Annotated in this window: 48 protein-coding genes (2 of these 48 cut by a window edge); 25 read left to right on the forward strand and 23 right to left on the reverse strand. The window is 60.8% G+C overall.

All coding sequences use genetic code 11. The features are described 5' to 3' along the window. Both HU806_RS08380 and HU806_RS08385 read right to left on the reverse strand, forming a co-directional pair. Positions 1 to 1,319 carry the 5' portion of a CynX/NimT family MFS transporter gene (locus HU806_RS08380; protein WP_186610948.1) on the reverse strand. 10 nt of this gene lie to the left of the window's left edge, so the window shows 1,319 of its 1,329 coding nt (coding positions 1-1,319); it begins with the start codon at positions 1,317 to 1,319; the stop codon falls past the left edge of the window. Next, a complete protein-coding gene (locus HU806_RS08385; RefSeq protein ID WP_186610949.1) occupies positions 1,309 to 1,968 on the reverse strand; it encodes a FadR/GntR family transcriptional regulator in 660 nt (219 codons plus the stop codon). Before HU806_RS08385 ends, HU806_RS08380 begins: the two co-directional genes overlap by 11 nt. A gap of 156 nt (positions 1,969 to 2,124) precedes the next feature. Here HU806_RS08385 and HU806_RS08390 point away from each other — a divergent pair, with 156 nt between their 5' ends. Both HU806_RS08390 and HU806_RS08395 read left to right on the forward strand, forming a co-directional pair. Beyond that, positions 2,125 to 2,436 carry a type II toxin-antitoxin system MqsR family toxin gene (locus HU806_RS08390; RefSeq protein WP_186610950.1) on the forward strand — a complete coding sequence of 104 codons (312 nt, stop codon included), beginning with the start codon at positions 2,125 to 2,127 and terminating at the stop codon, positions 2,434 to 2,436. Further along, on the forward strand, positions 2,433 to 2,915 hold the full coding sequence (locus HU806_RS08395; protein WP_186610951.1) for a type II toxin-antitoxin system MqsA family antitoxin: 483 nt from the start codon (positions 2,433 to 2,435) through the stop codon (positions 2,913 to 2,915). Before HU806_RS08390 ends, HU806_RS08395 begins: the two co-directional genes overlap by 4 nt. Positions 2,916 to 2,975: 60 nt before the next feature. Here HU806_RS08395 and HU806_RS08400 read toward each other — a convergent pair whose 3' ends face one another. From HU806_RS08400 to HU806_RS08415, 4 genes are all read right to left on the reverse strand, one after another. Further along, positions 2,976 to 3,740, reverse strand: coding sequence for an amino acid ABC transporter ATP-binding protein (locus tag HU806_RS08400; RefSeq protein ID WP_003178331.1), 765 nt, complete (start codon positions 3,738 to 3,740; stop codon positions 2,976 to 2,978). Positions 3,741 to 3,750: 10 nt separating this feature from the next. After that, positions 3,751 to 4,848 (reverse strand): amino acid ABC transporter permease, encoded by a 1,098-nt coding sequence (locus HU806_RS08405; protein WP_186610952.1) that lies wholly within the window; start codon positions 4,846 to 4,848, stop codon positions 3,751 to 3,753. Positions 4,849 to 4,858: 10 nt separating this feature from the next. Continuing rightward, positions 4,859 to 6,040 (reverse strand): amino acid ABC transporter permease, encoded by a 1,182-nt coding sequence (locus HU806_RS08410; protein ID WP_186610953.1) that lies wholly within the window; start codon positions 6,038 to 6,040, stop codon positions 4,859 to 4,861. A 65-nt stretch (positions 6,041 to 6,105) separates the two neighbouring features. Further along, on the reverse strand, positions 6,106 to 7,137 hold the full coding sequence (locus tag HU806_RS08415; RefSeq protein ID WP_186610954.1) for an amino acid ABC transporter substrate-binding protein: 1,032 nt from the start codon (positions 7,135 to 7,137) through the stop codon (positions 6,106 to 6,108). 470 nt (positions 7,138 to 7,607) lie between these two features. On the opposite strand from HU806_RS08415, the gene HU806_RS08420 reads away from it, so the two are divergent. Both HU806_RS08420 and rhlB read left to right on the forward strand, forming a co-directional pair. After that, on the forward strand, positions 7,608 to 8,264 hold the full coding sequence (locus tag HU806_RS08420; protein ID WP_186610955.1) for an alpha/beta hydrolase: 657 nt from the start codon (positions 7,608 to 7,610) through the stop codon (positions 8,262 to 8,264). Between the two features lie 98 nt (positions 8,265 to 8,362). Continuing rightward, positions 8,363 to 9,838 carry an ATP-dependent RNA helicase RhlB gene (rhlB, locus tag HU806_RS08425; protein ID WP_186610956.1) on the forward strand — a complete coding sequence of 492 codons (1,476 nt, stop codon included), beginning with the start codon at positions 8,363 to 8,365 and terminating at the stop codon, positions 9,836 to 9,838. 61 nt (positions 9,839 to 9,899) lie between these two features. Here the strand turns inward: rhlB and moaE are convergent, their stop codons facing one another. From moaE to HU806_RS08450, 5 genes are all read right to left on the reverse strand, one after another. Then, positions 9,900 to 10,352 carry a molybdopterin synthase catalytic subunit MoaE gene (moaE, locus tag HU806_RS08430; protein WP_186610957.1) on the reverse strand — a complete coding sequence of 151 codons (453 nt, stop codon included), beginning with the start codon at positions 10,350 to 10,352 and terminating at the stop codon, positions 9,900 to 9,902. A gap of 3 nt (positions 10,353 to 10,355) precedes the next feature. Next, positions 10,356 to 10,598 carry a MoaD/ThiS family protein gene (locus HU806_RS08435; protein ID WP_186610958.1) on the reverse strand — a complete coding sequence of 81 codons (243 nt, stop codon included), beginning with the start codon at positions 10,596 to 10,598 and terminating at the stop codon, positions 10,356 to 10,358. Next, positions 10,595 to 11,068 carry a cyclic pyranopterin monophosphate synthase MoaC gene (gene moaC / locus HU806_RS08440; protein ID WP_186610959.1) on the reverse strand — a complete coding sequence of 158 codons (474 nt, stop codon included), beginning with the start codon at positions 11,066 to 11,068 and terminating at the stop codon, positions 10,595 to 10,597. The genes HU806_RS08435 and moaC overlap by 4 nt, the downstream gene beginning before the upstream one ends. Before the next feature lie 171 nt (positions 11,069 to 11,239). Then, complete coding sequence (locus HU806_RS08445; protein WP_186610960.1) at positions 11,240 to 12,634, reverse strand: PhoH family protein; 1,395 nt, start codon at positions 12,632 to 12,634, stop codon at positions 11,240 to 11,242. A gap of 334 nt (positions 12,635 to 12,968) precedes the next feature. Continuing rightward, on the reverse strand, positions 12,969 to 14,093 hold the full coding sequence (locus HU806_RS08450) for a polysaccharide deacetylase family protein (protein WP_186611068.1): 1,125 nt from the start codon (positions 14,091 to 14,093) through the stop codon (positions 12,969 to 12,971). A 232-nt stretch (positions 14,094 to 14,325) separates the two neighbouring features. Here HU806_RS08450 and yaaA point away from each other — a divergent pair, with 232 nt between their 5' ends. From yaaA to HU806_RS08515, 13 genes are all read left to right on the forward strand, one after another. After that, positions 14,326 to 15,105: a peroxide stress protein YaaA gene (yaaA, locus tag HU806_RS08455; RefSeq protein WP_186610961.1), complete on the forward strand. Its 780-nt coding sequence runs from the start codon at positions 14,326 to 14,328 to the stop codon at positions 15,103 to 15,105. An 808-nt stretch (positions 15,106 to 15,913) separates the two neighbouring features. Beyond that, entirely contained in the window at positions 15,914 to 17,230 is a 1,317-nt protein-coding gene (locus HU806_RS08460; protein WP_186610962.1) for a nucleotide sugar dehydrogenase, read from the forward strand. Between the two features lie 109 nt (positions 17,231 to 17,339). Continuing rightward, the gene (gene alg8, locus HU806_RS08465; RefSeq protein ID WP_189672404.1) at positions 17,340 to 18,821 is read left to right on the forward strand and encodes a mannuronan synthase; all 1,482 of its coding nucleotides are present in this window, start codon (positions 17,340 to 17,342) and stop codon (positions 18,819 to 18,821) included. Between the two features lie 35 nt (positions 18,822 to 18,856). Continuing rightward, positions 18,857 to 20,026 (forward strand): alginate biosynthesis protein Alg44, encoded by a 1,170-nt coding sequence (locus tag HU806_RS08470; RefSeq protein ID WP_186610963.1) that lies wholly within the window; start codon positions 18,857 to 18,859, stop codon positions 20,024 to 20,026. 15 nt (positions 20,027 to 20,041) lie between these two features. Next, positions 20,042 to 21,526 (forward strand): alginate biosynthesis TPR repeat lipoprotein AlgK, encoded by a 1,485-nt coding sequence (gene algK / locus HU806_RS08475; RefSeq protein WP_186610964.1) that lies wholly within the window; start codon positions 20,042 to 20,044, stop codon positions 21,524 to 21,526. Positions 21,527 to 21,531: 5 nt separating this feature from the next. Further along, positions 21,532 to 23,016, forward strand: coding sequence for an alginate export family protein (locus tag HU806_RS08480; RefSeq protein WP_186611070.1), 1,485 nt, complete (start codon positions 21,532 to 21,534; stop codon positions 23,014 to 23,016). Between the two features lie 26 nt (positions 23,017 to 23,042). Continuing rightward, a complete protein-coding gene (gene algG / locus HU806_RS08485) occupies positions 23,043 to 24,635 on the forward strand; it encodes a mannuronan 5-epimerase AlgG (protein WP_186610965.1) in 1,593 nt (530 codons plus the stop codon). Positions 24,636 to 24,647: 12 nt separating this feature from the next. Beyond that, a complete protein-coding gene (locus HU806_RS08490) occupies positions 24,648 to 26,099 on the forward strand; it encodes an alginate O-acetyltransferase (RefSeq protein ID WP_186611071.1) in 1,452 nt (483 codons plus the stop codon). An 11-nt stretch (positions 26,100 to 26,110) separates the two neighbouring features. Further along, positions 26,111 to 27,247: a mannuronate-specific alginate lyase gene (locus HU806_RS08495; protein ID WP_186610966.1), complete on the forward strand. Its 1,137-nt coding sequence runs from the start codon at positions 26,111 to 26,113 to the stop codon at positions 27,245 to 27,247. Between the two features lie 120 nt (positions 27,248 to 27,367). Then, positions 27,368 to 28,933, forward strand: a complete 1,566-nt coding sequence (locus HU806_RS08500; RefSeq protein WP_186610967.1) for an MBOAT family O-acyltransferase — start codon at positions 27,368 to 27,370, stop codon at positions 28,931 to 28,933. A gap of 11 nt (positions 28,934 to 28,944) precedes the next feature. Beyond that, positions 28,945 to 30,120, forward strand: a complete 1,176-nt coding sequence (locus HU806_RS08505; protein ID WP_186610968.1) for an alginate O-acetyltransferase — start codon at positions 28,945 to 28,947, stop codon at positions 30,118 to 30,120. Between the two features lie 14 nt (positions 30,121 to 30,134). Beyond that, the gene (locus tag HU806_RS08510) at positions 30,135 to 30,800 is read left to right on the forward strand and encodes an alginate O-acetyltransferase AlgF (protein ID WP_186610969.1); all 666 of its coding nucleotides are present in this window, start codon (positions 30,135 to 30,137) and stop codon (positions 30,798 to 30,800) included. Between the two features lie 153 nt (positions 30,801 to 30,953). After that, complete coding sequence (locus HU806_RS08515; protein ID WP_186610970.1) at positions 30,954 to 32,405, forward strand: mannose-1-phosphate guanylyltransferase/mannose-6-phosphate isomerase; 1,452 nt, start codon at positions 30,954 to 30,956, stop codon at positions 32,403 to 32,405. Positions 32,406 to 32,485: 80 nt separating this feature from the next. On the opposite strand, the gene HU806_RS08520 is transcribed toward HU806_RS08515, so the two are convergent. Then, positions 32,486 to 35,290, reverse strand: coding sequence for an RHS repeat domain-containing protein (locus tag HU806_RS08520; RefSeq protein WP_186611072.1), 2,805 nt, complete (start codon positions 35,288 to 35,290; stop codon positions 32,486 to 32,488). 169 nt (positions 35,291 to 35,459) lie between these two features. On the opposite strand from HU806_RS08520, the gene HU806_RS08525 reads away from it, so the two are divergent. Next, the gene (locus HU806_RS08525; protein WP_186610971.1) at positions 35,460 to 35,924 is read left to right on the forward strand and encodes a multidrug transporter; all 465 of its coding nucleotides are present in this window, start codon (positions 35,460 to 35,462) and stop codon (positions 35,922 to 35,924) included. Between the two features lie 32 nt (positions 35,925 to 35,956). Next, positions 35,957 to 36,781: an SDR family oxidoreductase gene (locus HU806_RS08530; protein WP_186610972.1), complete on the forward strand. Its 825-nt coding sequence runs from the start codon at positions 35,957 to 35,959 to the stop codon at positions 36,779 to 36,781. A 192-nt stretch (positions 36,782 to 36,973) separates the two neighbouring features. Here HU806_RS08530 and HU806_RS08535 read toward each other — a convergent pair whose 3' ends face one another. From HU806_RS08535 to HU806_RS08550, 4 genes are read right to left on the reverse strand one after another with little or no spacing between them, the layout of a single operon-like run. Beyond that, entirely contained in the window at positions 36,974 to 37,852 is an 879-nt protein-coding gene (locus tag HU806_RS08535; RefSeq protein WP_186610973.1) for an efflux RND transporter periplasmic adaptor subunit, read from the reverse strand. 10 nt (positions 37,853 to 37,862) lie between these two features. Further along, positions 37,863 to 38,063: a DUF1656 domain-containing protein gene (locus HU806_RS08540; protein WP_186610974.1), complete on the reverse strand. Its 201-nt coding sequence runs from the start codon at positions 38,061 to 38,063 to the stop codon at positions 37,863 to 37,865. Continuing rightward, positions 38,053 to 40,245, reverse strand: a complete 2,193-nt coding sequence (locus HU806_RS08545; protein ID WP_186610975.1) for an FUSC family protein — start codon at positions 40,243 to 40,245, stop codon at positions 38,053 to 38,055. Before HU806_RS08545 ends, HU806_RS08540 begins: the two co-directional genes overlap by 11 nt. Before the next feature lie 7 nt (positions 40,246 to 40,252). Next, positions 40,253 to 41,728 (reverse strand): efflux transporter outer membrane subunit, encoded by a 1,476-nt coding sequence (locus HU806_RS08550; protein WP_186611073.1) that lies wholly within the window; start codon positions 41,726 to 41,728, stop codon positions 40,253 to 40,255. A gap of 209 nt (positions 41,729 to 41,937) precedes the next feature. On the opposite strand from HU806_RS08550, the gene HU806_RS08555 reads away from it, so the two are divergent. Beyond that, on the forward strand, positions 41,938 to 42,906 hold the full coding sequence (locus tag HU806_RS08555; RefSeq protein ID WP_186610976.1) for a LysR family transcriptional regulator: 969 nt from the start codon (positions 41,938 to 41,940) through the stop codon (positions 42,904 to 42,906). A gap of 24 nt (positions 42,907 to 42,930) precedes the next feature. Here the strand turns inward: HU806_RS08555 and HU806_RS08560 are convergent, their stop codons facing one another. Next, positions 42,931 to 43,188, reverse strand: a complete 258-nt coding sequence (locus tag HU806_RS08560; RefSeq protein WP_186610977.1) for a hypothetical protein — start codon at positions 43,186 to 43,188, stop codon at positions 42,931 to 42,933. Between the two features lie 233 nt (positions 43,189 to 43,421). Between HU806_RS08560 and HU806_RS08565 the strand changes: the two genes are divergently transcribed. The 5 genes from HU806_RS08565 to HU806_RS08585 all read left to right on the forward strand — a co-directional run bounded on the left by HU806_RS08565 (position 43,422) and on the right by HU806_RS08585 (position 51,361). Continuing rightward, the gene (locus tag HU806_RS08565) at positions 43,422 to 44,579 is read left to right on the forward strand and encodes an efflux RND transporter periplasmic adaptor subunit (protein ID WP_186610978.1); all 1,158 of its coding nucleotides are present in this window, start codon (positions 43,422 to 43,424) and stop codon (positions 44,577 to 44,579) included. Beyond that, positions 44,576 to 47,692: a multidrug efflux RND transporter permease subunit gene (locus tag HU806_RS08570; RefSeq protein WP_186610979.1), complete on the forward strand. Its 3,117-nt coding sequence runs from the start codon at positions 44,576 to 44,578 to the stop codon at positions 47,690 to 47,692. Before HU806_RS08565 ends, HU806_RS08570 begins: the two co-directional genes overlap by 4 nt. 9 nt (positions 47,693 to 47,701) lie before the next feature. Then, positions 47,702 to 48,376, forward strand: a complete 675-nt coding sequence (locus HU806_RS08575) for a heavy metal response regulator transcription factor (protein ID WP_186610980.1) — start codon at positions 47,702 to 47,704, stop codon at positions 48,374 to 48,376. Next, positions 48,366 to 49,730 carry a heavy metal sensor histidine kinase gene (locus HU806_RS08580; protein WP_186610981.1) on the forward strand — a complete coding sequence of 455 codons (1,365 nt, stop codon included), beginning with the start codon at positions 48,366 to 48,368 and terminating at the stop codon, positions 49,728 to 49,730. The genes HU806_RS08575 and HU806_RS08580 overlap by 11 nt, the downstream gene beginning before the upstream one ends. Positions 49,731 to 49,876: 146 nt before the next feature. Beyond that, positions 49,877 to 51,361: a GGDEF domain-containing protein gene (locus tag HU806_RS08585; RefSeq protein WP_186611074.1), complete on the forward strand. Its 1,485-nt coding sequence runs from the start codon at positions 49,877 to 49,879 to the stop codon at positions 51,359 to 51,361. Between the two features lie 228 nt (positions 51,362 to 51,589). On the opposite strand, the gene lpxC is transcribed toward HU806_RS08585, so the two are convergent. From lpxC to murC, 6 genes are all read right to left on the reverse strand, one after another. After that, positions 51,590 to 52,501 carry a UDP-3-O-acyl-N-acetylglucosamine deacetylase gene (gene lpxC, locus HU806_RS08590; protein ID WP_095106092.1) on the reverse strand — a complete coding sequence of 304 codons (912 nt, stop codon included), beginning with the start codon at positions 52,499 to 52,501 and terminating at the stop codon, positions 51,590 to 51,592. 112 nt (positions 52,502 to 52,613) lie between these two features. Then, positions 52,614 to 53,807: a cell division protein FtsZ gene (gene ftsZ, locus HU806_RS08595; protein ID WP_186610982.1), complete on the reverse strand. Its 1,194-nt coding sequence runs from the start codon at positions 53,805 to 53,807 to the stop codon at positions 52,614 to 52,616. A gap of 99 nt (positions 53,808 to 53,906) precedes the next feature. Continuing rightward, entirely contained in the window at positions 53,907 to 55,166 is a 1,260-nt protein-coding gene (gene ftsA, locus HU806_RS08600; protein WP_003205342.1) for a cell division protein FtsA, read from the reverse strand. Between the two features lie 15 nt (positions 55,167 to 55,181). Further along, positions 55,182 to 56,048, reverse strand: a complete 867-nt coding sequence (locus HU806_RS08605; RefSeq protein WP_018606096.1) for a cell division protein FtsQ/DivIB — start codon at positions 56,046 to 56,048, stop codon at positions 55,182 to 55,184. A gap of 3 nt (positions 56,049 to 56,051) precedes the next feature. Continuing rightward, positions 56,052 to 57,017, reverse strand: a complete 966-nt coding sequence (locus tag HU806_RS08610) for a D-alanine--D-alanine ligase (RefSeq protein ID WP_186610983.1) — start codon at positions 57,015 to 57,017, stop codon at positions 56,052 to 56,054. After that, positions 57,014 to 57,671: the end of a UDP-N-acetylmuramate--L-alanine ligase gene (gene murC, locus HU806_RS08615; RefSeq protein WP_186610984.1), read on the reverse strand. 803 nt of this gene lie beyond the right edge of the window; only the last 658 of its 1,461 coding nucleotides appear in the window; its start codon lies off the right edge, out of view; the stop codon is at positions 57,014 to 57,016. The genes HU806_RS08610 and murC overlap by 4 nt, the downstream gene beginning before the upstream one ends.

Raw genomic sequence — 57,671 nt, forward strand, 5'->3', positions numbered from 1 at the left:
TCGTCGACCCTTTCGCTGGCGACACCCACGTACAATGCCCGTCCGGCACCGACGCCGGCAACGATCGCCCCCAGGCCAATCAGGCCGAAGATCCAACCCAGGGCATTCCAGCCACCGGTCCAGTCGTGGACCACGCCCACCGCGAACGGCCCCAGTGACGCCAGCGTGTAGCCGAAGCCCTGGGCCATGCTGGAAAGGTTCGCCGCCACATGGGCATCGCGTGATCGCAAGACGATCAACGTCAGCGCCAGGCTGAACGTCGCGCCCTGCCCCAAGCCCAGCAGGATCGCCCAGCCCCACAAGCCGTCGATGGGCGCATAGAGACATCCGAACAGACCGCCCAAGGTCATGACCATGACAATCACGATGGCCAGTCGCTGGTCCTTGCCGCGCGTTGCCAGCCAGGGCGCCGCCAGCGAGCTGATCAACTGCACGAGCACCGAACCGGACAGTACCAGACCGGCCTGGGTCGGCGTCAGTCCACGGCCAATGAGAATCGAGGGCAACCAGCCAAATACGATGTAGGCCAGGGACGACTGCAGCCCCATATACAGCGTTACCTGCCAGGCCAGTGGATCACGCAGCAAACCGCGAACCCGATAAGCCGCCTGGTGCGCGCCGTGCTTCTGGCCCACTTGTGGCAGCCAGAACACCGCCGCCACCAGCGCCGGAATCATCCAGAAACCCAGGCCCAGCGACCAGCTGTCACCCAAGCGATCGCTCAAAGGCACCGTCGAACCGGCCGCCATCGCGGCGCCCAGGCACAGCGCCATAGTGTAGACACCGGTCATGGCGCCGGCTTGCTTGGCGAAGTCGCGCTTGACGATGCCCGGCAACAGCACTCCGATCACGCCGATGCTCGCACCGGCCAAGACGCTGCCGGCGAACAGCCCGAACTGGCCGAATGAACTGCGCAACACGATCCCCCCGGCCAACGTCAGCAAGATCCCCAGCACCACGCGCTCGGCACCGAAGCGCCGAGCCAGCACCGGCGCCAACGGCGCGAACAGCCCCAGGCAAAGCACCGGCAGCGTCGTCAGCAGACCGGCCTGGGCCGCCGACAGACCGAGGCTTTTTGAAACCTCGCTGAGCAATGGCGCCATGCTCGACAGCGCCGGACGCAGGTTCAGCGCCACCAGGATCAACCCAAGCAACAGCAGCCAGGGCCGGCGCACCAACGGATGGCGTTGCTGGGTTTGCTCATCGTCGGCTTCGGCGTCGATCAACAATTCTTCGAGTTCGGCGGCGCGCTTGTTCGGCGTCGCAGGGGTGAGGTCAAGCGGATCGCGGGACATGGAAAGCTCTGGTTCAGGGTTCATTGATCAACTGTCGACAGAGCGCCTTGGCCCGCTCCGTATCCTGTTGCTCGACGGCTTCGAGGATTTCGACGTGCAGGTCGAACACATGCTGATGACGAGGAATGATGTTGAGGCTCTGGCGCAACTGCACGCCGATCACGCTGGAAAAGTAACGATAGAGTTCACTCAGCGCGGGGTTGTGCGCGGCGTCCACCAGTAGGCGGTGAAACACCAGGTCGCAAGCGATGTAGTGCTCCAGGTCGCCGTGATAATGCTCGGCGCTGGCGTGCAGCGCCTGGCGCAAGGCCAACACATCTTCCTCGGTACGCCGCAGCGCAGCCAGGCCAATGGCTTCGACTTCCAGGATGTGCCGGGTTTCCCGGGCCTGTTCCAGCGAACAGCGCGACAGCACCTTGAGGGTATCCAGCGGATCGACCACCGCACGCACGTAGCTGCCGTCGCCCTGACGGATCTCTATCAACCCGGAAAATGCCAGTACGCGCATGGCTTCGCGCACGGTGTTGCGGCTGATGCCCAGCTCGGCCACCAGTTCCGGCTCGGTGGGCAGGCGCTGGCCTACGGGCCAGACGCCGTCGCTGATGCGGCGGCGCAATTGCTCCAGGGCCTGATCGACCAAGGAGCGCTTTATTAATGGGGAAATAGCTGACATAGGATGCGCCTTTTCATCCAATCATAGGATGAATTTTCTGACATGTTAGTCAGCTTCGCGTAGGACGGCAACCGCCTAGGGTCAATGGAGGGAAAAGAAACTAAATTTTTGATTAGTAAAAACTACCCTATAAGGGTAGTTTTGGAACAAGACCTCATGGAAAAGAGCACACCCCATTACGACCTAGGCGTGATCAAGGCGGATATCAAGCGGCTTGGAAGAAAGGCGTTCACCATCACCGCGACAAAAACCGCCGGGACGCTGGGTTTGTCAGTTTCGGACATGTTGGAGATCGCTTGTGGGCTTCGGCGCCAGCAGTTCTACAAGTCCGTAACGACCCACGATGACCATCGGGTCTGGCACGACGTTTATCACACCGACTCCCAGGGTCTGGAAATTTACATCAAGGTGACCTACCGCCCAAGCGGCGGCCCACCGGTGATTTCATTCAAGGAGAAAACCCCATGAAAGCTCAGCAGTGTTTCAGCTGCGGCGCACCGCAGGGCATGTTGCATTTCGAGGGGCGCGCAGAGACCCTGTGCGTCAAGGGACTGGAACGCCGGATCGATGATTTGTCTGGCTGGGAATGCCAGATGTGTGGCGAGGTCGAACTCGACCCCGGTTGCTCGGATCGTTACACCGATGCGGGGGATGAACTGGTCATCGCCGCCAGGAAGATGATTGGCGAAGAAATGAAACGCATCCGTCGCAAACTGCATCTGTCGCAAAAAGAAGCGGTGTCGTTTTTGTCAGGTGGCGGGCACAACGCGTTTTCCCGCTACGAGCGCGGTGAGGTGTTGCCGCCAAAAGCGTTGATGCTGCTGATGCGCCTGCTTGATCGCTATCCGCATTTGCTCGCCGATGCACGAGCCCTGGCTGAAGGTGCGGACTTGAGAGGATTCAAGGCTACGGTGCACAAAGAGCGCGAAACCCTCACGACTTACTGAGGCTGCTGCAAAAAAACAAACCCGGACAAGTCCGGGCTTATTTCATTGCCTAAGACTGGATCAATGCAGGATCTGGCTCAGGAACAGCTTGGTGCGGTCGTTCTGCGGGTTGTCGAAGAAGTCGTTTGGCGCGGCCTGTTCGACGATTTCGCCCTTGTCCATGAAAATCACGCGGTTGGCCACGGTGCGAGCGAAGCCCATCTCGTGGGTCACGCAGAGCATGGTCATGCCGTCTTCGGCCAGGCCGATCATGGTGTCCAGAACCTCTTTCACCATCTCGGGGTCGAGCGCCGAGGTCGGTTCGTCGAACAGCATGATTTTCGGCTTCATGCACAAGGCACGGGCAATCGCCACGCGCTGTTGCTGGCCGCCGGAGAGCTGACCCGGGTATTTGTGCGCCTGCTCTGGAATGCGTACGCGTTCCAGATAGTGCATGGCGATTTCCTCGGCCTTGCGCTTGGGCATCTTGCGTACCCACATCGGCGCCAGGGTGCAGTTCTGCAGGATGGTCAGGTGCGGGAACAGGTTGAAATGCTGGAACACCATGCCGACTTCACGGCGGATCGCTTCGATCTGCTTGAGGTCGTTGGTCAGTTCCACGCCGTCGACCACGATGCGACCCTGCTGGTGTTCTTCCAGACGGTTGAGGCAACGGATGGTCGTGGACTTGCCGGAACCCGAAGGGCCGCACAGCACGATACGCTCGCCCTGCTTGACGTTCAGGTTGATGTCTTTCAACACGTGGAACTGGCCGTACCACTTGTTCACGCCCTGCATCTGAATAATGCCTTCAGGGCTCACAGGCTGTTTGATCGCTTCACTCATGAGTCAACTCCTAACGCTTGTGGCCAGTGTCCAGCTTGCGTTCCAAATGCATGGAATAGCGGGACATACCAAAACAGAAAATCCAGAACACCAGGGCGGCAAACACATAGCCTTCGGTGGCCATGCCCAGCCATTTCGGGTCGGCGGCAGCTTGTTTCACGCTGTTGAGCAAGTCGAACAGGCCGATGATGATCACCAGGCTGGTGTCCTTGAACAACGCAATGAAGGTGTTGACGATCCCCGGGATCACCATCTTCAGTGCCTGCGGAAGGATAACCAGGCCCATGCTGCGCCAGTAGCCCAGGCCCATCGCCGCGGCCGCTTCGTATTGCCCCTTCGGAATCGCTTGCAGACCGCCACGCACCACTTCGGCCACGTAGGCCGACTGGAACAGGATCACGCCGATCAGTGCCCGCAGCAGCTTGTCGAAGTTCATGCCTTCAGGCAGGAACAACGGCAGCATCACCGACGACATGAACAGCACCGTGATCAACGGCACGCCGCGCCAGAACTCGATGAAGGTCACGCAGACCACGCGAATCGCCGGCATGTTCGAACGACGCCCCAGCGCCAGGACGATACCCAGCGGCAAGGCGCCGGCGATACCAACGGTGGCAATCACCAGGGTCAGCATCAGGCCGCCCCATTGGCTGGTCGCCACGGTCGCCAGGCCGAACACGCCGCCGTGCAGCAGGCACCAGGCGATGATCGGATACAACACCAGGAAACTCAGGCCGTAGATCGCCTTGCGCGGGAAGCGCGAGATGAACAGCGGCGCCACGCCGATCACGGCCAGCCACACGGTCAGGTCCACGCGCCAGCGCAGGTCCGCTGGGTAATAGCCGTACATGAACTGGCCAAAACGCTGCTGGATGAACACCCAGCAGGCGCCCTCCTTGGTGCAGTCGGCTTGAGTGGTGCCGACCCAGTTGGCATCGAGAATCGCCCAGCTGAGAATCGGTGGGACCACCAGGTAGATCAGGTAGAACGCAAACAGGGTCAGCAGCGTATTGAGCCAGCTGGAGAACATGTTCGCGCGCATCCATGCCATCGGCCCGAACACTTTGCTCGGTGGTGGCATATCAGGTTTGAAAGTATGGGATGTCATGCGCGTTTCCTCACCGCTCGATCAGCGCAATGCGCTTGTTGTACCAGTTCATCAGCAAGGAAATGCTGATACTGATCGCCAGGTACACACTCATGGTGATCGCGATCACCTCGATGGCCTGGCCGGTCTGGTTCAACACCGTGCCGGCAAACAACGAAACCATTTCCGGGTAACCGATACCGGCCGCCAGGGAAGAGTTCTTCGCCAGGTTCAGGTACTGGCTGGTCAACGGCGGAATGATCACGCGCAGGGCTTGCGGGATGATCACCTTGCGCAGGGTCGGACCGTTGCGCAGGCCCAGCGAGTGAGCCGCCTCGGTCTGGCCATGGCTGACCGACTTGATCCCAGAACGGACGATTTCGGCGATGAACGCCGCGGTGTATACCGTCAAGGCGAGGGTCAAAGCCAGCAGCTCAGGAATCAGTACCCAGCCACCCACGAAGTTGAAGCCCTTGAGTTCCGGCATTTCCCAATGCACAGGAGCACCGAAGATCGCGGCGCAGAGTGCCGGGATCACCAGGAACAGCGCCAGGCCGACCCAGAACTTATGGAACGGTTCACCGGTCGCCTCGAAACGCTTGTTGGCCCAGCGGGTCATCAGCACGATGGCGACAATCGCCAGCACCACGCTGACCGCGAACGGCCAGAACCCTTCGGCCATCAACGCCGCGGGCATGTTCAGGCCCCGGCTGCTGACAAAGAAGGTATCAGCGAAACTGTGGGCGGCGCGCGGCCCTGGCATGGTCAGGAATACCGCGAAGTACCAGAACAGGATCTGCAGCAGTGGTGGGATGTTGCGGAAGACTTCCACGTACACCGTCGCCACTTTGGCGATGATCCAGTTTTTCGACAGCCGGGCCACGCCGACAATGAAACCGAGGATCGTTGCCAGGATCACGCCGATGAAGGTCACCAGCAGTGTGTTGAGCAACCCGATGACGAAGACGCGGGCATAGCTGTCCGCTTCGGTGTAGTCGATCAGGGTTTGAGCGATGCCGAAACCGGCACTGCGCTCCAGGAAGCTGAAGCCGGAGGTAATACCCCGGTGCTCAAGGTTGGTCTGAGTGTTGTCGAACAGAAACCAACCTAGAGAAATGACCGCCACGATGGTGACGATCTGAAATACCCACGCACGCACTCGTGGATCGCTGAGGCTGAGCCTCTGCTTAGGTGCGCCGATTGAATTTTGCATGAAGTGCCCCGCAAAGAATGGAACAGAACATCACCCGGTGGTTGGCCCACCGGGTGATAGAACCATCAGCGCACTGGTGGTGCGTATTGAATGCCGCCTGCGTTCCACAGAGCGTTCAGACCGCGATCGATCTGCAGCGGGGTGTCCTTGCCGAGGTTGCGCTCGAACATTTCACCGTAGTTGCCGACTTGCTTGACGATCTGCACGACCCAGTCTTTCGGCAGCTTCAGGTCTTTACCGTATTCACCGTCAGCGCCCAGCATACGAGCGACGTCCGGGTTCTTGGTGGACTTGGCTTCAGCTTCGACGTTCTTCGAAGTCACGCCTGCTTCTTCGGCATTGAGCATGGCGAAGCCAGTCCAACGCACGATGGCCAGCCACTCGTCGTCGCCGTTACGCACGACCGGGCCCAGTGGCTCCTTGGAGATGGTTTCCGGCAGGACCACGTAGTCCTTCGGCGAAGCCAGCTTGCTGCGCTGGGCGAACAGTTGGGACTTGTCGGAGGTCAGCACGTCGCAACGACCGGATTCCAGCGACTTGGCGCTTTCATCGGAGGTGTCGAAAGTGATCGGGGTGTACTTCAGGCCGTTGGCGCGGAAGTAGTCGGACACGTTCAGCTCGGTGGTGGTACCGGCCTGGATGCAGATGGTCGCACCGTCCAGTTCCTTGGCGCTCTTGACGCCCAATTTGCTGTTGGCCAGGAAACCGATGCCGTCATAGTAGGTAATGAAGCCAGGAAACTTCAGGCCCATGCCCGCATCACGGGAGCTGGTCATGGTGGAGTTGCGCGACAGCACGTCGATTTCGCCGGATTGCAGCGCGGTGAAGCGCTCCTTGGCGTTCAACTGGCTGAACTTGACCTTGGTCGCATCGCCAAACACCGCAGCGGCCACGGCACGGCAGAAGTCAGCGTCAATACCAACGATCTTGCCGGTGGAATCAGGTACCGAGAAACCCGGCAAGCCGTCACTTACACCACATTGCACAAAACCTTTCTTCTGCACGGCATCCAGGGTTGCACCCGCCTGAGCGAACCCACTGACGCCGAGAACTGCTGCTGCAGTCACGACTGCCAGGGTGGATTTCAGTAACTTCATTCAAACCTCCAGTTTTGCTCTTGTTGTGTCGGAGCTTGAGCCCTGTCGCACCCTTTTGAGGCATTGCCGACCCTTGTTGGCTTTTTTTAGGGTCAACCGACGTCTGGGCCTTCGCTATGAGTCTAATCATGAGAGCGCCTATAAACAGCGGCTTTCTCACTTCTCACCAATCGGCCGAACGGGCTGTAGCCCTTCACGTTCGCGAAGCCCGTAGCGGCTATTGGCGAACATCCATCACCGGATTCTGATATCCCATGCGTCGCGTCGAGCTGATAGTGTTACCGCGCAGCGTAAGAATCATCACTCAGGCTTCCCCATAGCAAAGCCCGTACCACACCGCTGCGCTTGCCCCTTACTAAACACGTCAAGACAAAAAGTTGTAGCATTGCGACATCTAATTAACTGAGGCACCAGGCCCGCACCGTAATCACGCACTGATTGAGCGCGCCCGCACATTTTTGGAGCACACCATGACCGACCCCTTGATTATCGAGCCCTCCAGCACCGTCGACGCGTGCGTTATCTGGCTCCACGGCCTGGGCGCCGATCGTTTTGATTTCCTGCCGGTCGCCGAAGTGTTGCAGGAAAAACTGCCCACCACGCGGTTCCTCCTGCCCCAGGCACCGACGCAGCCGGTCACGATCAACGGTGGCTACGCCATGCCCAGTTGGTACGACATCCGTGCCTTGAGCCCGGCCCGGGCCATCGACGAGCAGCAACTGGAAGCCTCCTCGCAACGGGTCATCGACCTGATGGGAACCCAGCGAGCCAGCGGAATAGACGCCTCGCGGATCTTCCTGGCGGGTTTCTCCCAAGGAGGCGCGGTGGTTTATCACACGGCATTCGTCAAATGGCAGGGGCCGCTGGGCGGCGTGATCGCATTGTCCACCTATGCGCCAACGTTCAGCGAAGAACTGCAATTGTCTGCCAGCCAGCAACGCGTTCCGGTCCTGGCGCTGCACGGACAGCACGACGAAGTGGTACTCAACCCGATGGGGCGGACCGCGAAAGAATATTTGAAGCAGCATGGTGTCACCGTGACATGGCAGGAATACCCAATGGGCCACGAAGTGTTACCCGAGGAGATTCGCGACATCGGTAACTGGCTAGCCGAGCGGTTGCGCTAAGCGGCCAATCGCCACGCCGGTCCTTTGACGATCACACTACGCCGCGCCCGTTTCTTGCATTACACTGGCCGGCGTACATTCCTTAACCAATCGATGAGATGACCGTGCTCAAAGCACTCAAGAAGATGTTCGGTAAAAGCGAGGCCGAGCAGCTCGCGCCTGGCACCAGCGCGCCGGTCCACGGCCCGAGCCGTACCGAAGCACCCCAGCAGCCGCGCCGCGCCGCGCCGGTTGCCAGCGATAAAAAAGCGCCGGCGCCCGCTGCCGCAACCGAGCCTGACGTTTCCCCTGCACCGGAACGGCCACGAGAAGCCGCCAAGCCACGCCGCGAACGCGCACCGAAACCGCCAGTTGTCGCCTGGAAGCTCGAGGACTTCGTTGTTGAGCCACAGGAAGGCAAGACCCGTTTCCACGATTTCAAACTGGCCCCGGAACTGATGCACGCCATCCAGGACTTGGGTTTCCCGTATTGCACGCCCATCCAGGCGCAGGTGCTGGGTTTCACCCTCGCCGGCAAAGACGCCATCGGTCGCGCCCAGACCGGCACCGGCAAGACCGCCGCGTTCCTGATTTCCATCATCACTCAATTGCTCCAGACCCCGCCGCCCAAGGAACGCTACATGGGCGAGCCGCGAGCGTTGATCATCGCGCCGACCCGCGAGCTGGTGGTGCAGATCGCCAAGGACGCCGCCGACCTGACCAAGTACACCGGCCTGAACGTGATGACGTTCGTCGGCGGCATGGACTTCGACAAGCAGCTCAAGCACCTCGAAGCCCGCCACTGCGACATCCTCGTTGCAACGCCGGGCCGCCTGCTGGACTTCAACCAGCGCGGCGACGTGCACCTGGACATGGTCGAAGTGATGGTACTGGACGAAGCCGACCGCATGCTCGACATGGGCTTCATCCCGCAAGTGCGCCAGATCATTCGCCAGACGCCGCCAAAGAGCGAACGCCAGACGCTGCTGTTCTCTGCCACGTTCACCGAAGATGTGATGAACCTGGCCAAGCAATGGACCACCGACCCTGCCATCGTCGAGATCGAGGCGCTCAACGTCGCCAGCGAAAACGTCGAGCAACACATCTACGCAGTCGCCGGTGCCGACAAGTACAAGCTGCTCTACAACCTGGTCAACGACAACGGTTGGGAGCGGGTGATGGTATTCGCCAACCGCAAGGACGAAGTGCGCCGCATCGAAGAACGCCTGGTGCGCGATGGCGTCAACGCCGCGCAACTGTCAGGCGATGTACCGCAGCACAAGCGCATCAAGACCCTCGAAGGCTTCCGCGAAGGCAAGATCCGCGTGCTGGTCGCCACCGATGTGGCCGGGCGCGGCATTCACATCGACGGCATCAGCCACGTGATCAACTTCACGCTGCCGGAAGTGCCGGATGATTATGTGCACCGGATTGGCCGTACCGGTCGTGCCGGGGCCGCCGGGGTTTCGATCAGCTTCGCCGGCGAGGATGATTCCTACCAGTTGCCGTCGATCGAGGCATTGCTGGGGAAAAAGATCAATTGCGAAACCCCGCCGACGCATCTGTTGCGGCCGGTTCAGCGCAAGCACTCTTGATTATTTGAAGCGGTGGGTCCGATCAGCGCAGCCGTAACAGCTGCGCTTTTTTTTCCGGTGCTTATGACTTCCAGCGCTGCGCCGCCGCGTGATCGCTGTCCCGCCCCTCAACCCAGCGCGGACCGTCAGCGGTGTTTTCCTTTTTCCAGAAGGGAGCGCGGGTCTTGAGGTAATCCATGACAAAGGCGCAGGCATCGAATGCCGCCTGGCGATGGGCGCTGGCGGCGGCGACGAAGACGATTGGCTCGCCCGGCTCCAGGGCGCCGATGCGGTGCAGCACTTCCAGCTTGAGCAACGGCCAGCGCTGCTCGGCCTCGGTGGCGATCTTGCCGAGGGCTTTTTCGGTCATGCCCGGATAATGCTCCAGGAACATGCCAGACACATCCAGTCCGTCGTTGAAATCACGCACGTAGCCGACAAAACTCACGACCGCCCCGACGCCGACATTGGCCGCGTGCATCGCGTTGACTTCGGTTCCCGGGTCGAATGGATCGGCCTGCACACGAATCGCCATGGCTCAGCCTCCGGTCACGGTGGGAAAAAACGCCACTTCGTCACCATCCGCCAGCGGTTCATCAAGCTGGCAAAGGTCTTCGTTGCGGGCGCACATGAGGTTCTGTTCGTTCAACACTTCAAAACCTTCACGGGCGGCCAGCACGGCCCGAACATCATTCACCGTGGCGAAATCGCCCACGAGCCTTTCCGAGTCCACACCCACAGCTTCGCGATAACGCGCAAAAAACTTCACCGTGATGTTCATGGCGTCTCCGCCTGGAAGTGGCCGCTCTTGCCGCCAAGCTTCTCCAACACCCGCACGCCTTCGATGGTCATGCCCCGGTCCACGGCCTTGCACATATCATAAATGGTCAACGCGGCGACGCTGGCGGCGGTGAGGGCTTCCATTTCCACGCCGGTCTGCCCCGACAGTTTGCAGCGGGCGACGATGCGCACCCGGTCCTCGCCTTCGGCATTGAGCTCGACCTTGACGCTGGTGAGCATCAGCGGGTGGCAAAGCGGAATCAGGTCGCTGGTTTTCTTCGCCGCCTGGATGCCGGCAATGCGCGCGACGGCGAACACATCGCCCTTGGGATGACCGCCGCTGACGATCATCTGCAGCGTGTCGGGCAGCATGCGCACAAAGGCTTCGGCGGTGGCTTCACGGAACGTCACGGCCTTGTCGGTCACGTCGACCATGTTGGCGCGACCTTGGGAATCGAGATGGGTCAGCACAGGGCCTCCTTGAGGCAGCCGCAAGCTACAAGCCACAAGCGGCAAGTAAACAACGCAGTTCAGCTGCGGATTTAAAAGGGGCATTTAAGCAGCCACAAGTGACAAGCTACAAGCGGCAAGTGAGTTCACTCGGTCCGCTTGCAGCTTGCAGCTTAAAACTTGTAGCTGATTTTAGAGATGCGATTCGGCGTATTCGGCCAGGATCGAGCGCGGTACGCCCTGCAGGGTGATATGGACCCCGTTGGGGAAATCCTTGAAACGTTCGGTCAAGTAGGTCAGCCCGGAGCTGGTCGCGGACAGGTAAGGGGTGTCGATCTGCGCCAGGTTACCCAGGCACACCACTTTGGAACCGGCACCGGCACGGGTGATGATGGTTTTCATCTGGTGCGGGGTCAGGTTCTGGCATTCGTCGATCAGGATCAGGCTCTGCTGGAAGCTGCGGCCTCGGATGTAATTGAGGGATTTGAACTGCAACGGCACTTTGCTGAGGATGTAATCGACGCTGCCATGGGTGCTTTCATCATCCATGTGCAAGGCTTCGAGGTTGTCAGTGATGGCGCCCAGCCAAGGCTCCATTTTTTCCGCTTCGGTGCCGGGCAGGAAGCCGATTTCCTGATCCAGACCCTGCACGCTGCGGGTGGCGATAATGCGCCGGTAGCGCTTGCTGACCATGGTCTGTTCGATGGCGGCGGCCAGGGCCAGGATGGTCTTGCCGGAACCGGCGGCGCCGGACAGGTTGACCAGGTGAATGTCCGGGTCGAGCAAGGCGAACAAGGCCAGGCTCTGGTAGATATCACGCGGCTTGAGGCCCCACGCCTCCTGATGCAGCAAGGGCTCTTGGTGCAGGTCGAGAATCAGCAGCTTGTCGACCTGAATTTCCTTGATCCAGCCGACGAATCCCTGTTCATCGATAATGAATTCATTGATGTGCACTGCCGGCAGGTTGTCGATCAGTTGCACCTGGTGCCAGGTGCGACCATGGTCCTGGCGAGTCTCGACCTTGCTCACACGGTCCCAGAAGGAGCCAGTCATGTTGTGGTAGCCGTTGGGCAGCAGCGATACGTCGTCGACCAGCTGGTCGGTGCTGTAGTCCTCCGCCGCGATTCCGCAGGCACGGGCCTTGAGGCGCATGTTGATGTCTTTGGTCACCAGCACGACAGCTTGGTCCTTGTTGCGCGCGTGCAGGTCGATCAGCTGGTTGATGATGATGTTGTCGTTCAGGTGTTCAGGCAGCACCAGGTTGGGTTCGGTGCGTTTGCTCATCAGGATCGAGAGCAAGCCCTTGGGACCACTTTTGCCGCGCTGGATCGGCACGCCGAGCTCAACGTCTTCCGGGGAGGCATCACCCAGGGTCTTGTCGATCAGGCGGATCGCCTGCCGGCATTCGGCCGCAACGCTGTGGTGCCCGCTCTTGAGCTTGTCCAGCTCTTCAAGCACGGTCATCGGGATGGCAACGTGGTGTTCTTCGAAGTTCAGCAGCGCGTTTGGATCGTGGATCAATACGTTGGTATCGAGTACATACAGGATTGGCTGGTTGGAGGAAGGGCTACGTCCGTGGTCATCCATACTCGGTCACCTTTGTGGGGGCCATTCGACGCAATACCGTGACAGTGCTGCGCCTCGAGGTAGCCACCGAATTCACCCGCGGGGTTCAGGTGAACTGCACACAATATGGGTCTTGGAAGACGCCACCTGTGTTGCAGGTTTCGGCGGTCTGACTTCTTGATACTCCAAAACCCATGACAGGAAAAAGTACTTTGACGCTTTTTTGAAGTTTATTTTTCAGAGTGACGAATAACCCTTGGCGTACCGCCGCCGCGCCGTTAAAGTCGGAAGTCGGGTCGCCCCGAATGCACGACAGAATTCCCTCCTCGCCCAACGTTTACGGGGCTTTTGCTTTTCAGCGAAACGCGTCCTGGCAATCCTCCCAACCGATCCCGCTTTGCGCCGTTTGCGCAATGAGCCAGGGCATCGCCGTTTTGACCGCATCCTGCTTGGCGTTGAAATTGATGACGCCGTGGCGCCACAGCAACATCAGGGTCAGCACGCGCTGGGCACTTTGCTCGGGCTTGAGGCGGTTGGTGCTGTCCTGGGGATCGATATCCCATAGCGCCACTTGCAGGCCCTGGGTCCTGAAAAAGGACTGGGCATCTCCTCGACGCTGGCCTTGGGGTGGGCGGAACAGCGGCACGTAATTCTCGGGTAGCTTGCCCTTGACCAGATCGACGCTGCGCCGTACCGAGTCCTGCCAATCCTGCCAATAGCTGTGGGAGCGGAACTCCCAGCCCTGCACCCCGACGCATTGCCCGGAATACAGCGCCTGGAGATCATTGACCGAGCGATCCACGAGCCGCGCCTGGAAGTCCTTGCCCAGCACAAAGAAAGTGCCGTTGATGTTCGACTTGCGCAGGTACTCGGTCAGCCACGGTGTATTGTCCGGCGCGACGTTGGCGCCGCTGTCAAAGGTCAGCAAGAACAGTCGATCGTTCATCGCCTCGCCGTTGCGTTCGTAATCGCCGAAGCGCTCGATTTCGCTGCTGACCTGGGGAAACAGTGCCGCCTTGCGCAGCAACTCGTCCCGATATTGCGTATGGAAGATCCGGCTCGGCTCGGCCCACTTGATGTAATAGGAATTGTCATCGAGCTGGAACCTGCCCGCTTCTTCACGCAGGGTCGCCATGTCTTCGACCAGGTAACAAAACGACGCATCCAATCCGCAACTGCGCTGGGCAAAGTTGTAGCTGGACAGCAGCCGCTGCCACAGCCGTGCCCGCAGGGCGTTGACCGCTGCCATGTTCACCGTGCGTAGCCCCAGATACTGCTTGAGGGCTATTTCATCCATGGCATCCACGTCCAGCAACACCCGCGCAAACATCAGGACCTCTGCCCGCGAGGCCACATCGAACAAGGTCGGGCTGGTGAGTTGCTCAGGCCAGGCGCTGCGGTCCAGGGTGGCGACGTCGTTGGGCGCGGCGATGACGCCGAGGCTCAGCAACCAGGCCGATAGAAGAAGGGCGATGCGCAAAAGGGATGTCTCCATAACGAAACCCGCGCGGGATGATAGCTGATCCAGAGGGAGTACCCATTGGCAAACTGGCGAGGGCGTTTTTGTGGCGAGGAGCTTGCTCCCTCGCCACAAAGGCTTCCTGCAATCAAGCACGTTCAATCCGCCCGCCACCCATCCCCTATCACCTCAATAGCTGGAGTCCCCCCAAACAACCCCCTAGAATCGCCGCACCCTTAAAGGAGACGTTTGCATGCTGATGGTGATTTCCCCCGCCAAGACCCTCGATTTCGAAACACCGCCGGCCATCGAGCGCTTTACCCTGCCGCAATACCTGGATCACTCCCAGGAACTGGTCGAGCAGTTGCGAGAACTGTCACCGACCCAGATCAGCGAGCTGATGCACGTTTCCGACAAGATCGGCGGCCTCAACGCCGCGCGGTTCGGCAGCTGGAATCCGGCATTTACGCCAGGCAATGCCAAACAAGCACTGCTGGCCTTCAAGGGGGATGTCTACACCGGTCTCGACGCACAAAGCCTCGGCGAAGCCGATTTCGATTACGCCCAGCAACACCTGCGCATGCTTTCGGGCCTGTATGGCCTATTGCGCCCACTGGACTTGATGCAACCCTATCGCCTGGAAATGGGCACGAAGCTGGCCAACGCCCGAGGCAAGGATCTTTATGCATTCTGGGGCACCCGTCTCAGCGAGTGGCTGAACGAAGCCCTGGCCGACCAGGGCGACGACCTATTATTGAACCTGGCGTCCAATGAATACTTCTCGGCGGTCAAGCGCAGTGCACTTAACGCTCGCGTCATCGATACCGAATTCAAGGACCTGAAGAACGGCCAGTACAAAATCATCAGCTTCTACGCGAAAAAAGCCCGCGGCCTGATGAGTCGGTTCGTCATAGAGCAACGCATCAATGACCCGGCGCAACTCAAACACTTCGACGTACAGGGCTATCGCTATAACGCTGAACAGTCCTCTTCGCAAAAAATGGTCTTTCTGCGCGACAACGCCCCGCAATAACGCAACGTCTCTTTCAGGCCCCGATAAAGGGCCTCGATTGAAGCCATATGTGTCATCCCACTTCCCCACCCAACTTGCCACTTTCTTGGCGCCAATAAATCAAACACCCCTTGCGCTAACTTTTCTTTCACTCGACAAATGTCAGATTTTTCCGTAGTGGCACCAAAATTTTTAATCCGTAGTGGCACAAAACTATCGACCCCCTTTAAACGCCCGTAACTAAAGGGCAAAACCGCAAGTGCTATCAATATGAGGGCAGTGCCATCTAGGCAAATATTTCGAAAAATTTCGAAAATGGCGATGAGCGGATCGGAACTATGTGAAATTGCACGGCTCATACCACCCGTAACGATTCTCGCCGAGCGTGTACGAGATAACTTACGTGGGACGTCGTCCAAAGTAACCGAGTTGTCACGACAACTTAGCGAAACGGTCGTCTAATTGGATCCACACTTAAGGGACGGGAGATAACGCACCACTACTATCCCCTACAAGGCCAAGGCTGTGCCCCTATTAAGTGCTCCCCAGAGCACACAAGCTTCTGATTTTGTGGGCTTTTTGCCAGAAATCGGAGGTCAACGACCTTTTGCACGGACGTCCCGACAACGAGGACTGGCTGCATAACAGGGCAGGTCATAACAACTAGGCCGCTTTGCGCACAACTTGAGTGCAATTATTTAGACACTCGGAACTTAGTATGCCTGCACACGGCATTGTGGCGCCTGCATTCCACACTTCCGAGTGCTCGATGACCGCTGAACACTATTAACTCCGGCCATTTATTGGCGTGAAAACAGAGGTAAATGCGATGCGCATTAGCATATTTGGTTTGGGTTACGTCGGTGCAGTATGTGCCGGTTGCCTGTCTGCACGGGGCCATGATGTAGTTGGCGTAGATGTCGCCAAAGACAAAATCGACATGATCAACGCCGGTAAATCTCCGATCGTTGAACCGGGTCTTGGCGAGCTGTTGGCGCAAGGCATTCAAACAGGTCGCCTGCGCGGTACCACCAACTTCGCCGAAGCAATTCGCGATACTGACCTGTCGATGATTTGTGTCGGTACGCCAAGCAAAAAGAACGGCGACCTGGAACTCAACTACATCGAAGCAGTGTGCCGCGAGATTGGTTTTGTCCTGCGTGACAAGACCACCCGTCATACCATCGTGGTTCGCAGCACCGTGCTGCCAGGCACCGTGGCTAATGTGGTCATCCCCATCCTCGAAGACTGCTCCGGCAAGAAAGCCGGCGTCGACTTCGGCGTCGCGGTCAACCCTGAGTTCCTGCGTGAAAGCACCGCGATCAAGGACTACGACCAGCCGCCAATGACCGTCATCGGCGAATTCGACACCGCCTCCGGCGACGTCCTGCAATCGCTGTACGAAGAACTCGACGCACCGATCATCCGCAAGGACATCGCCGTTGCCGAGATGATCAAGTACACCTGCAACGTCTGGCACGCCACCAAGGTGACCTTCGCCAACGAGATCGGCAACATCGCCAAGGCCGTCGGCGTCGATGGACGTGTCGTGATGGACGTGGTCTGCCAGGACAAGGCCCTGAACCTGTCCCAGTACTACATGCGCCCAGGCTTCGCCTTCGGCGGCTCGTGCCTGCCAAAAGACGTGCGTGCCCTGACCTACCGCGCAAGCTCGCTGGACGTAGAAGCGCCGCTGCTCAACTCGCTGATGCGCAGCAACGAATCCCAGGTGCAGAACGCCTTCGACATCGTCTCCAGCCACGACAAGCGCAAAGTCGCCCTGCTGGGCCTGAGCTTCAAGGCCGGCACTGACGACCTGCGTGAAAGCCCACTGGTAGAACTGGCGGAAATGCTGATCGGCAAGGGTTTCGACCTGAAGATCTACGACAGCAACGTCGAATACGCACGCGTCCACGGTGCGAACAAGGATTACATCGAGTCGAAGATTCCTCACGTCTCGTCCTTGCTCAATTCCGACTTCGACGCGGTGATCGACAGCTCCGACATCATCATCCTCGGTAACCGCGACGAGAAGTTCCGCGCGCTGACCGAGAACGTACCGGAAGGCAAGCAGGTCATCGACCTGGTTGGTTTCATGTCCAAGGCCACCTCCCCGAGTGGCCGGACCGAAGGTATTTGCTGGTAAAGCAGCCGCAAGCTTCAAGCTGCAAGCCTCAAGCTCAAAGCCCGTTTGCTTGAGCTTGCAGCTTGGAGCTTGCCCCTTGCAGCTTGCAACTGACTTTAGGATACCGATTATGCACAGGCTAAAGAACGGCCTGCTTCAGGCCGCCGGTTGGCTGTTTTACTTGAGTTTATTGATGGGCATCGCCACGGCGTTGCCCACGTCCACGTTCGACGCCGATTCGAAGGATTTCATTTTCCTGATCGGCGCCGTGGGCATTTGGCGTTACTCCATGGGAGCGACGCATTTCGTGCGCGGCATGATCTTCCTGTACATCGTCTACCCACACCTGCGCCGCAAGGTACGCAAGTTGGGCAAGGCGGCGGATCCGTCCCACGTGTACCTGATGGTCACCAGTTTCCGCATCGACGCGCTGACCACCGCCCAGGTCTATGGCTCGGTAATCCGCGAAGCCATCGAGTGCGAGCTGCCCACCACCGTGGTCTGCTCCATCGTCGAAAAATCCGACGAATTGCTGGTCAAGAGCCTCTGGGCCCGCATGAATCCGCCGGAGCGGGTCAAGCTGGACTTCGTGCGCATCCCTGGCACCGGCAAGCGTGACGGCCTGGCCTACGGCTTCCGCGCCATCTCCCGCCACCTGCCGGATGACCGCGCCGTGGTTGCCGTGATCGATGGCGACACCGTCCTGGCCGAAGGCGTGGTACGCAAGACCGTGCCGTGGTTCCAGCTGTTCGGCAACGTCGGCGGCCTGACCACCAACGAATTCTGCGAAGTGCGCGGCGGCTACATCATGAGCGAGTGGCATAAGCTGCGTTTCGCCCAGCGTCATATCAACATGTGCTCCATGGCCCTGTCCAAGCGCGTGCTGACCATGACCGGGCGTATGTCGGTGTTCCGCGCCACTGTGGTGACCAATCCGGACTTCATTGCCGACGTGGAAAGCGACTCGCTGCAACACTGGCGCCTGGGCCGCTTCAAGTTCCTCACCGGCGACGACAAATCTAGCTGGTTCAGCTTGATGCGCCTGGGCTACGACACGTTCTACGTGCCGGATGCGGCGATCAACACCGTCGAGCACCCGCCGGAAAAAAGCTTCATCAAGGCGAGCCGCAAGTTGATGTTCCGCTGGTACGGCAACAACCTGCGGCAGAACTCCCGGGCCCTCGGCCTGGGTATGCGGCGTCTGGGCTTGTTCACTTCGGTGGTGCTGTTCGACCAGCGCGTATCGATGTGGACCTCGCTGCTGGGCTTGACCGTGGCGATCATCGCCAGCTTCAAGTACGGCACCGCGTTCATCCTGGTGTACCTGCTGTGGATCGGCATCACACGGTTGCTATTGACCTTGTTGCTGTCGTGCTCCGGACACCGGATCGGCCCGGCCTACCCGGCGATTCTCTATTACAACCAGATCGTCGGCGCGCTGGTGAAGATCTACGTGTTCTTCCGCCTCGATCAACAATCCTGGACTCGCCAGCCCACCCACCTGACCCGTGATCTCGCCAGCTTTCAACGTTGGTTCAACACTTGGTCGTCTCGGACCATGACCTTCTCCGCCGGCAGCATCTTTGTCGCCGTGCTGCTGACGATGGTCTGACCGGACTTGAATGAATTAACTAGGAAATCGCCCCTATGAACACCGCCGTGAATGTCAACGTAGTGCATGAATCCGAAGCCCAACGCCAACACGCCCGGGTCAAAATCCCGGCCAAGTTGCGCTTCTTCGGCCCTGACCGTACGCCCATGGAAGTCAAGGTCCTGGACCTGTCCGCCGGTGGGCTGTGCTTCAACGCCGGTCAGTTGCCGCTCAAGGTTGGCGAGACCTACAAGGCTCGCTTGCAGTTCGTGATCGACAACCTTGGCCTGGCCATGGACGTGGAACTGCAGATCCGCTCCTACGACCGCCAGACCGGCCGTACCGGTTGCCAGTTCCAGAACCTGGAGCCGCGGGACATCTCGACGCTGCGCCACATCATCACCTCGCACCTGGCCGGCGACATCGTCGGCGTCGGCGACGTGTTGGCGACGCTGCAGCGCGACAACTTCACCAAGGCCCGCAAGCAGAAAGATGACAACGGCGGCATGAGCGCCTTCGGTCGCCTGCGCGCCGTGACCTTCAGCCTGGGGATTTTCATCGTCGGCCTGGCGGCGTTCGGTTTCATCTTCAAGTCGGTATATGGCATGTACTTCGTCAGCCACGCCCAGGCCGGCATCGTCAATGTACCGGGCATGGCCATTACCATGCCGCGCGACGGCACCGTGCAAAGCCTGGTCAAGGCCGACGGCCTGGCGGCCAAGGGCGCCCCGCTCGCGACCTTCAGCACCAGCATGCTCGACGTGCTCAAGGGCCACTTGGACGACAACCAATTGCAGCCGGCCAAGGTTGAAGAACTGTTCGGCAAGCAAATGACCGGCACCCTGACCTCGCCATGCGACTGCATCGTGGCCCAGCAGCTGGTTTCCAACGGCCAGTACGCCAGCAAGGGCGACGTGATTTTCCAACTGGTTCCACGTGGCGCCGAAGCCAACGTCGAAGCGCGCTTCTCCTATCGCCAGTTCGGCGACGTGCGCCCAGGCACCCCGGTCAGCTTCCAGGTGGCCGGCGAAGACACCACCCGCACCGGCAAGATCGTCAGCAGCAGCAGCCTGAAAAGCGCTGACCTGTCTTCCGACATCCGTGTGCTGATCCAGCCTGACGAAGCCCTGGACAGCTCCCTGGCCGGCCGTCCGGTGGAAGTTGTCAGCGACCGTGGCCCGAACCTGAACTGGCTGATCGACAAAGCCATGGCCGTTGGTCTTTAAGTCGAGGATATGCCCGTGACCATTATAAAAATCCTTAACACCCCACAGAGCCTGTGGGAGCGAGCATGCTCGCGAAAGGATCAACGCGGTCAGGATGAGATGCCGCAAGCGCGTTCCCAAGTGGGAACCCTGTGTGCCTTGGCATTGGCCGTGAGCCTGGCCGGTTGTGCCGGCCTGCCCGACCAACGCCTGGCCAACGAAGCCCTCAAGCGCGGCGACACGGCGTTGGCGCAGCAGAACTATCAGCAATTGGCAGACCTGGGCTACAGCGAAGCCCAGGTGGGCCTGGCCGATATCCAGGTGGACAGCCGCGACCCCGAGCAGATGAGAAAGGCCGAGGCGACCTACCGCGCCGCCGCCGACATCTCGCCACGGGCCCAGGCTCGCCTGGGTCGCTTGCTGGTGGCCAAGCCCGGTTCCACCGAAGCGGAAAAGCATGAAGCCGAAGGTTTGCTGAAAAAGGCCTTCGCCAACGGTGAAGGCAACACGCTGATCCCGCTGGCGATGCTGTACCTGCAATATCCCCACAGCTTCCCGAACGTCAACGCCCAGCAGCAGATCAGCCAATGGCGCAGCGCCGGTTATCCGGAAGCTGGCCTGGCGCAAATCCTGCTCTATCGCACCCAGGGCACTTACGACCAGCATCTGGACGAAGTGGAAAAGGTCTGCAAGGCAGCCTTGGCCACCACCGACATCTGCTACGTCGAACTGGCCACGGTCTATCAGAAACGCGCTCAGCCCGAACAGCAGGCTGAACTGCTCAAGCAGATGCAGGCCGGTCACGCCCAAGGCGTAGTGTCTGCCCAGCGTGTGGACAGCGTCGCTCGTGTCCTGGCCGATTCGAGCCTGGGCAAGACCGACGAGAAAACCGCCCAGTCGCTGCTCGAAGGCATCGCCCCCGGCTACCCCGCTGCCTGGGTCAGCCTGGCGCAACTGCTTTACGACTTTCCCGAGTTGGGTGATGTCGACAAGATGATGCAGTACCTGGAAAACGGCCGGGCCGCCGACCAGCCGCGTGCCGAAGTGCTGCTGGGCAAGCTGTACTACGAAGGCAAGTGGGTGCCGGCTGACGCCAAAGTCGCCGAGGCACATTTCCAGAAAGCCGTTGGCCGTGAAGTGTCCGCCGACTACTACCTCGGCCAGATCTATCGCCGTGGCTACCTGGGCCAGGTGTACTCGCAAAAAGCCCTGGACCACCTGCTCAAGGCCGCCCGCAACGGCCAGAACAGCGCTGACTACGCCATTGCCCAGCTGTTTTCCCAAGGCAAGGGCACCAAGCCCAACCCGGTCAACGCCTACGTGTTCAGCCAGTTGGCCAAGGTACAAAACACCCCGCAAGCCACCGAACTTGCCCAGACCCTCGAAGCACAATTACCGCCGGAACAACTTGCACAAGCGCAACGCCTGCTACAACAAGAGCAGGCCATTCGCGGCGCCATGAGCCCCGATACGCTGGAACTGCAAGCCCTAAAAGAAGATGACGGCGAGGAACCTCTATGAAGCTTTTGAAGCTCAATCCTTTTGTTCAGGCTGGTATTGGCCTGTCGTTTGCCCTGCTGTGGTCCTGCCCGACCCTGGCGGCACTGACCGATAGCAAGAATTTCGGCCTGGAAGTGAAGATCACCGGCCAGTCCGAAGATGACCGTGACCTCGGCACCCAACGCGGTGGTGACGTCAACGGCGTCGGCCTGGACCTGCGTCCATGGGTCTACGGGGAAAGCGGCGCCTGGAGCGCCTACGCCATGGCCCAGGCCGTGACGTCGACCGACATCATCGAGACCGACACCCTGCAGCAGTCGGACGACGCGACCCAGCAAACCGACAGCGGCGACCGCGAGGCCAAGAAAAGCTACCTGGCCATGCGCGAATTCTGGATTGGCTACCGGGGCCTGACCCCTTATCCGGGCGAACAGTTGAAGTTCGGTCGCCAGCGCCTGCGCAACGACGACGGTCAATGGCGCGACACCAACATCGAAGCCCTGAACTGGACCTTCGACACGACGTTGCTACGGGCCAACCTCGGCATCGCCGAACGCTTCAGCGAATACCGCACCGACCTCAAGGAGCTGTCGCCACAGGACAAGGATCGCATGCACGTCTACGGTGACGTCGGCTATCAGTGGATGCCTGGCCAGTGGGCAGGTATCCGTGCCCACCATTCCCATGACAGCGGCAGCCTCGATTACCCGACCCCGGGCGAAGCCACCGACACCCTGGACAAGACTCAGAACGGCGACTTGACCTGGCTCGGCCTGGAAGCCAACAGCGACGCCTACAACTGGCGCAACACCAACACCGTCAATTACTGGGCAAGCCTTACCGGCATGACCGGCGACCGCGACACGGTCAATCCGCTCGATGCCGACGGCACCCGTCCCGCGCAACTCAAGCGCAGTGACGACGTCGACGGCTGGGCCACCGACCTGGGTATCCGCCTGCGCCTCGACCCGCAATGGCAAGTCGGTGCGGCCTATGCCCGCGCCAGCGAGGACTACGAACAGAACGGCCTGCAAAGCAACCGCTCGAACTTCACCGGTACTCGCTCGCGGGTCCACCGTTTCGGCGAAGCCTTCCGGGGCGAAATGGCCAACACTCAGAGCGCCAGCCTGTTCGGGTCCTGGCAGCTGCGCGACGAATACGACGCCAGCCTTGTGTACCACAAGTTCTGGCGCGTGGACGGCAACAAGCCGGTGGGTAGTAACGGCACCAATGCCGTGGAAAACAACACCGATGACGTGACCGGCGCCATCCTGTCCACCTCGTCCCTGCCGCTGCGTGATGGCAACAAGGACTTGGGCCAGGAAGTCGATCTGGTCGTCACCAAATACTTCAAGCAAGGCCTGCTACCGGCCGCGCTGAGTCAATCCATTGATGAGCCGTCGGCGCTGGTGCGCTTTCGTGGCGGCGTATTCAAGCCAGGCGACGCCTACGGCAAAGAGGTCGATTCGTACATGCATCGCGCCTTTGTCGACGTGATCTGGCGCTTCTGATGCGAACGGCCATGGGAGTGCCCGATATGAACCGCTACCTCAGGAACAGCCAGGCGATGAAACGTTCGATCAGCCTGTTGGCCGCAGCGATGCTGCTGGCCGGCTCGTCGGCGTTCGCCAACGTTGAACCGGCGGTCAAGCCGGGCAACGTGGCCAAGGAACTGCAAAAGGCCAAGACCTACACCGTCAGCAGCGCGCCAACCGCACCGCTGGAGCTGGCCGCCCCGACCCTGCCCGACCTCTCCGGCTACACCGCCGAAGCGGTCGCGGCCAAGATCGTGCGCAGCAAGCCCGGCAAGGTCAGCGTGCGGCGGATGATGCAGGAAAACGCCTTGAAGGACTTCATCGGCGGCGACAACAAGATGGCCGAGTGGGTGGTGCGCCAGCACGGCATCCCGCAGGCCATCTTCATCGACGACGGCTACATGAACCTCAAGGACCTAGTCAAGAAGGTGCCCAAGCAATACCTCAAGGAAACGTCGCCAGGGGTTTTCCTGGCGCGGATTCCGATCGTGGTCGGCGAAAAAGGCATCCTGGAGATCGACAAACAGACCCAGGAACTGCGCCTGTCCCAAGAGGGCGGCGCGTTCCTGGTCAACGATGGCAAGATGTTCATCCGCGACACCAAGGTCACCGGCTGGCGTGAAAAGGACAACGGCCCCGCCACGTTCCGTTCGCCCAATGAATTTCGTCCGTTCCTGCTGTCCTGGGGCGGCACCGAGACCTACATCGTCAACACCAAGATGGCCAGCTTCGGCTACGCCAACAGTAAGTCGTATGGGGTGAGTATTTCCCAGTACACGCCGAACATGGCCAAGGTCCTCAAGCGCAAGGAACCGACCGGTTGGATCATCGGCTCCGAGTTCTCGGACATGTGGTACGGCTTCTACTGCTACGAGACCAATGACTTTGTGGTCAAGAGCAACACCTACAAAGACAACATCGTCTACGGCATCGACCCCCACGACCGTTCCCATCGGCTGATCATTGCCGACAACACCGTCTACGGGACGAAGAAGAAGCACGGGATCATTATTTCCCGTGAGGTCAACGACAGCTTCATTTTCAACAACCGCAGCTACGACAACAAACTCTCGGGCCTGGTGATCGACCGGAACAGCGTGAACAACGTGATCGCCTACAACGAGATCTACAAGAACCACACCGACGGCATCACGCTCTATGAGAGTGGTGACAACCTGTTGTGGGGCAACAAGGTAATCAGCAACCGGCGCCACGGCATCCGGATTCGTAACAGCGTGAACATCCGCCTGTACGAAAACCTGTCCATGGCCAACGGCCTGACCGGTCTTTATGGCCACATCAAGGACCTGTCGGACACCGACCGGGACATCAAGCTCGATCCGTTCGATACCGAGGTGTCGCTGATCGTGGTCGGTGGTGAATTGGCCGGCAATGGCAGCGGCCCGTTGTCCATCGACTCGCCATTGAGTGTCGAGCTGTACCGCGTGTCCATGCTCGCGCCGACCAAATCCAGCGGCATCAGCTTCACGGGGATCCTTGGCGAACGCCAGGACGAAATTCTCGACCTGCTGGTGCGCCAGCAAAAAGCCGTGCTGATCGACCCTGTCGAACGCCAGACCGAAATGCGGGACTGAGGAATGACCTTTATGAACCCACAGATGATCAAACTCCTGGGCCTGTCCGCCCTGACTGCCGGCATTCTCGCCGCCACAAGTGGCGCGCGTGCCGATGAAATCAAGGCACCGACCTTTACCGCTGAACCATGCTGCAACCTCTGCCCTGCCGCCCATGACGCGAAGAACTACACCACGCGCTACCAGCAGAACTTCACCACGCTGGTACAGGCCCAGGGTGACTGGCTGTTCCGTACCCAGGAAGACCTGCGTACTGAATTCAACACCACGCCGGCCGGCTACAAGCGCATGCAGCAGCTGCACGATGCCTTCAAGAAAAAAGGCGTCGAGCTGGTGATCGTCTACCAGCCGACCCGTGGCCTGGTGAACCGCAACAAGCTCAACCCGCAGGAAAAGGCTTCCTTCGACTACGAAAAGGCCCTGGCCAATTACAAAACCATGCTCGGTCGTTTCGCGCAGATGGGTTACGTGGTGCCGGATCTGTCGCCACTGACCAACGAAAACCTGCCCGAAACCCTGCCGGCCCACGACTTCTACTTCCGCGGCGACCAGCACTGGACCCCATACGGCGCACAGCGCACAGCGAAAATCGTCGCCGAGAAGGTCAAGCAGATCCCGGCCTTCGCTGACATTCCCAAGCAGGAATTCGAGACCAAGAAGTCCGGCCGCATGGGCAAGACCGGCACCCTGCACAACATGGCCGGGCAGCTGTGCGGCACCAGCTACGCGATCCAGTACATGGACCAGTTCACCACCGAGCCCAAGGGCGAGGCCGGCGACGGCGACCTGTTCGGCGATTCCGGCGATCCACAGATCACCCTCGTGGGCACCAGCCACAGCGGCAAGAACTACAACTTCGCCGGCTTCCTGCAAGAAGCCATCGGCGCCGACATCCTCAACGTGGCCTTCCCCGGCGGCGGTTTCGAGGGCGCGATGATCCAGTACCTGGGCAGCGAAGAGTTCCAGAAGAGCCCGCCGAAGATTCTCATCTGGGAATTCTCGCCGCTGTATCGCCTGGACCAGGAAACCATCTACCGCCAGATGATGGCGCTACTGGACAACAACGGTTGCGAAGGCAAGCCGGCGCTGATGAGCAGCAAGGCCAAGCTCAAGCCGGGCAAAAACGAATTGATGGTCAACAGCAAGAATATGGACCTGCGTAACGGCAGTCACCAGATCGATATCCGCTTCGCCGACACCTCGGTGAAAACCTTGCAAGCCACCCTCTGGTACATGAATGGGCGCCACGAGGACATCAAGATCGAAAAACCGAACACCTCCGAAACCGACGGACGTTTCGCCTTCCAATTGCGCACCGACGAGGACTGGGCTTCGCAGAACCTGCTAGCCGTTGAAGTCCAGGGCCCAGAAGCCGGTAAAGAGCCACTGCAAATCGAAGCGAAAGTCTGCAAACGCAACGCATCTTCGCAAGCCGAGCAACAAACGGCTCAAATCGGACAATGAGGTCTCGTCTCATGACTAGAACCATGCGCACCCGAACGTTGAAAACGCTGCTGGCGCCGTCGCTGCTGGCCTTGGCGATGTTCGCCGGGGCCACGCAGGCCGCGGCCCCGCTGCGTCCGCCGCAGGGCTACTTCGCACCGATCGAAAAGGTCAAGGAAGGTAATGGCGGCCAAAGTTGCGATGCCGTGCCGACGCCGTATACCGGCTCGCTGCAGTTTCGCAGCAAGTACGAGGGCTCCGACAAGGCTCGCTCGACACTGAACGTGCAATCGGAAAAAGCCTTCCGCGACAGCACCGCCGACATCACCAAAATCGAACGTGGCATTAGCAAGCAGGTCATGCAGTTCATGCGCGACGGACGTCCCGAGCAGCTGGAATGCACGCTGAATTGGCTGACCGCCTGGGCCCAGGCCGATGCGTTGATGTCCAAGGACTTCAACCACACCGGCAAGTCCATGCGCAAATGGGCCTTGGGTAGCATGGCTTCGGCCTACGTGCGCCTGAAGTTCTCCGAGTCGCGCCCGCTGGCCAACCGTCAAGAGCAAGCGCAATTGATCGAAGGCTGGTTCAGCAAGATGGCTGATCAAGTCGTCAGCGACTGGGACAACCTGCCGTTGGAAAAAACCAACAACCACTCGTACTGGGCCGCTTGGTCGGTAATGGCCACATCCGTGGCGACCAACCGTCGCGACCTGTTCGACTGGGCCGTCAAGGAATACAAGGTAGGCGTCAACCAGGTCGATGCCGAAGGCTTCTTGCCCAATGAGCTCAAGCGCAAGCAACGGGCCCTGTCCTACCACAACTATGCCCTGCCGCCGCTGGCGATGATCGCCAGTTTTGCCCAGGTCAACGGCGTGGACCTGCGCCAGGAAAACAACGGCGCCCTCAAGCGATTGGGTGACCGCGTGCTGGCCGGCGTCAAGGACCCGGATATCTTCGAAGAGAAAAACGGCGAAGAGCAGGACATGAAAGACCTGAAGATCGATTCGAAATTTGCCTGGCTCGAACCGTTCTGCAGCCTCTACACCTGCTCCGAAGACGTGCTGGAACGCAAGCATGAAATGCAGCCGTTCAAGACCTTCCGCCTCGGCGGTGACTTGACTCGGGTGTACGACCCTTCGCATGAGAAAGGCGAAAAAGGAAGCTGACGCCGTTCTCTCTGCCTGGCAGGGAAGTGGTCTGTTTCAAATGCAATGCCCCCCGGTTTTCATGGGGGGGTTTGGGGGGGCTCTGGCCCTTGACTGTTGATTCAACATGGAGAGATCGGGATGGTATTTTCATCCAATGTGTTCCTGTTCCTATTCTTGCCGATCTTTCTCGGCCTGTATTACTTGAGCGGGCAACGCTATCGCAACCTGCTGCTGCTGATCGCCAGCTACGTGTTCTATGCCTGGTGGCGGGTGGACTTCCTGGCCCTGTTCGCAGGCGTGACCCTGTGGAACTACTGGATCGGCCTGAAAGTCGGCGCCGCCGGTGTGCGCACCAAACCGGCCCAGCGCTGGCTGCTGCTCGGCGTGGGCGTGGACTTGGCGATCCTCGGCTACTTCAAATACGCCAACTTCGGCGTGGACAGCCTCAATGCGATCATCACCAGTTTTGGTCTGAACCCGTTCATCCTGACCCACGTACTGTTGCCGATCGGGATCTCGTTCTACATCTTCGAGTCCATCAGCTACATCATCGACGTCTACCGCGGCGACACCCCGGCGACCCGTAACCTGATCGACTTCGCGGCATTCGTGGCGATCTTCCCGCACTTGATTGCCGGTCCCGTGCTGCGTTTCCGTGACCTGGCCGACCAGTTCAACAACCGCACCCACACGCTGGACAAGTTCTCCGAAGGCTGCACGCGCTTCATGCAGGGCTTCATCAAGAAAGTGTTCATCGCCGACACCCTGGCGGTGGTGGCCGACCATTGCTTCGCCCTGCAAAACCCGACCACCGGCGATGCCTGGCTCGGCGCCCTGGCGTACACCGCGCAGCTGTACTTCGACTTCTCCGGCTACAGCGACATGGCCATCGGCCTGGGCTTGATGATGGGTTTCCGCTTCATGGAAAACTTCAAGCAGCCGTACATCAGCCAGTCAATCACCGAGTTCTGGCGTCGCTGGCACATCAGCCTGTCGACCTGGCTGCGCGATTACCTCTACATCACCCTTGGCGGTAACCGCAAAGGCACGCTGATGACCTATCGCAACCTGTTCCTGACCATGCTCCTGGGTGGTCTGTGGCACGGCGCGAACATCACCTACGTGATCTGGGGCGCCTGGCACGGTATGTGGCTGGCCATCGAGAAAGCGGTGGGTATCGACACCAACCCACGCAGCATCAACCCGATCCGCTGGGCGCTGACGTTCCTGCTGGTAGTGATGGGCTGGGTGATCTTCCGTGCAGAGAACCTGCACGTGGCCGGTCGCATGTACAGCGCCATGTTCAGCTTCGGCGACTGGTCGCTGTCGGAGCTGACCCGTGCCAACCTCACCGGCCTGCAAATCGCTACGTTGGCGGTGGCCTACATCACCCTCGCCTTCTTCGGCCTGCGCGACTTCTACACCAATCGTCCGCCGGTCAAGGCCAAGCCTGAACAGAGCACCGAAGCCAACGGTCCTGCTACCGCGCAACCGGGGCTGATCAAAGCCGTACCGGGCGACAACCCGTCGACCATCCATGAACCGGGCTACACCGTCGGCGTCGAAGCCCAGGTGCAACCGGCCTACTGGACTGTGGACTGGTCTCGCTACGTGATGCGCACCCTGGTGTTGGTGCTGTTCATCGCCTCGATTCTCAAACTGTCGGCGCAAAGCTTCTCGCCGTTCCTTTACTTCCAGTTCTGAGGGATCCGGACATGACCCGCTCATTACGCATCTTCTACGTCGCGCTGTTTATGCTGATCCTGACAGCCCTGGGTATTTGGTCGATGCGCAGCTTCTTCGGCTTCAGCACCAACCCGGATGCAACCGTGCTCAACGGTCGCTGGGCCAAGGCCGTGGAAACGCATTACGACGAAGAGTTTCCGATCAAGCGCCTGGGCACCAACATCTGGGCGGCACTGGACTACAAGCTGTTCAACGAAGGCCGCAAAGGCGTGGTCCTGGGCCGCGACCAGTGGCTATACAGCGACGAAGAGTTCAACCCGATCGTCAACGAAGAACAGAACCTGCAGGACAACTACGCGCTGGTCGAAGGCGTGCGCCAGAAACTCAAGGAACAGGGGATCACCCTGGTCATGGCGATCGTCCCGGCCAAGGCGCGGCTGTACCCGGAACACTTGGATGAAGTGAAGCCTTCGAGCATTCACGCCAACCTGTACCAGGATTTCCACGCTCGCGTGGCGGCAGACAAGATCCTCGCCCCGGACCTGCTCGGCCCGATGCAACAGGCCAAGCAAAGCGGCCAGCAAGTGTTCCTGCGCACCGACACCCACTGGACGCCGGAGGGCGCGCAAATCGCTGCGGAACATCTGGCCAAGGCGATTGCCGAACGTACTCCTCTCAACGGCGAACCACAGCGTTTCGTCACCACGCCTGCGGAAAAGATCATCCACAAGGGCGACCTGCGTCAGTTCCTGCCGCTGGATCCGCTGTTTGAAAACCTGATGCCAGCCCAGGAGCCGCTGGTCAAACGCAACACCCGCGAAGCCGACGACCAGCCGGCCAGCGATGACGCGTTGTTTGCCGATGCCCAGGTGCCCGTGGCCCTGATCGGTACCAGCTACAGCGCCAACCCAACCTGGAACTTCGTCGGTGCACTCAAGCAGGCCCTGCACAGCGACGTCGTCAATTACGCCGAAGACGGCCATGGCCCGATTCTGCCGATGCTCAGCTACCTCAAGAGCGACGCCTTCAAGAACAGCCCGCCACAAGTGCTGATCTGGGAGTTTCCAGAACGTTATTTGCCAGTGAACAACGAGATCGGCGACGCCGATCCGCAGTGGGTCGCCGAGCTCAAGCAAGCCGGTGCCCGCCAACAGAACGTAGCTGCTAACACACAATCCGAGACGCCCGACCGGGCGCAAAACTGAAAGAGAGGTCCACCATGACTTTCAACACTACTCCTCGCCGTCTCGCTGCTCGCTCCTTCAAGGCCGTTGCCCTGGTCGCCAGCATGAGTGCCCTTTCGTTCGCCGCCTTCGCCGGTGACTCAGCCCTGTACGGCCCGGTCGCGCCAAAAGGCTCGAGCTTCGTGCGCGTCTACAACGCCAGCAACGCCGAAGTCAGCGCCACCGTCGGCAGCACCAACATCAGCGACGTGGCCCCGTTGGCCAGCAGCGACTTCAGCTTCATGCCTGGCGGCGACTACAGCGCCAAGGTGGGCAGCCAGACCGTTCCGGTTAAACTGGCTTCCGATCACTATTACACCCTGGTCAACAACGCCACCGGCCAGCCACAACTGATCGAAGAACCACCGTTCAAGAACAAGCAGAAATCCCTGGTACGCGTGCAGAACCTCACCGACAAGGCGTTGACCCTCAAGACCGCTGACGGCAAGACCGAAGTGGTTCCGAACGTAGCGGCCAAGGGCCGTGGCGAACGTGAAATCAACCCGGTGAAAGTAAGCCTGGCCCTGTTCGAAGGCGACAAGAAAGTCGGCGACCTCAAGCCAGTTGCCCTGGAACGCGGCGAAGCAGCCGTGCTCTACGTGACCGGCTCGGGCAGCAGCCTGTCGCCAGTATGGGTCAAGCGTCCGGCTTCCACCCGATAAGAGCAGCGGCGAGCTTTAAGCTTCAAGCGGCAAGCTTTGACTTGTAGCTTGAAGCTTGAAACTTGCAGCTGCCCTCCTGGAACAACAACAAGAGAGTGAAACGACAGAACGCAGTAGCTCTAAAACCATTTCGATTTTGTAGGAGTAACACACATGATTCCGGTGATCTTGTCAGGTGGTAGCGGCTCACGTCTTTGGCCGCTTTCGCGCAAGCAATTCCCTAAACAGTTCCTGGCCCTGACCGGCGAGCACACCCTGTTCCAACAGACCCTCGAGCGCCTGGTGTTCGAAGGCATGGACACGCCAATCGTGGTCTGCAACAAAGACCACCGCTTCATCGTCAACGAGCAACTGTCCGCTCGCAACCTGGAAGCCCAGCGCATCCTGATGGAACCGTTCGGGCGCAACACCGCGCCGGCCGTGGCCCTGACTGCGATGATGCTGGTCAACGAAGGCCGCGACGAGCTGATGTTGGTGCTGCCGGCCGACCACGTGGTGGAAGACCAGAAAGCCCTGCAACGCGCTTTGGCCCTGGCCACCGTGGCCGCCGAGCGTGGCGAAATGGTCCTGTTCGGCGTACCGGCGACCAAGCCGGAAACCGGCTATGGCTATATCAAGTCGACCAACGATGCCCTGCTGCCTGAAGGCGTCAGCCGCGTCTCGCACTTCGTCGAAAAACCCGACGTCAAGCGCGCCACCGAGTTCGTCGAAGCCGGCGGCTACTTCTGGAACAGCGGCATGTTCCTGTTCCGTGCCAGCCGTTTCCTCGAAGAGCTGAAAAAGCACGATCCGGACATCTACGACACCTGCCTGCTGACCCTGGAGCGCAGCGAGCAGACCGCCGACACTATCACCTTCGACGAAGCCACCTTCGCCTGCTGCCCGGACAACTCCATCGACTACGCCGTCATGGAAAAAACCCAGCGCGCCTGCGTGGTGCCGCTGTCGGCTGGCTGGAGCGACGTCGGTTGCTGGGCGTCGCTGTGGGAAGTCAACGCAAAAGACACCAACGGCAACGTCACCAAAGGCGACGTCGTGATCCAGGACAGCCGCAATTGCATGATCCATGGCAACGGCAAACTGGTATCGGTGATCGGCCTGGACAACATCGTCGTGGTCGAAACCAAGGACGCCATGATGATCGCCCACAAGGACAAGGTCCAAGGCGTCAAGCAACTGGTCAACACCCTCAACGCCCAGGGCCGCAGCGAAACCCAGAACCACTGCGAGGTCTATCGTCCGTGGGGCTCCTATGACTCGGTGGACATGGGCGGGCGTTTCCAGGTCAAGCACATCTCGGTCAAGCCGGGCGCGTGCCTATCGCTGCAAATGCACCACCACCGCGCCGAACACTGGATCGTGGTCAGCGGCACCGCCGAAGTGACCTGCGACGAGAACGTGTTCCTGCTCTGCGAAAACCAGTCGACCTACATCCCGATCGCGTCGGTGCACCGCCTGCGCAACCCGGGCAAGATCCCATTGGAAATCATCGAAGTGCAGTCCGGCAGCTACCTGGGCGAAGATGACATCGAGCGTTTCGAAGACATCTACGGTCGCTCCACTCCGATCGAACGTGGCGTGTCGGTGAAGACCATCGCGCAGTAACGATCAGCCATACAAGAAGCCCCCATCCAGCCCACTGCGTCCCCTATCCGCAGCGGGTTGGGCGGGGGCTTTTTTTGGGTTCAGGCGGCGAGCCGCCTAGGGCCTGATGTCACGGCTTTTTTAAGCCACGTTTTGACTTTTATCGAGCCAGGAATCTTGATTTCAAGACTGCCTCCGAAGGCTGTATCGATCTTATCGAGCAGGGCGCGAGGCTCCATTCTTCCGACTTGTACAGCAGGAACTGCTGATTTTGCCAACAGCATTGCCTTCAAGTCTTTCAAATGACCTCTCACCATAGGTACCGTCTCGAGTTTCGAGTGCTCCGGGGCCAGAACATCTGGAGAGGCGAAAAACTCCACATTTTTGAAGTCCACGCCAAGAGCCTCTTGCAACGCCTGCTCGTCTTCAAGATCGTACTCAGCATAGTGAGTCGCCGAAGCGAGAAACGCGCGATCATTTACCTCATCATTAATGACCAAGAGAAAAAAGGTGAAGCCCATATTGCCTGCCTGGGTCCAGTCTTTTTCATTTGTGTTACCGCTCTTGTCCCCCAGCTTCTTCACGCCCCGTTGAACCAAGGCAAAATTCGAGGTGATTTCACTGAATGGCGGCTCGCCGCCGGACTGAGTGTAGTGCCGCAACTTGAAACGCTTATCCTCTGTTTTTGCCATGACGTTGGGCGCTGCCTTGGCTGTTATGAAATTCAATTTACCCGCTGTAATTTCTTCCATCATGGTGAAAGGTAGTTGCCTGTCCTTATCACTGTACTTAGCCGAATAACGGTCGAAAATGCCCTTTGCCGTTAGCTTAGGTTCAGATACGAATTCAAGTCGCCGAAACGGCGCAGCAGGACTGATGAACGGCGCTTTCTCATCTTTTTTTGTCTCCGGTCCGCTCACCACATCCTCTTTTCCGCGCCCATCCGTATCCACAAAAGTAAGCGGATTGTCTCCCACCATCGCGTATAGATTCAAACCCTCCACCGCCCCCGCCGGATCCGGATTCACCCAACGCTGCAACCACGGGACGTAATAACGAAAACCGTAGTAGTAAAGCCCCGTCGCATCCCGCTCCTTACCTGAATAACGGACCGTCTTGTAATCCACCTCGATTGCATCATCCCCAGCCAGATAAGCCGTTTCACCAAACGGATAAAAGTGCTCCCGGCTGATAACCCGCCCGTCCTGGGCAAGCTCCAGGCCGACCGAGCCCAGGTGATCGGCAATGCTGTATCGATACAGATCGTTTTCCCCGGTCGGCGGTGCGCTTTCCCAATGCAGCACTTGGACGCTGCCGAGACCGCCCTGGCCGACGATCACTTGTAGCGCCTCGCCGGTGCCGCTGTCTGCGCGCAGTTCCAGCCCCGGCAAATAACGCACCTCGGCGGCCAGCGTGCGAGCGCCGGTTTGCAGGGTGCGGAGCTTGCGAACGCGCTGTCCGCCGCCATCGTAGACATACGCTTCACTGTCGTTAAGCCCCGAGGCGCGTTCGACGGGCGTGACCGAACTCAACTGGTTGCGCAAATCCCACGCCAGGAACCGGCCCGCATCCAGTTCCAGGCAATTGCCCCGCGCATCGAACGCGGCGGCGATTTCCTCTTCCGTGGGCGGCACGCCATTGCGGTATGGCAGGCAGCGATTGCTGTACTGGGCCGCTTTGATTTCCCGGCCATGGCTTTGGGCACCGACGTGCGTCAGCTCCAATAAATTACCGGCCTCGTCGTAGCGGTAGGCCTGCCGGTAATTGCTCACCGCCGCCGGGTCGTTGCGCCCCACGGATTCGGGTCCCTGGTTGACGGCGCCCGCCTCCCACCCGGTGGCTTCGATCAGTTGGTAGAGACTGTCGTAGGCAAAGCGGCTGACCGGCTCGATGCGCTGGTTGGCGAAATAGCGGACCGGCTGCTTTTTGTCTTCGATGCTCAATACGTTGCCCATGGGGTCATAGGCGTAAAGCAAATGTTGCAGAACATCGCCCGCGCGCACGGCTTGGCGTTCTATCAACCGACCGTCTTCCGAGCTGTAGGTGAGCGTGGTCTGGACGCCGTTGCCGGCAGTTTCCTGTTCGATCTGCCCCCGGGCGTCGTAGCGAATATCGCTCACCAGCGACTGCCAGGCCCCCATCCCCTCCAATTGCAATTGACTGCCAGACAACCGACCATCGAGCGTCAGGCTTTGCCGTTGTCGATTTGCCCTGGCGTCGACCTGCTCCAGCACATCCCCCAGCGGCCCGACGCGCCACGTCGAAACGGCGCCGTCGCCAGGTTCAAGCAAGAGCTCGCGATCGGCTTCCGACTCCGGCCAGTCAGCTGGCGCGGCATCGAGAATGAAACGACGATCCTGGACAAGGTTTTGCCCGGTCAGGGCAAACGACGCCAGCACCAGCGTCCCCGCCGGGTCGTCGTGACGAATCAATTGGCCATGCTGATTGTGGTCTTGATCGCCCTGGCCGGGGTATCCGTAGGTCATGCGCTCGGTGCAGCGACGTGGCTGGCTGGTGCCTTGCTCGAACACGGCCACGGGATGCAGGGAGTCATCATAGAGGGTCGCCTGCTGCGTCCCTCGGCCATCCCAACCGAGTAAACCTTCACCGGCGAGGCCCGACAGACCGACCTGCATGCCCGCGTCAACGCTGTCCGTATGCAGCGTGGCACCGGAGAGCGAATAGATCGCAGAGAGATTGGCCGGTGCCGGTTCGCCGGCTTCAAGCAGGGCCCACAAACGCGGATCCCACTGTTTAATCACGCGCCCGCCCACGTCAAAGAGGCTGCGGTCGATGCGCCGCTGCGCGGGGCCATGCTCGACGTTGCGGCAATAGCCGACCGAACGCACCGGCAAACCGCGCGGGTCGACAGCAATCAGTGTTGGTGTTTTATGATCCAAGCCCATTTCCAAGACGTCCCATCGTAGCGACATGGTGTGCACGCCATCTAGCCGACAGTCCAGCGAGGCTGCCTACTGTCAGATGTGACAGTGGCGACGCACGGTCAACGACGGATAAATACCCACCGCCCGCCCCCTTCGGTAGGATGTGCCGACGGTCACGGAGGCTTCAACCATGCTCATCGGCGTTTTACTGGTCATCACTTGGCTCATCCTGCTGTTGCGCTACCCGGCCAAGGCCTTGCCGGTGTCCCTGGCGGCGTTCATCGGGCTGGGACTGGTTGCGGCGTGGGTGCTTTGGCAGGAAAACCGCGAAACCCGGCAACTGGAGCGCCTGGATGTACGCATTGCCTATGCGCCTGAACGCTGCCCTGCTGATCGTCCGCTGTCGTTGAGCCTGAAAAATGGCAACGACGTGCCGTTGACCGAGCTGCACTGGCGAATAGCGGCCTACGCGCCTGGCGACACCATCAACCTGGCCGAGAACGTCTACAGTTCACCCCGCTACCGCGGCCCCGGCGAATTGCAACCTGGCGCCGACTGGCAAGACTGCCTGCCGTTGCCCCCGTTGCGTCCCGGCTATCGCCCGCAAACCCTGGAGTTTCGCGCCGAGCGGTTGCAGGGAAGTTTCTCCAATTGATTTCAAATCCGCCGTTACACAAGGAAAGCGCCATGCCCGTTGCGTTGATCACCGGATGTTCCAGCGGCATCGGCCGTGCCCTCGCCGATGCCTTCAAGGCCGCCGGTTACCAGGTCTGGGCCAGTGCGCGCAGGGCTGAGGATGTGGCGCTACTCAGCGCCGCCGGGTTCACTGCCGTGCAACTGGACGTTAATGACGGCGTGGCCTTGGAACAGTTGAGTGAAAGGATCAACCAGCAACATGGCGGCCTTGATGTCCTGATCAACAACGCCGGTTATGGCGCCATGGGACCGCTGCTGGATGGCGGTGTGCCAGCCATGCAGCGCCAGTTCGAAACCAACGTGTTCGCCCTTGTCGGCGTGACCCGCGCGCTGTTTCCCGTGCTGCGCCGCGCCAAGGGATTAGTGGTGAATATTGGCAGCGTTTCCGGGGTGCTGGTCACGCCGTTCGCCGGCGCGTATTGCGCATCAAAGGCAGCGGTGCATGCCTTGAGCGATGCGCTGCGCATGGAACTGGCGCCGTTCGGCATTCGCGTGATGGAAGTCCAGCCCGGCGCCATCGCCTCCAGCTTCGCCAAGAATGCCGGTCACGAAGCCGAACAGCTGATCAGCGAACAGTCGCCCTGGTGGCCGCTGCGTGACGGTATTCGCGCCCGCGCCAAGGCCTCCCAGGACAACCCGACCCCAGCCAGCGAATTCGCCGCAGGGCTGCTCAAAGCCGTGCAACAACCCAAACCGCCGCGCTTGTTGCGCCTGGGCAATGGCAGCCGGGCGTTGCCGTTGATGGCGGGTTTGTTACCCAAGGCGCTGCTGGAGAAGGGATTGATGAAACGGTTTGGGTTGGGGAAATCGCTGTAATCATCACGAATTGGGTTTTTTGCTGTTGTGGCGAGGGAGCTTGCTCCCGCTCGACTGCGCAGCAGTCGCAGGCTGACTCGGCTTACGGTGTCTGTTTTTGGGGCGGCTTCGCCACCCAGCGGGAGCAAGCTCCCTCGCCACGGGGCCGAACGTCAACTCCTGTGGTGTGTATAAAATCTCACCATCACCCCATCAGTAGCCAGTGATCTCAGCGCTTTCGTGGGGTTCTACCACCACCGTACACGTCATCCCCGCCGCCAGCAGCACGCCATCCGGCACCTCGTCCAGGCGAATGCGCACCGGTACCCGCTGGGCCAGGCGCACCCAGTTGAACGTGGGGTTTACGTCGGCGACCAATTCGCGGCTCTGGGGATTGTCACGGTCGTAGATCCCCCGGGAAATACTCTCCACATGCCCCTTGAGCATCTCGCCGCTCATCATTTGCAACTGCGCAGGATCGCCAACCCGCACCTTGGGCAACTTGGTTTCTTCGAAAAAGCCATAGACCCAGAACGAATTCATATCCACCACCGCCATCTTCGCCTCGCCGATTCGCGCGTAGTCGCCCCGGTGCACGTTGAGGTTGGTGACGTAGCCGTCCACCGCCGCGCGAACTTGCGTGCGGGCAAGGTTCAGTTCGGCGGCCTCCAGTTGCGCCTGGGCGTGCTGGTAGTCGGCCAGGGCCGAGTCGGCGAGGTTGCTGGCGTCGTCACGGTTTTCACGGGAGATCACCAGGCTGTCCAGGTCGGCACGCCTGTGGGCATTGACCTTGCGCATTTCCCAGGTGGCCTTGCGCGACGCCACCAGAGAACGGGCCTGCTTGACCGCGATGCGGTAATGCTCGGGGTCGATGCGCATTAGCAGGTCGCCCTTCTTCACCTGCTGATTGTCACGCACTGGAACGTCGAGCACCTCGCCGCTGACATCGGCCGCCACGTTGATGATGTCGGCCCGCACCCGACCATCGCGGGTCCAGGGCGTATCCATGTAATGCACCCAGAGCGTACGACCGATCCACAGCGCCAGGGCCAGCACCAGCAACGTCGCCATCAGGCTGAAAAATTTTTTCATTGCTTCGATCTCAACGGTAGACCGCCAGCGCCAGCGCGCCGAACAGGCAGGTAAACAGGCTCAGGCGCAGCAACGCCGGATGCCAGAAAAAACGGTACAGATCCAGCCCCGAAAGGAAACGGTCCAGCGCCCAGGCCAAGCCGGCAGCGATGAAAAACATCAGGGTCATGGTGGGCATGTACACGCCATGGAAGGCGATCTCACGGGGCATGTCGAGGTTCCTGGAGCAGCGTCGCGGCGTGGCCCGACAAGGGGGATTGCGGGTCCATCAACGAGGTGCGGATAAAGTGCAGGTAGCTTTTCACCCGGCGCAGGGCCGAGGTGTCGAAATGCGCGGCGAAAGGTTCATCAGTGGCTTGCACGCGACTGATCGCATCGTCGACCGCCATCCGCGCACGTTCCAGATTGTTCTGGCCAGGCTGGCGGAACAGCCGCACCAGCGCTCGTCCCATCAGGCGGATCGCCTGTCGCCATGGCTGGCTTTCGGCATAGGCCGGGTGCACCGGCAGGATCGCCTGCTCCTTGCGCAATTCGATGATCGCGTGGCCTACCTCCAGCACCACCAACAGCCAGCGCAACAGCTCCCGTTGCACTTGCGGCTGCCCCGCCGCGAGACCGTAGGCTTGGTGCAGCAAGTCACGGCTGCGACTCTCGAAGCCCGAGGCCAGGCCCTTGAGCTTGCCGCTGATGGCAAACACCACTTGCTCGCGCAGGTCCTGTTCGAGTCGACGCCACATCCAGCGGCTGTTGGGTGGCAGGATGATCGCGCCAGCCGCCGCGCACACCAGCATGCCGAGGATCATCGCAATGTAATCATTGATGAAGGTGTAAGGGTTGTAGACCGTCAGGTTGTCCGGCACCGAGCCGGTGCTGAAGAAAATCAGCAGCCCCAGCCCGACGCCGGCATATTGCGGGCGTGAACTGAAGAATGAGCCCAGCATGATCACCGGCGCCAGCATCACGCAGAGCAAAGGAAAGCCGTCGATCAATGGGAAGACAAAAAACATTTCGACAAAACCGATCAACGCCCCGAACAACGTCCCACAAGCCATCTGGAACGCCATGCGCTTGGGGTTCGGCGTGGCGGCCGACAAGCCCACGGTGGCGGCCGCGATCATCGTCATGGTCGCGCCGCTCGGCCAGGCCGTGACGACCCAATAGCTGCCCAGCACCAGCAAGATAAAGGCTGCGCGAAACCCGGAAGCTGCAGCGGCCAAGCCGTTGGTCTGCGACACGAAGGGCTCGTCCCAGCGTTCGCGCTCGTGGCGATGATCGGCCAGGGACGCGTGGGTCTGGGCGTAGCCGTGCAAGTCGTCGACAAAGCGATAGAGCAGCTCGTAGGCGGTATGAAAATCCAGCTGCTGCGCATCACTGGGATCCGTCTCTTGGAAGCGCGCCCGCAACCGGCGCACCAAGGCCGGCAAGTCGGCCTTGTAGTCAGCCAGTGCCGCCGCCAGACGCGCCGCATCGACATCGGTCAAGGCCCGCGCGCTGAAGCCATCGAGCAATTCGGCCAGCGTCTGTAAACCGGGTTTGATGGCGTTTACCACGTGATCCGCCCGGGCCTCGCGCAAACGTTCGAGCAACTGGTGCAAGGCATTGAAACGTGTGGTGACGCCCATGAACTCACTGTTCAAACGGCTGAGCCGGCCGTTGCGCCGACGCATGTGCGGATCTTCGAAAACAGTCACGCTGCGCAGGCTTTCCAGGCCCACCGCTTCGGCGATGAAACCAACGTTGCGCGCTTCGAATGCCTCGGGCTGGCTGCGCCCGCGCAAGCCATCGGTGACGAACAGGGCGAATACGCCGAAGCGCTGATAAAGCGCGTTGCGCATGGCGGCGCTCGCGGTTTGCGGCAGGACCGCGGCGCTGACCAAGGTCGCACAGAGTATTCCCAAGGAAATCTCCAATACCCGCCAGACCGCCGCCATGAAGGCCGATTCTGGATGGGCCAGGGCCGGCAGGCCGATCATTGCCGCGGTGTAGCCTGCCAACACAAACCCGTAGGCCCGGAAATTGCGATAACGCGCCGCCCCCGCCGAGCAGATTCCCACCCAGATTGCCAGGCAGCCGAGGAACAGTTCGGTGTTCTGGGCGAACAAGGCAATCAGCGCGACCATCACCGCCGAACCGGCCAAGGTGCCGAGCAAGCGATAGAAGCTTTTGGCCAATACCTGGCCGCTCTGGGGCTGCATGACGATGAACACCGTGATCATGGCCGTGCGCGGTTGTGGCAGTTCCAGGCGCATTGCCAGCCATAACGTCAGGAACGCGGCCAACAACACTTTGAAGATGTAGACCCAGGTCACTCCGTCGCTGCGGGCCCAGTCGAAGAAACCACGGCGCCATTCGAGGCGATGGAGCCGGCGCAAGGGGGCATGTAGAGTCCTCATGAAATTTCTATTCGGCACCGTGGCTCACATCAGGCACGTCGCTGCCAGCCTCCAACCCGCCACCCAGCGCCGTCACCAGATCGGCACGGGCAGTCAATCTCGCGGCTTCTACTTGCTGAAGTACCTGTTGTTGCTTGAACAACAGGCTCTGGGCGTTGAGCACGTTGAGGTAATCGGTGAGGCCGCGCCGGAACGCCACCATGGCGATGTCGTAGGTGCGCTGGGCGGCGGCCACCGATTCGGCGGCGAAGGCCTGTTGCTTGTCCATCGACTCGCGACGGATCAACTGGTCGGAAACACTCTTGAGGGCATTCACCAGGGTCTGGTTGTAGTGCGCCACGGCGATGTCATAGCCGGCTGCCGCCTCGCCCAACTGTCCACGCAGGCGTCCACCATCGAAAATCGGCAGCGAGATGGCCGGACCGACGTTGTAGGTGAGTTTCCTGCCGGTCAGAAACTCCAGCGCCCCGCCGCCAGTAGCCATGTAGCCGAGGCTGCCGACCAGATCGACATTGGGATAAAAACTCGCCCGGGCCACATCGACGCCACGGGCCTGGGCCGCCACTTGCCAGCGCGCGGCAACCACATCCGGGCGCTGGCCGAGCAGTTCGGCGGGCAACGCCGATGGAAGTTTCAACGGAGCACCCAACGCCAGGCTCGGCCGTTGCAGGCGCGCGCCCTCTCCCGGCCCCTTGCCAGCGAGCGCCGCCAGTTGATTGCGGCTCAAGGCGATGGCTTCTTCGAGGGCGTCGAGTTGACGATGGGTTTCGGGCAACGGCGCCTGGGCCTGGCTGACTTCAAAATGGGTGCCGATGCCGCCGTCCAGGCGCTTTTGCGCCAGTTGCCGAATTTGCTCCTGTTGATCGAGCGTCGCGGCGACGATGTCGCGCTGGGCGTAGTGCAGCGAAAACTCGATGTAGGCGCGCACAATGTTGTTCTGCAACTCCAACTGCGCCTGCCGCGCTTCGGCGACGCTGACATGGGCCAGATCGACGGCCTGCTCGCTGGCGTTGCGCTCACGTCCCCATAAATCCAAGGCGTAGCTCAGGCCCAGGGCGGCGTTGTTGTCCCAGGTAGTGGTATCGGCCAGCTCGCCGGGTCCATAGAACTGATCGGTCGGCCAGTTGTGGCGCTTGAGGGTGGACTGGGCATTGATCTGCAGCGACTCGGCGGCTTGCGCGATACCCGCCATGGCCTTGGCCTGCCGCACCCGGGCGGCGACCATCGCCAGGCTCGGGCTATCTTGCACGGCCAAAGCGATCCAGCGATCCAGTTGCGGGTCGCGATAGGCCTTCCACCATTGACGAATGGGCCAGTGGGCCTCGCCGGCGGCCTGGCGAATCGCTTCATCGGTCGCCAGTTGGTTGGCCGACAGCGCCTTGCCTTGCGGCGCGATCCCTCCCGTGCCGATGCAACCGCCGAGGGTCAACGTCAAAACCCAAACACTGAGAGTCTTCAGCTCTGTGCTGATGCAACGCGGCACTGGCGCAAATTCCTGGGAGAGAAAGTCGGGGAACTGTGGAAACGCAGCGGACCACACCACAGTGGCGGCAATTCTAGGCATCGCCCCCAACGGCGATAAGCCGACCTTTCTGTGATTCTTTGTTACCGTTAACGTGATAATCCGTTAGTCGGGGTCCCGTAGCGCTGTAACTTCATGTCACAATTTGGCACCTCCCAAGAGAGCCCTCCATGGACACTTTGCAAAACATGCGCGCGTTCAGCTGTGTGGCCGAAGCCGGCAGCTTCACCGCTGCCGCCGCGCAACTGGACACCACCACGGCCAACGTCTCGCGTGCGGTTTCCAACCTCGAAGCCCACCTGCAAACCCGCCTGCTCAACCGCACCACGCGCCGCATTGCACTGACCGAGGCGGGTAAACGCTATCTGCTGCGTTGCGAGCAGATCCTGGCGTATGTCGAAGAAGCAGAAGCCGAGGCCAGCGATGCCCATGCGCGCCCGGCTGGGCAGTTGAAGGTGCACACCATGACCGGCATCGGCCAGCACTTCGTGATTGACGCCATCGCTCGCTACCGCAAGACCCATCCGGACGTGACCTTCGACCTGACCCTGGCCAACCGCGTGCCAGACATCCTCGACGAGGGCTACGACGTCTCCATCGTCCTCGCCAGCGAGCTGCCGGATTCAGGTTTCGTCTCCCAGCGCCTGGGGATCACTTACAGCATCGTTTGTGCGTCGCCCGCCTATGTGAAGGCCAGCGGCTGTCCGCAAAAACCCAGCGACCTGCTCAACCACGCCTGCCTGCGCCTGGTCAGCCCGGTCATTCCGCTGGAGAAATGGGTGTTCGACGGCCCGGAAGGCCAGGAAATGGTCACGGTCAGCAATTCACCTTTCCTGGTGAATTCCGCCGATGCCATGAAAACCGCCATTACCAGCGGCATGGGCGTGGGCGTATTGCCGGTGTACGCCGCCATCGAAGGCTTGCGCAACGGCACGCTGGTGCGGGTCATGCCCAACTATCGCTCTCAGGAGCTGAACCTCTACGCCATCTATCCTTCGCGCCAGTACCTGGACGCGAAGATCAAGACGTGGGTCGAGTACTTGCGAGGTTCGCTGCCGGAAATCCTGGCGGCGCACCAGGCCGAACTGACGGCGTATGAGTTGAGTGCAAGCCTGACGGGCACCCGGGTCGCGAACTGAATCGAGAGTCGTGCCGGGAGAATATCAGCGCTTGCCCATCGAACGACGCGTCCCGGGAGGCGCCGCGCCGGGGGTCTTGGTGTGACCGTTCTTCGCGCCGTTCTTGTACCAGGGCTGTTGCCCGGCACCTTTGGCCGCTGCCAGTTCGCCGGGTTTGAACGGGAACTTGAAGGTCGGGATCGCCGCCGTGGCGTTTTCAGCGCTGCCACTCTCGCTGTTGGCCAGGTCAGCCTGGTCGTCGCTCGGGAGTTCGTCCACGGGCGAAGGTGTCGGGGAAGTCATGCAAGGCTCCGGTAAAGCGGGTATGCCGGGCTCGGTGAGTGAGCCGCGAAACGCAGCAGTATACCTGCCCGCTATCGCCGCGCACCGGGCAGATTCAATCGAAACTGACCGTCTGACAGGAAGCCGGGACAAAACTGACAGCCGTGACAGCTAGCCGTCACCTTCCTGACGGGCTCACAACGCTATATAAGAAAGCCAGGAATTCCTCCGTCCCGAACCGGCGTTTCACGTTCATGCCTATCCAGAAAAAAACCGTCTTGCTTGTCGTGCTGTTGATCGCCCTGGCCGCCCTCGCCCTCTGGTTTGCCATCAAGCCCGTCGCCACTCGACCCAGCGCGTCCGCCGCCGTACCGGTGAGGGTCGTCAGCGTGGTCGAAAAGGACGTGCCGCGCTTTGCCAGCGGTATCGGCACCGTGCTGTCGCTGCACAGCGTGGTGATCCGCCCGCAGATCGACGGCATCCTTACCAGGCTGCTGGTCAAGGAAGGACAACTGGTCAAGAAGGGAGACCTGCTGGCGACCATCGATGATCGCTCGATCCGTGCCAGCCTCGACCAGGCCCGCGCCCAGCTCGGCGAGAGCCAGGCGCAACTGGCCGTGGCCCAGGTCAACCTCAAGCGCTATAAATTGCTGAGTGTCGATGACGGCGTATCCAAACAGACCTACGACCAGCAACAGGCCTTGGTCAATCAGCTCAAGGCCTCTGCCCAAGGCAACCAGGCGGCCATCGACTCGGCGCAGGTGCAACTGTCCTATACCCAGATCCGCTCACCGGTGACCGGTCGCGTCGGCATTCGCAACGTCGATGAAGGCAACTTCCTGCGCACCAGCGATACCGAAGGCTTGTTCACGGTGACGCAGATCGACCCGATTGCGGTGGAGTTTTCCTTGCCCCAGCAGATGTTGCCCACCTTGCAACGGCTGATCGCCGCCCCCGACCAAGCCTTGGTCAAGGCCTACATTGGCGCCGATGACGCCACCGGAGCCCTACTCGGCGAGGGGCGGCTAAGCCTCATCGACAACCAGATCAATACCAACACCGGGACCCTGCGGGCCAAGGCTGAATTCAATAACGCCGCGCAACGGCTGTGGCCGGGGCAACTGGTCACCCTGAAAATCCAGACAGCCATCGAAAAAGGCGCCCTGGTGGTACCACCCACCGTGGTCCAGCGCGGGCTTGAGCAACACTTCGTGTACCGGGTCAAAGGCGACAAAGTGGAAAGCGTGCCGGTAGAAATGCTCTACCAGGACAGCGGCATGCACATCATCAAAGGGGTGAACGCCGGCGACCAATTGGTGAGCGACGGCCAGTCACGGCTCAAGCCCGGCGCCAGCGTCCAGGTACTCGGCGATCCCCCCGCCCTCGCCAAGACCGGGCAGGCGCAGCCATGAAGGGCCGCGGCTCGATATCGGCGTGGTGCATCGACCACCCCATCGCCACGGTGCTGCTGACATTCGCTCTGGTGTTGCTGGGGTTGATCGCCTTCCCTCGCCTGCCCGTCGCGCCGTTGCCCGAGGCGGAATTCCCGACCATCCAGGTCAGCGCCCAGTTGCCTGGCGCCAGTCCCGAGACCATGGCTTCGTCGGTGGCGACCCCGCTGGAAGTGCAATTCAGCGCCATTCCGGGCATCACCCAGATGACCTCCAGCAGCGCGTTGGGCTCGACCAACCTGACCCTGCAATTCAGCCTCGATAAAAGCATCGACACTGCGGCCCAGGAAGTGCAGGCGGCCATCAACACCGCAGCCGGCAAACTGCCCAACGACATGCCGAACCTGCCGACCTGGCGCAAGGTCAATCCAGCCGACAGCCCGGTGCTGATCCTCAGCATCAGCTCCGACCTGATGCCAGGCACCGAGCTGAGCGATTACGTCGAGACCCTGCTCGCCCGTCAGATCAGCCAGATCGACGGCGTCGGGCAGATCTATATCACCGGCCAGCAACGCCCGGCGATCCGGGTCCAGGCCTCGGCCGACCGACTCGCGGCCATCGGCCTGACCCTCGCCGACCTTCGCCTGTCCCTCCAGCAAGCCAGCCTCAACCTTGCCAAGGGTGCGCTGTACGGAGCGTCGAGCATTTCAACGCTGTCCACCAACGACCAGTTGTTCAAGCCCGAGGAATACGGCGAGTTGATCGTGTCCTACCGGGACGGCGCACCCGTTCACCTCAAGGACATCGCCAAAGTCGTCAACGGTTCGGAAAACGCCTACGTCCAGGCCTGGTCCGACGATCAGCCCGGGGTCAACCTGGTCATCTTCCGCCAACCGGGAGCGAACATCGTCGAGACCGTCGACCGCATCCAGGCGGCCCTGCCGACTCTGGAAGCGATGTTGCCCGCCGCGGTGCAGGTCAAGGTGATGATCGACCGTACGCAGACCATTCGGGCGTCGCTGCACGAAGTGGAGATCACCTTGGTGATCGCGGTGCTGCTGGTGGTGGCGGTGATGGCACTGTTCCTGCGCCAGCTCTCGGCGACGCTGATTGTCTCGGCGGTACTCGGGGTTTCGTTGATCGCCAGTTTTGCCCTGATGTACGTGATGGGATTCAGCCTGAACAATTTGACCCTGGTGGCCATCGTCATCTCGGTGGGGTTCGTGGTGGACGACGCCATCGTCGTCGTGGAAAACATCCACCGACACCTGGAGGCCGGCGACGGCATGCGCGAGGCGGCGATCAAGGGTGCTGGGGAAATCGGCTTCACCGTGGTTTCCATCAGCTTCTCGCTGGTCGCGGCGTTCATCCCGCTGTTGTTCATGGGCGGCGTGGTCGGCCGTCTGTTCAAGGAGTTCGCCCTGACGGCCACCTCGACCATCCTGATTTCGGTGGTGGTGTCCCTGACACTGGCGCCAACCCTGGCGGCGCTGTTCATGCGCGCCCCGACCCACCACGCCCACGCCAAGCCGGGTTTCGGCGAGCGCCTGCTGGGCTGGTACGAACGGGGCCTGCGCCGGGCCCTGGCTCACCAGAAACTGATGATCGGCGTGTTCGGCCTGACCCTGGCGCTTGCGGTGGTGGGCTACGTGTTCATTCCCAAGGGTTTTTTCCCGGTGCAGGACACTGGCCTGGTGCTGGGCACCAGTGAGGCGGCCGCCGACGTGTCGTTCCCGGACATGGTGGCCAAGCACAAGGCCCTGGCCGAGATCGTCGCCGCCGACCCGGCGGTGCAGACTTTCTCCCACTCCGTCGGCGTCTCGGGCAACAACCAGACCATCGCCAACGGCCGCTTCTGGATCGCCCTCAAGCCCCGGGGCGAGCGGGATGTATCGGCCAGCGGCTTCATTGACCGGATCCGTCCCAAACTGTTGAAGATCCCCGGCGTCGTGCTGTACCTGCGGGCAGGGCAAGACATCAACCTCAGCTCCGGCCCCAGTCGCGCTCAGTATCAATGCGTGCTCAAGAGCAACGACGGACCGACCCTCAACACCTGGACGCAGAAACTCACCGACAAGCTGCGCGGCAATCCGGCGTTCCGCGACATCTCCAACGACCTGCAACTGGGCGGCAGCATCACCCACATCAACATCGACCGCAGTGCGGCGGCGCGTTTCGGCTTGACCGCCACCGATGTCGACCAGGCGCTGTACGATGCGTTCGGCCAGCGCCAGATCAACGAATTCCAGACCGAGACCAACCAGTACAACGTAATCCTGGAGCTCGACACCCAGCAACGTGGCAAGGCCGAAAGCCTGGCGTATTTCTACCTGCGCTCGCCACTGAGCGGGGAAATGGTGCCGCTCTCGGCCCTGGCCCGCTTCGATGCGCCCACCAACGGCCCGCTGTCGATTGCCCATGACGGCATGTTCCCGGCGGCGAACCTGTCGTTCAACCTGGCGCCTGGGGTGGCGCTGGGCGATGCGGTGCGCTTGCTCGACCAGGCCAAGAACGAGATCGGCATGCCCGCCGCCATCACCGGTAATTTCCAGGGTGCGGCCCAGGCGTTTCAAAGCTCGCTGGCGAGCCAGCCGTGGCTGATCCTCGCCGCGCTGGTCGCGGTGTACATCATCCTTGGCGTGCTCTACGAGAGTTTCGTGCACCCGCTGACGATCATCTCCACCTTGCCCTCGGCCGGCCTTGGCGCGCTGATCATGCTCTGGCTGCTGGGCCAGGACTTTTCGATCATGGCGTTGATCGGGCTGGTGCTGCTGATCGGCATCGTCAAGAAAAACGGCATCCTGATGATCGACTTCGCCCTCGATGCCCAACGCAATGGCGGGATGACGCCGCAGGAAGCGATTTTCCAGGCCTGCCTGACCCGCTTCCGTCCGATCATCATGACCACCCTGGCCGCCCTGCTCGGTGCCCTGCCGCTGATGCTCGGCTACGGCGCTGGCGCGGAATTGCGCCAGCCCCTGGGCATCGCGGTGGTTGGCGGCCTGCTGGTAAGCCAGGCGCTGACGTTGTTCACCACGCCGGTCATATACTTGTGGCTCGAGCGACTGTTCCATCGGCCCGCCCACCACCCAGGGCCGGCGCCGACAGCAGCGCTGGCAAGCACAGACCACTGAGGCGGGCCCATGCGCGTTCTGATCATCGAAGACGAAGAAAAAACCGCTGACTACCTGCACCGCGGCCTGACCGAACAGGGCTACACCGTGGACGTGGCGCGGGATGGCGTCGAAGGGCTGCACCTGGCCCTGGAAAGCGATTACGCGGTGATTGTGCTCGACGTCATGCTGCCGGGCCTCGACGGCTTTGGCGTGCTGCGGGCCCTGCGCGCCCGCAAGCAGACGCCGGTCATCATGCTCACCGCCCGCGAACGGGTCGAAGATCGCATCAAGGGCCTGCGCGATGGTGCCGACGATTACCTGGGCAAGCCGTTTTCCTTCCTGGAGCTGGTGGCCCGCCTGCAAGCCCTGACCCGCCGCAGCAGCGGCCATGAACCGGTGCAAGTGAGCATCGCCGACCTGTGGATCGACCTGATCAGCCGCAAGGCCACCCGCGCCGGCCAACGCCTGGACCTGACCGCCAAGGAGTTCTCGCTGCTCAGCGTCCTGGCCCGCCGCCAAGGCGAAATTCTCTCAAAAACCGCCATTGCCGAAATGGTCTGGGACATCAACTTCGACAGCGACGCCAACGTCGTCGAAGTGGCGATCAAACGGCTGCGGGCCAAGCTCGACGGGCCGTTCGAACATAAATTGCTGCACACCATTCGCGGCATGGGCTACGTGCTGGAGAACCGTGGTGAGTAACAGCATCGCACTGCGCCTGAGCGGCATGTTCACGCTGGTCGCGGCGCTGGTGTTCCTGCTGATTGGCGGCGCCCTGTACCAGCAGGTGGAAAAAGGCCTGGGCCTGTTGCCGGAAGCCGAACTCGATGCCCGCTACAGCGTGCTTGAATCCACCGTCGGGCGTTTCGGCACGCCCGAGCACTGGGTGAAAATCGGCAACAAACTGCGGTTGCTGGGCGAAGAAGACAAGCGCATCCATTTCTGGATCGTCAGCGGCGACCCGCGCTTTGAGTACGGCAACCCCGCCCCTCAGGTCCGCGCCGTTGCCCAGGGCCCGCTGGGCAAGCACGACCTTGTATTGCCCGACCGGCATTATCCGATGAAGGTCCTGGTGAGCCAGTTCCCGGCCAAGGACCAGCGTCCGCCGTTGCGGTTCATGATCGGCATCGACACCGAGACCTTCTACCAGACCCAACATCATCTGCTGGTGGCGCTGGTGAGCCTGGCGTGTATCGGCGTGCTGCTGGCTTCCTTGCTGGGCTATTGGGTTGCGCGCATCGGCCTCAAGCCCCTCATCAAGTTATCCGATGAAGCCCAGCGCCTGGCCCCGCCCCGCCTCTGCGGACGCTTGCGCTTGTCGCCGTTGCCGCCGGAACTCAGCCAATTCGTCAGTTCGTTCAATGCCACCCTCGATCGCGTGGAACAGGCGTACTCCCGGCTCGAATCGTTTAACGCCGATGTCGCCCACGAACTGCGCTCGCCGCTGACCAACCTGATCGGCCAGACCCAAGTGGCGCTGACCCGCGGGCGTTCGGCCGAGCATTACTTCGAAGTGCTGCAATCGAACCTCGAAGAACTCGAGCGGCTGCGCTCGATCATCAACGACATGTTATTCCTGGCCAGCGCGGACCAGGGCAGCAAGGCCACCAAGCTGACCACCACCTCCCTGGCCGACGAGGTGGCAACCACCCTCGATTACCTCGACTTCATCCTGGAAGACGCCCAGGTCCAGGTTCGCGTCAGCGGCGATGCACAAGCCACGATCGAAATCGCCCACCTGCGCCGGGCACTGATCAACCTGCTCAGCAACGCCGTCCAGCACACCGCGCCCGGACAAGTGATCGATGTGCAGATTGAAGTCCTCGGCGACCAGGTCTGCCTTGGCGTCACCAACCCCGGCGAGCCGATCGCTGGCGAGCACCTGCCGCGCCTGTTCGAGCGCTTCTACCGGGTCGATGCCTCCCGCAGCAACAGCGGCGCCAACCACGGGCTGGGCCTGGCCATCGTCAAGGCGATTGCGTTGATGCATGGCGGCGATGTGTTCGTGCGCAGCGACCGGGGCGCTAACACCTTCGGTATCCGTTTGCCGGCCTGAAATAAGCCACGATGTGCATTGCTCAATTCCAGTGCCACAAGCACAATCTTGCAAAAGGCCAGCATTGTCTGAAGCCAGTCATCCGCGGTTGAAGATGAGCAGCCTATGGGAAGGATCCCAGCCACATGACAATGCAGATCGGAATCATGAACGCGAGCAGTGCAACACCCGGCAAGATCCCCCTTTCGATACGTTCGGAACGGGTACTCGTATTGGCCAGCTCGCTGGTAGTGATTGCCATCTTGAGTATCGTGACGTTCCTGCTGATCCGGGAACACGCCAGCGCCCAACAGGCGGCGACGCGGGCGGCGAGCAACATCGTGCAACTGATCGACGCCGACGTGCTGCGCAACGTTGAACTCTACAACCTGTCCCTGCGAGGCTTGATTGCCGCCGCAAAGCGCGACGACTTGAAAGACGTTTCGCCAACGATCCGCCATCTCGCCCTGTTCGACCGCGCCACCGCCGCGCCCTACAAAGGCGACATCCTGCTGCTGGACAAGCGTGGCGATGTAATCGCCGATTCCGCCTCGGTCGAACCACGTAAAGGCAACTACGCCGATCGGGAATATTTCCAGTCCCACCTTCCGGACCCAAACCCGGGCATGAAAATCAGTCGCCCGTTCCGGGCCAGGAGCCAACCGCACGATTGGCGCATCAGCTTCAGCTATCGGTTGAGCGATGACCGGGGCGATTTCATGGGCGTGGCCGAGGCAGCGATGCGCCTGGGCTACTTCAGCCAACTGTTCAAAAGCCTGAACATCGGTCACGGCGGAACGGTCAACCTGGTCAGCCGTGACGGCATCCTGCTCGCGCAGGAACCACCGCTGGCCGAAGACATGATCGGCAAGGATTTCAGCAAACGACCGAATTTCGTGCGCATCCTGCGCGAAGGCGATGGCAGCTTCACCAGCGTGTCGAGCGTGGATCAGACTCAACGTCTCTACACCTTTTCCCAGGTAGGCGACTTGCCTTTGATAGTCGTCGTCGCGCTCTCCTCCCAAGAAGTCTTCGCTTCATGGAAACGCACGGCGTTGCTGGTCAGTGGCGCCACGGGCGCGCTGTGCATCACCTTGCTCTGGCTCACGTGGTTGCTGCGCCGGGAACTGCGACGCCGCCACCACGCCGAACGGGAGCTGGCGCAACTGGCATCCGTCGATCCGCTGACAGGCCTGGCGAACCGCCGGACCCTGGACCACATGCTGCAAGTGGAATGGTTGCGTGCGCAACGCTCCGGCCAGCCGCTGTCGGTCCTGATGATCGATGCAGACCACTTCAAGGCGTTCAATGATCGCCTTGGCCACCAACGTGGCGACGAGGCCTTGCGCGCCCTGGCGCAACTGATCGGCGCGCATGTTCGGCGCCCGGCCGACCTGGCTGCGCGCTACGGAGGCGAGGAGTTTTCGGTGGTGCTGCCGGAAACCACCACCGCCGGAGCGTTCACCATGGCGCAGAACATTCGTGAAGCGGTGGAGCAGTTGCCTGGCGACGTGCCCATGACCGTCAGCATCGGCATCGCCACCTGGGCCCAGGGGCCGTACAGCGAACTGGAACAACTGCTGCTTGCCGCCGACAAGGCGCTTTACCAGGCCAAGGCCAGCGGGCGTAATCGGGTTGTTTGCGCGATGTGAAGGCCGACCTTCGTTCCCCGTGGCGAGGGAGCTTGCTCCCGCTGGGCCGCGAAGCGGTCCCAAAAACAGCAACTCGCTCGCCCTGGAACACCGCAGTGTCAGCTTAAGGACTGCTTCGCAGTCCAACGGGAGCAAGCTCCCTCGCCACAAAAACCCCACTCAAAATCCAAAAAGCCATAAAAAAGGGCCACCCGAAGGCAGCCCTTAAAAACTAGAGAGGTTTTTTGCTTACACGGCCGCTACAGGGCGCATGTAAGAGATTGGCGCGGTGCTGGCGTCTTCGAACGTCACGACTTCCCAAGCGTCTTTCTGCTCAATCAACTTGCGCAGCAGCTGGTTGTTCAGTGCGTGGCCGGACTTGAAGCCCTTGAACTCACCAATCAGGCTATTGCCCAGTAGGTAGAGGTCGCCGATTGCATCGAGAATCTTGTGCTTGACGAATTCGTCTTCATAACGAAGACCGTCTTCGTTCAAAACACCGTCGGAATCGACCACGATCGCGTTTTCAACACTGCCGCCGAGTGCGAGGTTGTGCTTGCGCAGGTACTCGATGTCACTCATGAAACCAAAGGTACGGGCGCGGCTGACTTCTTTTACGAACGAAGTGCTGGAAAAATCCACGCTTGCACTTTGGGTGCGGTCACGGAAAACCGGGTGATCGAAATCGATCTCGAAGCTCACCTTGAAACCTTCGAAAGGGACGAAAGTGGCGCGCTTGTCGCCGTCTTCCACTGTCACTTCCCGCAGGATGCGGATGAATTTCTTGGCCGCGTCCTGTTCTTCCAGGCCAGCCGATTGAATCAGGAATACAAAGGGTCCGGCACTGCCATCCATGATCGGGACTTCGGACGCGGAGAGCTCGACGTAGGCGTTATCGATGCCCAGGCCAGCCATGGCCGAGAGCAAATGCTCCACCGTGTCCACTTTGACGTCACCGTTGACCAGTGTGGTCGACATAGTGGTTTCGCCAACGTTTTCCGCGCGAGCAGGAATCTGCACCACAGGGTCGAGGTCGGCACGACAAAACACAATGCCAGTGTCGACAGGCGCAGGCTTGAGGGTCAGGTAGACCTTCTCGCCGGAGTGCAGGCCGACACCTGTGGCACGGATAATATTCTTCAGGGTGCGTTGTTTAATCATGGCATGGGCCGCTTCAGCGCAAATTGCGAACTGGTATCAACAAAGGCTGGCGATGATAGCAGACCAGACCTTTGCTGAACACCAATCACCCGTATACCCCTGATACATTCCATCAATCGGCCTGACGACGCAGGAATGCCGGGATGTCCAGGTAATCCAGATCGTCTTGCGGATTCATCTTCGCGGCAGTCGCAGTACCGGCCTGGGCCTGGTTGCGCATGACGGTCGGACGGTCCAGGTCACGGTAGTTCACCGCCGGTGCTTCCTGACGGGTGGACACTTGTTGTTGCGGTTGCGAAGCCATGGAGGTGTGAACGGTATTGTCGATGACCTTTACCGGCTTCTCGATTTTTGCGCCCAGGCCCGTGGCAACCACGGTTACGTGCAACTCGTCGCGCATGTCCGGATCGATAACGGTACCGACCTTGACCATTGCGTGCTCGGAAGCGAAGGCTTCGATGATGCTACCCACGTCGGAGTACTCACCCAGGGACAGGTCAGGACCGGCGGTGATGTTCACCAGGATGCCGCGTGCACCTTGCAGGTTCACGTCTTCGAGCAACGGGTTGCGGATGGCCGCTTCGGTGGCCTCGCGCGCACGGTTCGGACCGCTGGCGCAGCCAGTGCCCATCATCGCCATGCCCATTTCGCTCATGACAGTCCGTACGTCGGCAAAGTCGACGTTGATCATGCCAGGACGCTTGATGATGTCGGAGATACCGCGAACGGCACCGGCCAGTACATCGTCAGCCTTGGCAAAAGCCGACAGCAGGCTTGCGTCTTTACCGAGGATGGTCAGCAGCTTCTCGTTAGGGATGGTGATCAACGAGTCGACGCTTTCAGACAGCAGACGGATACCTTCGTCGGCGATCTGCATACGCTTGCGGCCTTCGAACGGGAACGGACGAGTCACCACCGCAACGGTGAGGATGCCCATTTCCTTGGCCACTTCGGCAATGATTGGCGCCGCACCGGTACCGGTACCGCCGCCCATGCCCGTGGTGATGAACACCATGTTGGTGCCTTGCAGGACTTCAGCAATGCGCTCACGGTCTTCGAGAGCGGCCTGACGACCGACTTCAGGGTTGGCGCCGGCGCCCAAGCCTTTGGTCACGCCAGTGCCCAGTTGCAGGATGGTCCGCGCGCCGATGGATTTCAGCGCCTGGGCATCAGTGTTGGCGCAGATGAATTCAACGCCTTCAATGTTGCTCTTGACCATGTGGTTGACAGCGTTGCCGCCGCCACCGCCGACACCGATTACCTTGATAACCGGGCTAGCGGGGATGTTGTCTACGAGTTCGAACATTTTCCCTCTCCTTACATTCTCTAGTTTTTTCGCCTACTGCGTTTGTTGCCGTCTTCCAGCGCCAAGCCTGAAACCTGCCGCGTGAAGCTTTGAAACTGTTTAGAAATTGCCTTTTACCCAAGCCTGGAGCCGCTCGAAAAGCGGCGCTTTCGGCTCGTCGCTGCTGTAGCTGTCACGGCTGCCGATCCCCGAGAACGAAATCCCGTCGGATTGCTTTTGCAGGCCATACATCAGCAGGCCCACGCCGGTGGAATAGATCGGGTTGCGCACCACGTCATCCAGGCCCTTGACGCCATGGGGCACGCCCAGGCGCACCGGCATGTGGAAAATCTCTTCGGCCAGCTCGACCGCACCTTCCATCTTCGACGTACCGCCGGTCAGCACGATGCCGGCCGGGATCAAGTCTTCGTAGCCGCTGCGACGCAGTTCGGCCTGGATCAGCGTGAACAGCTCGTCGTAGCGCGGCTCGACCACCTCGGCCAAGGCCTGGCGCGACAGTTCGCGCGGTGGACGGTCGCCGACGCTTGGCACCTTGATGGTTTCACCGGCACCGGCCAGTTTCGCCAGGGCGCAGGCGTAGCGGATCTTGATCTCCTCGGCGTACTGGGTCGGGGTGCGCAACGCCATGGCGATGTCGTTGGTCACCTGGTCGCCGGCAATCGGAATCACGGCCGTGTGGCGAATGGCGCCTTCGGTGAAGATCGCGATGTCGGTGGTGCCGCCGCCGATGTCCACCAGGCACACGCCCAGTTCTTTCTCGTCGTCGGTCAGCACCGAGTAGGCCGAGGCCAGTTGCTCGAGGATGATGTCGTCGATTTCCAGGCCGCAGCGGCGCACGCATTTTTCAATGTTCTGTGCAGCGTTCACGGCGCAGGTCACCACGTGGACCTTGGCTTCGAGGCGCACGCCGGACATGCCCAGCGGCTCACGCACGCCTTCCTGGTTATCAATCACATAATCCTGCGGCAGGGTGTGCAAGACACGCTGGTCGGCCGGAATCGCCACCGCTTGGGCCGCGTCGAGCACGCGCTCAAGGTCGGCGGAGCTGACTTCGCGATCACGAATCGCCACGATGCCGTGGGAGTTCAGGCTGCGGATGTGATTGCCCGCGACACCGACGAACGCCGAGTGGATCCGGCAACCGGCCATCAGCTGCGCTTCTTCGATGGCGCGCTGGATCGATTGCACGGTGGACTCGATGTTCACCACCACGCCTTTCTTCAAGCCACGGGACGGGTGTGTACCGATCCCGACGATGACCAGCGTGCCGTCGTCCGCGACCTCGCCTACCAGCGCAACCACCTTGGAAGTGCCGATATCCAGACCGACGATCATTTTTCCGCTTTGCACGTTTGCCATGGGTCCTGCCTCTTCTTAATTCTTCGCGACAGCGGGTTCGGCTGTCGTCGGCGCCACAGGTTCCCGCCAGCCAACAGCGAGGCCGTTGGCGTAGCGCAGATCGATGCGCGCGATGTTCGTAATCTGTTCTTTGAGCGTCTTGTCATAGATGGCAATGAAGCGGCGCATCTTTTCCACCAGGTTGCCGCGCCCGAGCAGCAGCTCGATGCCCGGCCCCGAGCTGCCCGCGCCAGTGGTCAGGAACCAACTGCCGCGCTCTCGCAGTTCCAGGCGCGCAATGGAGAAGCCCAGCGGCCGCAACATCTGACTCAACACCTGGTATTGCTGCATCACTTTCTGCTGGGCCCGTTGAGGCCCGAACAGTTGTGGCAAATGTTCGTAGTTCGCCAGTTCCCGTGGCGTGAACGCCTGGCCCTGGTTGTTCAACAGCGACTCGTCGCCCCAACGGGCCACTGGCAATTGTTCTTCCAGGCGAATCGACACCTGGTCGGGCCACACCCGCCGTACTTCGGCGTGGGCGATCCAAGGCATCTGCTCCAGCTCCGTGCGCATGCCGGCCAGGTCGATGGTGAAGAAGCTCGACGCGACGAACGGGGCGATCCGCTGCTGCACCGCCTGCTGGCTGATGTAGCTCAGGTCGCCCTGGACGTTGATCCGGGCGATTGGCCGGTCGGCATAAGGCAGCAAGCGTTGTGCGCCTTCATACGTACCGAACCCCAACGCCACCAGCAGCACCGGCCAGAACAAGCTCTTGAGAAAACCAAAATTGGCTTTCGGCAAGCGCGCCGACATCGGCTCTTTGGCCACCATTCGGCTGGCACCCCGCGGCACCGGCTTGCGACCGGGTGCGGATGGCTGATGACGAAGCGATGCGCCTTGCATGGCTTAACCTCTTGGCTCTTGATTGCCGACACTGGCGGCCAGGATCGACAGCACCAGTTGCTGGAAATCCAGACCAGCGGCACGGGCCGCCATCGGTACCAGGCTGTGATCGGTCATGCCGGGGGCCGTGTTGACTTCCAGGAACCAGAACTGCCCATCGGCGTCCTGCATCACGTCCGCCCGGCCCCAACCGGCGATACCCAGCGCCTCACAGGCCTTGGCCGTGAGGTCCATCAGTTGTTTTTCCTTGGCGGCATCCAGCCCGCAGGGAATGCGGTACTGGGTATCGTTGGCGATGTACTTGGCGTCGTAGTCGTAGAACGTGTGGGGGGTGCCCAACGCGATCGGGGGCAACACCTGGTCACGCAGGGTGGCGATGGTGAACTCCGGACCGGTGATCCACTGTTCGACCAACACTTGCGAATCGTAGGAACTGGCGTCCTTCCATGCGGCGGTCAACTCAGGCAGCGAATTCACTTTCGCCATGCCGATACTTGAACCTTCATGGGCCGGTTTGACGATCAAGGGGAAGCCCAGTTCCGTCGCCGCCGAAATACAATCGGCCTCGCTCGCCAGCACGGCGTGACGCGGCGTCGGAATGCCGAGGCTGTGCCAGACCTGCTTGGTGCGCAACTTGTCCATCGCCAGGGCGGAAGCGAGGATGCCGCTGCCGGTGTAGGGAATGCCCAAGCATTCGAGCAGGCCTTGCATGCTGCCGTCTTCGCCGCCGCGACCGTGGAGAATAATGAAGGCGCGGTCGATCTTTTCGCTCAGCAGGCGTTGCAGGAAGTCATCGCCCACGTCGATACCGAACGCGTCGACACCGGCGCTTTGCAACGCGAGCAGCACGGCATTGCCGGACTTGAGGGACACCTCGCGCTCGGCGCTCTTGCCGCCGAACAACACGGCCACGCGGCCGAAGGCTTTCGGGTCGAGGGTCGAGACCAGGTTGGCGTAGGCAGCAGTCATTTCAGTTTCCCCTCGCTGGAGGCCACGATGGCGCCGGCGAATAACGGACTGTTCAACAGTTTCGGGGCCAGGCCACCGATGTCACCGGCCCCCTGGCACAGCAGGATGTCGCCGGCGCGCAGCAGCGGCTTGACCAGCGGCGCGAGGTCCACGCCGCGCTCGATGTAGATCGGGTCCAACTGACCGCGCTGGCGGATGCTGTGGCACAACTGGCGGCTGTCAGCACCCGGGATCGGCTCTTCGCCGGCCGGATAGACTTCCATCAGCAGCAGCACGTTGGCGTCGGCCAGCACCTGGACGAAATCGTCGTACAGGTCGCGAGTGCGGCTGTAGCGGTGCGGCTGGTAGACCATCACCAGGCGCCGTTCCGGCCAGCCACCGCGCACGGCCTTGATCACCGCCGCGACTTCGGTCGGGTGGTGGCCATAGTCGTCCACCAGCATCACGTTGCCGCCGTCGACCGGCAATTCGCCGTAGACCTGGAAGCGTCGGCCGACACCCTGGAACCCGGACAGGCCCTGGACGATGGCTTCATCGCTGACGCCTTCGTCGGTGGCGATACAGATGGTTGCCAGCGCGTTGAGCACGTTGTGGTTGCCGGGCATGTTCACCGACACGTCCAGCGGCTCGCGATCGGGACGCAGCACGGTGAAG

The sequence above is a fragment of the Pseudomonas sp. SWRI154 genome (assembly GCF_014268645.1).
Taxonomy (GTDB): domain Bacteria; phylum Pseudomonadota; class Gammaproteobacteria; order Pseudomonadales; family Pseudomonadaceae; genus Aquipseudomonas; species Aquipseudomonas marvdashtae.

Coding starts and splice junctions, on each gene's coding strand:
- HU806_RS08385 (WP_186610949.1), bottom strand. CDS start 1,968: ATGTCAGCTATTTCCCCATTAATAAAGCGCTCCTTGGTCGATCAGGCC.
- HU806_RS08390 (WP_186610950.1), top strand. CDS start 2,125: ATGGAAAAGAGCACACCCCATTACGACCTAGGCGTGATCAAGGCGGAT.
- HU806_RS08395 (WP_186610951.1), top strand. CDS start 2,433: ATGAAAGCTCAGCAGTGTTTCAGCTGCGGCGCACCGCAGGGCATGTTG.
- HU806_RS08400 (WP_003178331.1), bottom strand. CDS start 3,740: ATGAGTGAAGCGATCAAACAGCCTGTGAGCCCTGAAGGCATTATTCAG.
- HU806_RS08405 (WP_186610952.1), bottom strand. CDS start 4,848: ATGACATCCCATACTTTCAAACCTGATATGCCACCACCGAGCAAAGTG.
- HU806_RS08410 (WP_186610953.1), bottom strand. CDS start 6,040: ATGCAAAATTCAATCGGCGCACCTAAGCAGAGGCTCAGCCTCAGCGAT.
- HU806_RS08415 (WP_186610954.1), bottom strand. CDS start 7,137: ATGAAGTTACTGAAATCCACCCTGGCAGTCGTGACTGCAGCAGCAGTT.
- HU806_RS08420 (WP_186610955.1), top strand. CDS start 7,608: ATGACCGACCCCTTGATTATCGAGCCCTCCAGCACCGTCGACGCGTGC.
- rhlB (WP_186610956.1), top strand. CDS start 8,363: ATGACCGTGCTCAAAGCACTCAAGAAGATGTTCGGTAAAAGCGAGGCC.
- moaE (WP_186610957.1), bottom strand. CDS start 10,352: ATGGCGATTCGTGTGCAGGCCGATCCATTCGACCCGGGAACCGAAGTC.
- HU806_RS08435 (WP_186610958.1), bottom strand. CDS start 10,598: ATGAACATCACGGTGAAGTTTTTTGCGCGTTATCGCGAAGCTGTGGGT.
- HU806_RS08445 (WP_186610960.1), bottom strand. CDS start 12,634: ATGGATGACCACGGACGTAGCCCTTCCTCCAACCAGCCAATCCTGTAT.
- yaaA (WP_186610961.1), top strand. CDS start 14,326: ATGCTGATGGTGATTTCCCCCGCCAAGACCCTCGATTTCGAAACACCG.
- HU806_RS08460 (WP_186610962.1), top strand. CDS start 15,914: ATGCGCATTAGCATATTTGGTTTGGGTTACGTCGGTGCAGTATGTGCC.
- alg8 (WP_189672404.1), top strand. CDS start 17,340: ATGCACAGGCTAAAGAACGGCCTGCTTCAGGCCGCCGGTTGGCTGTTT.
- HU806_RS08470 (WP_186610963.1), top strand. CDS start 18,857: ATGAACACCGCCGTGAATGTCAACGTAGTGCATGAATCCGAAGCCCAA.
- algG (WP_186610965.1), top strand. CDS start 23,043: ATGAACCGCTACCTCAGGAACAGCCAGGCGATGAAACGTTCGATCAGC.
- HU806_RS08490 (WP_186611071.1), top strand. CDS start 24,648: ATGAACCCACAGATGATCAAACTCCTGGGCCTGTCCGCCCTGACTGCC.
- HU806_RS08495 (WP_186610966.1), top strand. CDS start 26,111: ATGACTAGAACCATGCGCACCCGAACGTTGAAAACGCTGCTGGCGCCG.
- HU806_RS08500 (WP_186610967.1), top strand. CDS start 27,368: ATGGTATTTTCATCCAATGTGTTCCTGTTCCTATTCTTGCCGATCTTT.
- HU806_RS08505 (WP_186610968.1), top strand. CDS start 28,945: ATGACCCGCTCATTACGCATCTTCTACGTCGCGCTGTTTATGCTGATC.
- HU806_RS08510 (WP_186610969.1), top strand. CDS start 30,135: ATGACTTTCAACACTACTCCTCGCCGTCTCGCTGCTCGCTCCTTCAAG.
- HU806_RS08515 (WP_186610970.1), top strand. CDS start 30,954: ATGATTCCGGTGATCTTGTCAGGTGGTAGCGGCTCACGTCTTTGGCCG.
- HU806_RS08520 (WP_186611072.1), bottom strand. CDS start 35,290: ATGGGCTTGGATCATAAAACACCAACACTGATTGCTGTCGACCCGCGC.
- HU806_RS08525 (WP_186610971.1), top strand. CDS start 35,460: ATGCTCATCGGCGTTTTACTGGTCATCACTTGGCTCATCCTGCTGTTG.
- HU806_RS08530 (WP_186610972.1), top strand. CDS start 35,957: ATGCCCGTTGCGTTGATCACCGGATGTTCCAGCGGCATCGGCCGTGCC.
- HU806_RS08535 (WP_186610973.1), bottom strand. CDS start 37,852: ATGAAAAAATTTTTCAGCCTGATGGCGACGTTGCTGGTGCTGGCCCTG.
- HU806_RS08540 (WP_186610974.1), bottom strand. CDS start 38,063: ATGCCCCGTGAGATCGCCTTCCATGGCGTGTACATGCCCACCATGACC.
- HU806_RS08545 (WP_186610975.1), bottom strand. CDS start 40,245: ATGAGGACTCTACATGCCCCCTTGCGCCGGCTCCATCGCCTCGAATGG.
- HU806_RS08555 (WP_186610976.1), top strand. CDS start 41,938: ATGGACACTTTGCAAAACATGCGCGCGTTCAGCTGTGTGGCCGAAGCC.
- HU806_RS08560 (WP_186610977.1), bottom strand. CDS start 43,188: ATGACTTCCCCGACACCTTCGCCCGTGGACGAACTCCCGAGCGACGAC.
- HU806_RS08565 (WP_186610978.1), top strand. CDS start 43,422: ATGCCTATCCAGAAAAAAACCGTCTTGCTTGTCGTGCTGTTGATCGCC.
- HU806_RS08570 (WP_186610979.1), top strand. CDS start 44,576: ATGAAGGGCCGCGGCTCGATATCGGCGTGGTGCATCGACCACCCCATC.
- HU806_RS08575 (WP_186610980.1), top strand. CDS start 47,702: ATGCGCGTTCTGATCATCGAAGACGAAGAAAAAACCGCTGACTACCTG.
- HU806_RS08585 (WP_186611074.1), top strand. CDS start 49,877: ATGAACGCGAGCAGTGCAACACCCGGCAAGATCCCCCTTTCGATACGT.
- lpxC (WP_095106092.1), bottom strand. CDS start 52,501: ATGATTAAACAACGCACCCTGAAGAATATTATCCGTGCCACAGGTGTC.
- ftsZ (WP_186610982.1), bottom strand. CDS start 53,807: ATGTTCGAACTCGTAGACAACATCCCCGCTAGCCCGGTTATCAAGGTA.
- ftsA (WP_003205342.1), bottom strand. CDS start 55,166: ATGGCAAACGTGCAAAGCGGAAAAATGATCGTCGGTCTGGATATCGGC.
- HU806_RS08605 (WP_018606096.1), bottom strand. CDS start 56,048: ATGCAAGGCGCATCGCTTCGTCATCAGCCATCCGCACCCGGTCGCAAG.
- HU806_RS08610 (WP_186610983.1), bottom strand. CDS start 57,017: ATGACTGCTGCCTACGCCAACCTGGTCTCGACCCTCGACCCGAAAGCC.